The organism is Ensifer sp. GW101-20A05, from assembly GCF_059424735.1.
Genome location: NZ_JBWKZT010000021.1, coordinates 1 through 56,912 on the forward strand (window position 1 = coordinate 1; position 56,912 = coordinate 56,912).

A 56,912-nucleotide genomic window follows, 5' to 3' on the forward strand; every position below is an offset into this window, starting at 1 on the left:
CGGGGTGGAGCAGCCCGGTAGCTCGTCAGGCTCATAACCTGAAGGCCGCAGGTTCAAATCCTGCCCCCGCAACCAAATCAAAAAAAGCCCGCGCGGAGAAATCCGCCGGGCTTTTTTGGCGTTCTAGCGCTACCCGGAGAGAACGGTAAGCGGCAAGCTGACCCCATCTGGCGTAGGTAAGGCGGGGTATTGCGGACAGACGATTCACAGACTGTGAGCTTCTATGTCTGCGCCTAGCTCTGGAACTAGAAACTTCCATATGATCGAAGCCGTTCCGGAACGGCTTGAGGGTGCGCCGCGGCAGTTTCGGCGGCGGTGGTCCGATGAATTCAAGGAGCGGGCCGGGGCTGAGGCAATGGAGCCCGGCGCAAGCGTTTTGGCGATTGCGCATCGCATCGGAATACATCCGTCGCAATTATTTGGCTGGCGCCGCAATGCTCGTGCTGGACAACGATCCTTCTCGGCGGATCCGGCTGTTCAGGTAGAAGCTGGACCGGTGGGTGCGAGAGCGGTGATCGAGCTTGTCATCGGCGACATCGTTGTCCGGGCGGGCGCGGATAGCCGGCGGAAATTCTACGAGTTGCACGTCGCAAAGAGCTCGAAGGTTGCCACAGAGACGGTCGAGCGTATGGCGAAGCTCTGGGAGATTGAGGAAACCATCCGGGGTCAAAGCCCTGAGGCTCGTGCGGCAGCACGTCAGGAAGTCTCTGCAGCGATCGTCAAAGACCTCTTCACCTTCTGGCAGGCGCCCCTGCCGCGGGTCTCCGGCAAATCCAAACTCGCGGAGGCGCTCCGCTATGCCATCTCGCGTCGTGACATCTTCGAACGCTTCCTGACCGACGGCCGCATCGAGCTCGACTCCAACATCGTCGAGCGGGCGATCAGACCTCAGGCGATCACAAGGAAGAATAGCCTGTTCGCCGGAAGCGACGGTGGCGGCAAGACGTGGGCGACCATCTCGACGCTGCTGCAAACGGCAAAGATGAATGCCGTCGATCCGCAAGCCTGGCTTACCCAGACCCTTGAGCGCCTTGCGAATGGTTGGCCACGCAGCGAGATCGATGCCCTCATGCCGTGGAACTACACGGCCTGAACGGTCCCAGCTTGTCGCTTACCGAGGGTGTTTTATGGGTCGAACAGCGGCCCATTAGACTCGAAATGTCACAGTGGATGAGCAACCGAGCGTCCGCAGTGGCAAATGCGCGTCAGCAGACGTCTGTGCGGAAGTTCCGGAAAAACAGCGGTTTCGGCTTCGGGGGTAGTGGGGCCCGCTGAAAGGCTCCTCGCTCACAGCGAACCGTCAGTGCGAAACCGGGGTGAGGGTCAGCACCTCGCTGTTGGTCTTGCACGAACCCGGTACGCCGTTGATGCAGCCCTTCGTGGTTTGCTTGATCGTCAGCGTAGAGCCGTCGCCCGACGGACCAATCGTATAGGCGCCGCTGCCGGCGCCTGAAAAACCGCCCCCCGCAAGCACATATTTCACAGTCCCGCCGGAGCGCGACGTTGGCGTGTAGACGAAATCCGCAGTGCCACCGGGGAACTTGCCGACGACCTTGAACGCCTCGTTCAACTTTGCCACGGTTCCGCTCACTTTGATCCGGGCGCCGCCGCCGGTGACCGTCCACGGGCCGGGACAAAGCTTGTCCAGCACATGTTCGGCAATCCGGGCAGCCTCGTCCAGATACGCATCGTCGTCTGAAAAGCCGGTGAAGCTGTCGACAAGGTCACCGCCAGGGTTGGTTCTTGTCTCTATGGTCCAGTCGGCTTTTCCGGCGCCGAATGTGATGCGGCCGCCAATCAAAAAGTCTGGTGCGATAGTACCCAGCTTCTTGATCGCCGTGGCCGGATCGGCATATTTCGACTGCTGAAACTTCTGTTCCTTAATGACCTCGTCGATCCGCCGCCATTCGACGACCTTTCCCGCGCACCATGCAAACTCCCCGCCGTCGCCCAGCGTGGTGACGAGGTGGTGCAAGATAACCTCGCCTAGACCATTGCCAGCAGACTCCCGACCGGGATAGTTGTCATCGGTGATTGTGCCGACCGCCAGCGCCACATCGGCTTGCTGCGCTGATGCGATCGCCGATGACAGCAAGACAAGCAAAAGCGCACAAAGCACCGGCACGAAATGCGACGCTAATGACCGAACCTGCACCTTGATGCGCCCCCGCTCACGGACCGTGCCGTTACACTGCCTCTCTAACCAGGGGTCTGTCCAACGAAATCTCGGGTGAGGTCCAGGCCATCCGATCGGGCAAATGAGTCCGCTGAACAAGGGTGAGGAAGGGACTGCAATGCCTGGATTTCCGGCGAATGCGCTGATCCAGGACGATCGACGTAGGTGATTTACGACTCCAGATCCATCACTATCAGTTAGTTTTCGCTCGGGCCCATGCTGATGGCGCTGATGGCGCTGATGCGCTCAAACGCGCCTGCCGGCAGCAAAGTTGAGAAGGGTGCCTCCTAAGCTGGAGCCACAGGAAGACAACGGATCATGCCGCCGGAAGCGCGATCACGGCGCAAGGCTGTCAGTCGTCCGGGATGAACTCAGCCTTGTCCGGGGCGCAGAAGCGTCTAATGGTTCTCGCGTAGAGGCGAGCCATGTCCGCCGTTGGGGCGGCACGGCAAATGATCGAAGGAAGACGTTATTGCGACTGGTACCGTAAAATGGTTCAACGCGACGAAGGGGTTTGGTTTCATCCAGCCGGATGACGGCGGGGCTGATGTCTTCGTCCACATTTCTGCGGTTGGGCGGGCTGGGTTGCGAGAGCTGAAAGATGGTCAGAAGATCACATACGAACTGGTTTCGGACCGCAAGTCAGGCAAGATGTCGGCGGACAATTGCAGGCCTAGGCCGATTTTCGCACTGCGATCTTTTTGGGAGGCCGGGATTGCTCGGCAACAGCACTCCTCCTCCTATGCTGGCGGTCACTCACGCTAGGGCGGCCCACTCCTTCCACGCCAGATATTTTCGTTGCGCCAAACTGTGAAGTCCAATGACCCATCGCGATTCTGCCTTGTTGTTGATCATCATTGTGCTCATGCAAACAGAACCTCGGGAGAGCTCATGGAGACGGACGACCGCGAACTCATCGTTGTGATGAGACGGTATTTTGCGGTGAAGGCCGAGTTGGCCGCACTGACGGCGCAGTTGGAAGCGGAACGAAAGGCGGCCGACGCGGAAATCGGCGTGTTCTATGATCCGCGCCAGAATGCCGAGCAAGCCGCCGACCTCCAGCGCTCGCATCGCTTGAAGGCAGAGATGGTGTCGCTTATGCAGCGCGCTGAAGCCTGGGGCCGGGCGGCGGTAGCCGCTGACCTGCGCGATAGATCGGAGGCGGAAGCTGAGCCTGAAGAATGGCAGTCGTTTGAGAAGCGAGCTGATACATTATTCGGCGCGTAGTCTCGCCTAGACGATGAGCCGGGCCGCTCGTCCATTCTTTCGCTCCGCGTTGTTATAATAGCGCGCCGCCTGGGCCACCGATTTGTGCAGCGACTGCTGCATTGCCTCTGGCAAGGAAACACCGCGGTTGGCAGCCTCGGTGAGATAGCCTGACCGCAGTCCATGCGCCGAAAACAAGGTCGGGTCGAGTCCCGACTGTTTGCAACGGCCTTTCAGGATCAGGTTGACGGATTGCGGTGTCAGGGCTCGCCGGTCGATGTTTCCCCACTGGTCGATGCGCCGAAACACGGGGCCATCCTTGATATCGGCTTCCTCAAGCCAGCGTCGCAACGCCACCACTGGCCGGCCGATGAGGACTACCTGTTCGTCGTCGTCACGCGTCGTCGTTTTCGTCCGGCCCACGCGGAGTGACAAGCATGGGAGGAGGGCGGAGTTTTCATCGGTAGGGTTGGCCCGCACCGGCTCTTCGTCGGTTAGATCCTCGACCCGCAATGCCGCCACTTCCGAGCGGCGGCGACCGCCGGACGCGAAGGCGACCAACAGCAGTGCGCGATCGCGCAAGTTCACCAGGCTTTCGCCGGCGCAGGCCAGCAGCAATTGCGCCAGAACATCGGCTGTGACCGCCTTTTTGCTCTTGCGCTGTCGTGGTCGGGCGCTGGCGCGAACGGCGAGCCGCAGAGCGGATCTGAGCGAAGGACCGTCAAAGCAGCCGGTAAGGCCGCGCCACCTGGTGAGGATCGACCAGCTCGTCAGCCGACGCCGCACCGTGTCGGGCGCGTGCGGTCCCTCGGACCGAAGCTGCCGGCGCTCACGGAGGCCATCTTCCACTTCCGCCGGCATGCCATGGCTGGGCTCCTCGGCGCGCTTGATCGGGTCCCAAAGGTGATGAGCGACAAACTTGAGCAGCAGGCTCTCGGGTGCGGGCCAGGGGAGGGGGACGCCGGTGGCGAGTTGGCACCAGGCCTCAAGGTAACCGAGATCGGAGGCGAGTGCGCGAAGTGTATTGTCGCCAATGCCTTCGCCGGCGAGGTGCTTGAGAGTATCGACGTCGTCGTCGGTCAGAAGTGCGGCGAGTCGGTCGCGGCGATCGAAGGGCAGGATGGCCTCGAGGGCGTCGAGCTGCTCTGCACGCCGCAGCACAGCGTCGGAAATGGACGTCGCCTTCACGCTCTTGCCGGATTTAGCCATCGGTTTGCGGCCGCCAGCGTTTGATGATGCTTTCGAGCTCGCCGCGGTAGTCGGTCGGGTAGACCGCATCTTCCTCCCGCGCGAGAGAGGTGAAGATCGTCGCCATGTCCTCCGAGACCGCGCGGTCGACGGCGAACAGGTCGGCGAGATCGAAGCCCCCATTGGCGTCGGCGTTCCACCAGGCGAGCAGGAATTTCGCCACCCGCCGGCCCTGGCCGGCGTCCTCGTGGGCGATGGTCAGCAGTTTTTCGAGAGCAAATCTGACGCGGTCTTCCATGGGATCCCGTCGGGCTTGGTGGGCAATCGTCCTTCAGCCGGATGATGCCGGGTGAATTTTCAGGTCCGTCTGGCCAAAATCGTTGCCCTTGAACAACAGCGGCGCTTTGGTGATCCTCGCAACAGCATAGGAAAAGCAGTCGCCCATGTTGAGCGTGGCCGGATGGCGGCCTTTGCCGAAGCGGTCGAACGCTCGTTCCGCTTCTCGGTAATGCGCCTCGTCGAACGCAATCGCGGTGACGTTCGGCAGCTGGACAAGCTGATCGACAATGTCCGAAGCGTTGGGAAATCCTCTGCCTGCCAGCACCATGCGCGCCTCAAGCAGCGTCGGCCAGCCGATCGCAACGGCCTCCTGCCCCACCAACGCAGTGAACCGTTCGGCCTCCGGCTCTGCCAGAGCCATCGCCAGAATGACCGACGTATCGACAGCGATCATCGCGGCAAACCGTAGTCGTCGTAGTAATCGTCATGCGCGGATGTCGTGCCGGCCGAGACCGCACGCCGCCCTTCGGCCATCAAATCCGACAGGACATCGATCGGCGCCCGGATAGACTGCTGGCGCAGTTCCAGATCGTAGTGCTCGAGCGCCTGCTCGACGAGCCTGTTGATCGGCTGACCCGTGCGGCGCGCCAGCGCGTGCGCCAGATCCCTGGCCTTGGTGCTGCGGACGGACAGTTGCGGTTCGGACATTGCGTTTCCTCGATCGAAATCCCTTCGAATATAGCGACTATAGTTTTAGATGGCAAGAAAATCACTTCGAGATGGCTCGCTATCGATACTTAATCACTATCGATAGTCATGGTCGAGAATGCGGGACGTTTGGGTGACGGAACGATGTTGGTGCTTAGTATCCGTGCGTGCGATTTAATACGCCAATTCAAACGGTTAATCGTTGTTAAATTGGCGAAAGCGCGGGTAAGCGGGGCAGAATTGGTGGCGGCTCAGCGACCTGCTCGAACACGCCGTCGACGCCGCCGGCCGTCGGATCAGCCGGCTGGAGCCAGCCCTCGGCCCATGCGATCTACTCTTCAACGCTGCGGCCATCGATCTCGGCGGTGGTGGTGAAGTCCATTGATCGCAGCGCCACTAGGAAATCGCGCACGGCACTGAGCTCGTGCCAATCTTGCGCTAAGTCCCGGAAGCGTCGCCAGCGGCTAGCGTCGCGCTTGCGACGCCGATGTTCTTCGGCGCTGCTCGGCAAGTTGGCGCTCTCCCTGCTTAACCTCTCCGCCTTGGCGCTCAATCGCCTTGAACAGCGCATCCAGAATGCGGTGTTTGCGGTGGTCCGTTTCGGAGAAATAGCCAGGGTCATAAAGATTGCGCCTCCATGGATCGTGCTGACTGCGGGCTTGACGCTTTTTCTGTTCGTGCTCCGCGAGGCATGAGGCGATGACTGCGTGGGGTCTCAGAAGACGTTCGGGCACCGCAAGGGCGGATTCACTCGCACGGGCATTTTTCGCCTGTTGCTTGACCTCCGGCGGGAGCTCGATGGGAGGCGCCGGCAACGGTGTCGGTCGAATGGTGATGGAGCGTGTATTGCTCGATTTCGGCACTGGCGTCTGTTTTGGTGCTTTGCCCACGGAATGTTTCGCCCAATAACCACTTACCAACGAGCAGTAATGTCCGCAGGAATGCCGTTCAGTGAGGAAACGCTCGCGCGCTTGGCCAGCGACCTCCGAAAATTCGCCTTTCGGATCAATACGAACGACAGCGCGACCTGCCGCCAGCAGGTTCGGGATCGGCCTGCAAGCGGAACCGATCGGGAACTGCGGCGTTGGGACGAGCCTTTGGCTGACACAAAAAAGTCGGAGCCGCGGGGCATGGCCCCTTGGGGCGCGCGAACAGGCGTACCGTTCTGCCGGCTTTGATGCGGGCGATAAGCGCAACTGGCGCGGGGACCTCCCAATAAGAGGAACAAAGATGATGTCGATTCGATCCAAACTTTTCGCAACGGTGACCTTGCCCGTCTTCGCCGTATCTTTCGCGATTCAGCCGGCGCTAGCCGAGAGCCTGAGGGCGCCGTTCCAGGTAGCGCAGGAAGGGACCGACCAGCAGTCTCCCGAGGACTTGCTTCTGCTCAAGAAGCGCAAGAAGCAGCATGCCGCCGAGGAAGGGCAGACAGAACAGCAGCAACCGCAGGCCGAGGAGCCGCAGCGTCAGGTCGAAGAGCCGGTTCGCAAGAAGCGCAAGCAGAAGGCCGAAGAGGGCTCCGAGGAAAACGCACCGCGGCAGGCTGAAGAACTCCAAGCGCCTGTGCGCAAGAAGAGGAAGCAGCAGGCCGAAGAACAGCAGCCTGGCGTCGAGGAAAGCGCTCCGCAGCAGGCCGAAGAGCAACAAGCTCCGATGCGCAAGAAGCGCAAGCAGCGGGCGGAGGAGCAGCCTGGTGCAGAGGAAGGGACTCCGCAGCAGGCCGAAGAGCAACAAACTCCTGTGCGCAAGAAGCGCAAGCAGCAAGCTGAGGAACAGCAGCCTGGTGTCGAGGAAGCGGCTCCGCGGCAGGCTGAGGAGCAACAAAATCCTGTGCCCAAGAGGCGCAAGCAGCAGGCCCAAGACCAGCAGCCCGCCGTAGAAGAAGGGACCCCGCAGCAGGCCGAAGAACAGCAGGCACCCGCGCCCAAGAAGCGCAAGCAGCAGGCGGAAGGACGGCAGCCCGCCGTAGAGGAAGGCACCCCTCAGAAGGCCGAGGAACAGCAGGTACCGCTACCCAAGAAGCGCAAGCAGCAAGCTGAAGGAAAGCAGCCCGAGGAGCAAAAGGCCCTCGAAGAGCGTGCCGCACCGACAGGCGAAACCACAGCCGAGCAGCCGACGCCGCAGACAGGCGAGGGTGAGCAGCAGCCGGTTCCAGGGGCCGAACAACCCGCAACGGCCGAGCAGCGCCAGGGCGAGGAGCACCAGGGCAAGGCCGCTCCGATCGTTGTCGACAAGCGCACGAAGGAAGAGAAGCGCAAGATCGCCCAGGATCCGGCGGCGACCGACGAAACCGTGGTGCTTCCGGTCGACAATGGCGCGGCTGTGCTCGACAGCGACAAGGACGCCGATAATTCCGGGGGCAACCAGGGGCGCGAGGCTCGGCGCAAGCAGCGCGAGGAGCTGCGCGTCCAGGATCAGAACATAGCGCCGCCGACCGACGACGCCGCGGCCCAGGCGGAGATTCCGGCCGAGGGTCGGCAGGCCGTTTCGCAGAGGATCGAGGCCGCGATCAAGGAAGAAGGGCGACGCGTCGAAGCGGCGCCAGTCTTCGCGGTCCCGGAGACGACGAACATCGTCAACAACACCGTCATCAACAATACGGTGATCAACAACACGACGGTCAACAACACCAGGAACAATGATGTGACCGAGGTGCAACTGGTCGAGAGGGTCGGCGATCGCGTTGTCCTCGGCGTCGGCGACCAGATCTTCGTGCGTGGCGACGACCGTCCGCGTCTGCGCCACGATGCGCAGGAGGCCTACTACGACGAGCTTCCGCGCGGCCGCGTTCGTGAAACGATCGTCCGCCCGGGCGGGTATCGGATCGTTACCGTCTACGACCGTTACGGTGACATCTTGCAACGCTCGCGCGTCGACGGCGACGGCAACGAATATGTGCTGATGTACGCGCCGGAGTATCAGGAGGAACGGCGTCCGGCGATCGTCGACGTCGGTTACGAACTGCCGCCGATGCGCCTGACGATTCCGGTCGACGACTACATCGTCGATTACTCGGAAGAACCGGATCGGGACTACTACGAATTCCTGTCCGAGCCGCCGGTCGAACGCGTCGAGCGAGTCTACACGATCGATGAGGTCCGCAATTCGGCCCGCCTGCGTGACAAGGTCCGGCGCATCGATCTCGACACGATCCACTTCGCGACGGGGAGTGCCGAAGTCTCGATGTCGCAGGCAAAGACACTGCGAACGGTCGCCGACGCAATGCAGAAGATTCTCGACAAGGATCCCGGTGAAACCTTCTTCATCGAAGGGCACACGGACGCTGTCGGTTCTGATCGCTCGAACTTGGTCCTCTCCGATGAGCGTGCCGAATCCGTCGCAGTCCTCCTGACCGAAGTTTACGGCATCTCGGCGGAAAACCTAGTCACGCAAGGCTATGGTGAGCGCTTCCTGAAAATCGGCACGCAGGAACCCGAGGAGGAGAACCGCCGCGTGACCATCCGACGCGTGACGCCGCTGGTGCGCCCGGTCGCGCAGCGGTAACCGAAAATCTGCGTCGCCATGCGTCCTATCAGGCGTGTGGCGACGCAGCATCCTGATTGCTGCAGATCCTCCGATCTTGCGGGCGACAAGCACCTGTGAATATGGGAAACTGAGCGCATATTAAGCCCAACGATATCGTGGCGCCGCAGGAGCGGTCATCGCTATGGATCGAAAGCTCGCAGCCATCCTTTCAGCCGATGTTGCTGGTTTCAGTCGCCTTGCGGCGCTGGACGAGGAAGGTACGCTTGGTGCACTAAATGTGTGCCGCAACAGGATTGCCGAAGTGGTGAAGGAGCATGGCGGCCGTATCTTTGGAACCGCCGGTGACGGGTTTGTCGCCGAGTTTCCAAGCGCTGTCCAGGCCGTCCGGTGCTCGGTCGAAATCCAGCGCCGTCTTTTCAGTACCTTGGAAGACCGCCCGCCCGATCGCCGTTTGGAGTTCCGCATCGGTATCAACCTGGGTGACGTGGTCGTAGCGGGAGACGACCTGCTCGGCGACGGCGTCAATATCGCTGCGCGCGTGCAAGAGATCGCCGCTCCGTCAGGCATCTGCATTTCCGCATCGGTGCGCGAGCATCTCGATGGGAAAGTGCCGTTCCCGCTGATCAGCCTCGGCGAGCGCAACTTGAAGAACATCCCGCGCCCAATTTTCGTCTTCGGGGTCGATTGGCAGCAAGAGACGTCTGTCGAAGGCGGCATCGCGTCCGTGCCACCACTTGCCGCCCGCCGTGGCAAGGACCAGCCATCGATCGTCGTCATGCCCTTCGACAACCTCAGCGGGCGAGACGATGAATACTTCGTGGACGGCGTTGTCGAGGAGATCACCGCGGCGCTCTCGTGCGTTCGGAATTTCTTTGTAATCGCGCGACAGTCCGCGTTCACCTACAAGGGACGCTTCGTCGACGTGCGCGAGGTCGGCAGGGAACTCGGCGTCAATTATGTGGTCGAGGGCACCGTTCGCCGAGGCGGCGATCGACTGCGCATTTCGGTGCAATTGGTCGATGCGGAGACAAGGACCCAGTTCTGGTCCGACCGTTACGAGGGTGCAATCGAACACATGTTCGAGTTCCAGGATCGGATCGCGGCGCAGGTGGCAGGCGCCATTCACCCGGCGATCCGCGATGCCGAGATCGAACTGGCTAGGCGCAGGCCGCCGACCAGTCTCAGGGCCTATGACCTTGTCATGCGCGCCTACCCGAACCTCTGGGGCCGCCGCAAGGATACCAACAACCAGGCGATCGAACTGCTGCGGCAAGCTATCGCCGTCGATCCGGGCTATGGTCGCGCGCATGCACTTTTGGCGTGGTGCCACGCCTCGAACGCCTCCTACCTATGGACCGAACAACCGGAGCGTGAGCTGGAAAAGGCGCGCGCAGCGGTAGAGGCTGTGGGCTCGATCGGCGACGATCCAACCGCCCTGACTGCCGCCGGTGCGGCAATGAGCATCTGCGGCGACCAGGAGCGCGCGACCACCTTTATCGAAAAGGCGCTTGCGCTTGATCCGAACAATGCCTGGGCATGGGCGCGCCTGGGGTGGCTCGCGATCTACAAGGACGAAGCCACGCACGCACCGGAATGCTTCCAGCGGGGGATGACCCTGAGCCCAAGAGATCCGCTCGCATTCAACATGAGATTGGGGATGGCTTTTTCCTTGGCCATGGAAGGTGCTCTTTCACAGGCGATTGCGATAGCCCATGAGGTCGTCAACACCTATCCGGACGTCACATGGTCCTACCGTCATCTCGCCGCCTGGTCGGCGATGAACGGAGACTTGGAGACCTCCCGATGGGCTGCGAGGAAGCTATTGGCGGCCGAGCCAGGCTTTACAATCGACCGGTATCGAGCGCTTCCCTGGTTTCAAAACATCCCGCGGTGGCAAGATCAAATGGCCGAGGGGTTGCGGAAAGCGGGATTGCCTGAACGCTGATGGCCATTCAAGGACATGCGCGATGGCTGGAAAAGGCGCAAAGCACTCTGCCCCTGCGTGGGGGCTTGCCCAATAGAGCGGTTCCTGCGTCGGGCCGATAAGGGCACATGGATTGCTTGCCGGACCCGGATGGCGGGCCGGTCTGCTGTATGCTCTTCGCTTGCGTCAAATCCCCGACCCGTCCAGTTCTTGGTCGTCATCGCCTTCCCAGGGTAGGGGCATCGAGGTGAGATTGAGATTGGCTGAAGGCATCGGCATCCAGCATTTCAGTTCCGGCTCGGCGTATTCGATGATGCGGCCGGGCGAGGAATCGGAGGCGCGCCAGCCTTCTCTACCGAACTGATCGCCATTCGACCAATATGCAAGGTCAACTTCCGCTGTCCCCTGTTCGGACGGGCGGATCGTGACGAGGATCCGACTGCCGTTTTTCGGTGCGCTTGCCATGTGGCGCCAGCGGTCTGGCTCAGCCATCATTCGTCCTCCTCCTCGCTCCCGGTTGCAAGTTTCGCCGCGCCGTCGAAAACGGTCAACACAAACTTTGGGCAACCCACCGTCTATCGAGTGGGGGTTCGATCCACGACATGCTGTACGAGCGTGGTCGCGGCGAGTAAGCGTCGCTCATATATTAGCGGCGGCGGATCGCCGTAACCCCGTGAAATCCAATGCGTTCGGCAGCTTCCCGCACGCGTTCGGCCGGCTGGGGGCGCACCGGACCCCGCACATTCAGTATGCGGTCGACGGTGGAAACGCCGACGTCTGCGGCTTTGAAACGTGGTCAGGAGAGTCGAGTGCGGATAGGCCCTAGCCGATTGTTCGCACGCTATCGGCCATCAGCTTGATGCCGAGTGCGCCCACCACAGCGCCAGCCACGCGGTCAATCCAGGTCTTCGAGCGCAGATAGACGACCCGCGGCGCACGTGACGAAAAACCAAGGGCGACAATCGCATACCACACGAACTCGTTGATGAAGAGCAGTGGCGGAAGCGCCAGCAGCATCCAGGTGGGTGTGGGAGACGGTAGCAGCGCAGCAAACATGGATGCATAGAAGATGGCCGTCTTCGGATTGGAAATCTGCACGAAAAGGCCCCGCAGCAGAGACTTCCACAGTGTACCTGGTTGATCTGCGGGCGCATCGGCAATCGCTATCGTCTGGGGAGCGGCACGCCAGATACCGACGCCGATCCAGACGAGGTACGCGCCACCGGCGAGCCTGAGCAGCATGCTGAGCCACTCCACTTGAAGGAGGATCGCTGTCAGGCCGGCGACTGCAATGCAAGCGAATAGAAAGCCGCCAATTCCCATGCCTACCGCTGCCATTAATCCGTCAGCGCGTGACCGGGCGATCGCGATACGCGACACCACAATAAAGCTTGGGCCAGGACTCATGGCTCCAAGAAGGAAGACGCCCAAGATGGTGACAAGAATTGCGAATTCATGCATGTCGCTTCCTCCCGAAAAATCCGGCACCGCGGTGCGCCAGCACTATGGCGACTGTTGCTTCGTTGCTCAATCGTCCGAGTGCTCAGTCCAGCACGCGCAACCGACGCGTATCCTCATTTGGGGCGATTTGGCTGTTGCTCCATTCCCTCAGGCAAATTCTATTGTGGCCTGGGCTTCGTTGACCACCCAATCGATGAACACCTTGGCGAGCGGGGAATGGTCCCGGTTCTTTTGCGTGATGACGTCATAGCCCTTCGTCGCCGATTTTATGAAACCTCTGAGCGGGCGGACAAGCGCACCTTGGGCAAGCTCTTCGCCAGCAGTGATGTTGTCCTCCATCGCAATGCCAATTCCGCAGCGTGCCGCCGCGAGGTTCTGATTGAAATCTTCAAAACTCAGCCGGCGAACCGTGACGGGTATCTCCTGGTCGTGGTGACGGAACCAGTCGTTCCAGTGGGTGGATCCGACGCCGTCGAGAAGGACGTGGCGGGTCAGGTCCCTGGTGCGCTTGATGTCGCCGTCCCGGTTGAGGAGGATTGGGCTGCAACGCGAGTTGCTTCCTCTGGGTCGTGTTCAAAAGCCGTTGTGCCAGTCGGGGTGTTCGAACCCGACCGCAAGTTCAGGTCAGGGTCCAACCCCAGGCCGGCGTCGACGAGTATCGTCTGGTCGCCGCTGCGAAGGAGGACCACGTTGCGCGACCAATCGAAAGCGTCTGACGGCAGGAACATGCCGTTTAGCCACTCCGCCCGGACGGCCGGGTCGACGTTGTGGGCCAACATCGCGGTTGACAGCGACAGCACCCCATCGCTGACCACCAGCGCTCATCGCGTGTAGTAGCCGGGCTGATCGAGGTCTGCGAGAAGGCCGGGGCCGGAAGGCTGCCAGTCAAGCAATGTCCGGGTATGCGCGCTGGAAGCGGCCATGTCGGCGCCTGCCATCGTGGCGAACCAGCCGAAGTGTTCACGCGGCCGCGCCTCGACAGGAAGGTTGAGTTGGCGGCCGATTACAGCGGCGATTTCCTTGAACGGGACCGCCTCGTCGGCGACGGCGTGGTACACCGGTTCCGTCACTCCCTGCTCCAGGGCGAGCCGGTAGACGCGGGCGGCATCCAGCCTGTGAACACCCGACCAGCAGTTCTGTCCTTCGTCGACATAGGCCGAAACGCCAGTCGCGTGCGCCAGCTTCACCAGGACCGGAACAAAGCCGTAATCGCCGATCCCGTGAACGGACGGGGCGAGGCGTATGGTTGCTGCGCGCACGCTCCGGGCGGCAAGGGTTCTTGCTGCTGCCTCCGACTTGCGCGGGCTGGCCGGGTTCGGAAGGTCCATTTCGGTGACGCCGCGCGGCAGGCCGGACAGACCGGAGGTAACCAGCAGCGGCCGGTTCGATCCTTCGAGTGCACCGCCGAGGATCTCGATCACGCGCTGGTCCTGTGCGGCACTCTCGAGGAATGTCGTGAAGCCATGGTTCCCGGCGGCATGGATGAAATCATGGTTGAAAGCGGTATGGACGACGGCGTCTGCCGCCGATGCGGCTTCGCGCAGCACATCAAGGTCGTCGAGCGAGCCCTGGACTATATTGGCGCCGGCGGCGACAAGATGTTCTGCTTTCTCCATGGAGCGGGCAAGGCCGGCGACGCGGTGGCCTGCGCGTAAAAGGTCGTCCACGATGGCCGCGCCGACCCAGCCGGTCGCGCCCGTTACGAATACGTGCATGATGTTTCTCCAGTCTTTGGACAAGTCTTGAAGGTTGGATAGCTGCAGATTTATCCGGCCCGCATGGACAGTTCGACATCCTCCGCGAAGGGCACGGAGATATAGCCCGAGGCGTCTGAGCGAACATGGGCAAGGTAGTCGGGGCAATCGTCGGCGTTATCAGCGACAATCAATGCGCCGGGTTTCAGACGGTCTTCCACCAGATCCAGCACCTCGCGGTAGAGGGCCTTGGCGCCATCGAGCAGCAGCAGATCGATCGTCTCGGGAAGACGGGTGCTCAAGGTCTTGAGCGCATCGCCTTCCCGGATTTCGACAAGGTCGATAAGGCCGCCGTCAGCCAGGTTTTGGCGTGCCCGTAGGATCTTGGAAGGCTCGAACTCGCTGGTGATCAATCGCCCGCCGCCATTGTCCCGCAGCGCGGCGGCAAGATGGAGCGTGGAGATGCCGAAGGATGTGCCGAATTCCACGATCGATTTCGCGCCGCAGCTGCGAGCCAGCATGTAAAGCAGCGTGCCCGTTTCGCGCGATACCGGGAGCCAGAGATCCTTCAGTCGCCCATACAAATCGAGATATTCCGTCTTGCTGCGCACGAGACGTTCGCGCTCCTCGCGCGAAAGCGCGGCCATCGCCGGACTTGATGCCGCATCGGCTTCTTTGAACAGGCGATCGAGAAGCGGTGCGAGAGGTTCGGTGGTCAAGGTCGTCATGAAAAGCTCCGTTGTAGGAATGCGGCTTGTGTTGAAATTGAAAATACGAATAATTCGTCGCATTTGCTAATCGCATTGCCGAGCGCCCCAATGACGGATCGTCCAAGTGCCCGTATATCCTCAAGAAAACAGCCGAGGCAGGCGCGCTCGAACGAGCTTGTCCGCGCCATTTTGCAGGCTGCTGTTCAGGTTTTGGCGGAGGAGGGTGCGCAGAGATTCACCACCGCCCGGGTGGCGGAAAAAGCCGGCGTGAGCATCGGATCGCTCTACCAGTATTTTCCCAACAAGGCCGCGATCCTCTTTCGATTGCAAAGCGATGAGTGGCAGCAGACGACGGATCTTCTGCGGGGTATCCTCGAGGATCGCTCGCAATCGCCGTTTGAGCGGCTACGGACCCTCGTCCATGCCTTTATCCGGTCCGAATGCGAGGAGGCGACCGTCCGCGTCGCGCTTGATGATGCCGCCCCGCTCTATCGCGATGCGCCCGAAGCTCGGGAGGCAAAGGAAGCGGGCGATCCGATCTTCGAAAATTTCATGCTGGAAGTGCTTCCGCACAGCACCGGTGCTGCCCGGCAACTGGCCGCGGATCTGATCATCACGACGATGACCACCGTCGGTAAGGCGTTTTCAGAGACGCCACGGAGTGAGGCCGAGATAGAGGCCTATGCCGGCGCCATGGCCGACATGTTCTGCGCCTACATCAGCAGCATGGCTGACGGCGCCAAATCGTAGCGTCTGAAACGTCTCTGTGAGGTGGGCGGAGCCGGCAGGTTGAGCCGACCGATTGATTGACTGGCGGCCGGTTCGACTGCATGTCGCCGGGATACACATCCGCGCGCCGCAATCAGCCGTCCGACCAGAAGCGTTCCTTGTCAAAGGCCTTTTTCTGTTCTCCGAGTTGGGAAGCGCCCTTCGGTGCGCGGTTTGCATCCTCAGCGCTGGCCACCGAGAACCAGAGGCCTGCTGGAAGGATGAGTTGCTCAAGATCCTTGGCCGGCGCCAGCGCCCACTTGAGAAGCGTAGCGTCGCGAATGGCCCACTCCGTCTTCGCGAACGGCGAGCCCGTGAGACTGGATTCGCTTGCGCCCGGTGCCCGCATCATGCCCGTGCCAAGTGCGATCTTGAACGACGAGGACGGAACGAATGCAGAGATGTTTACTGGGAGCGCGCGCTCGCTGGCGACCGTGCGGAGCGTCGGGAGCGGGACGCCGATTGACGCAAGGTCGAAGAACGGCGGCTCTTCGACAGTCTGCTTGAGGGTCTGGCGTTCGAGGGCTTCTTCCCCACGGCTCTTGCGCGTTGGAAGCATGGCGGTGAGCAGGGTGTTGTCGGCGGGTGCCGCAGTCTTGAATTTTGCTGGACCGGCACTGTTCGCAGCCACGATCGAGGTGGCCTTGACCCGTCGTTTGTAGTCGGCCATCGCCTGGTCATAACCCGGCAAGGTCCCGCCATTGGCGGGAAGGTGAAGCGTCTGCCCCTTCGGGAAAATGCGGGCCAGTTCCTGGCGCGACATCCGCGGCCACGCCCGCACGTTTCCGACGTCGAGATGCACGAAGGGAGATCCGGAGGTGGGGTAGTAGCCGACCCCTCCGACTTGCATCTGCATGGCGATCTCCCGCAACCGAGCGAGTTTCACGCCTGGAATGTAGAAGTCCATGGCCTTTCCCAGCATGTGCTGGCTGTTCTTGGCGACCCCGGTGCTGCGCGAACGGCCGCGCAGCATGTTATTGGTGGCGGGCGAGCGGTAGGCGGAGACGATGTTGATGTAGTCCTTGGCCCCGGCACGCTGGTAGACTTCCCAGACGAGGTCGAGAAGACGCGGGTCCATGCGGGCAGGCTCGTTCCTACGCCAGTCGCGGAGAAAGCGATTGATTTGTGAAAGCCCTTTCGGGTCGTATTTACCGTCCCGCTTGAAGGTGATCGTCGCGCGCTCGCCGGTGTGGGTGAAGAACAGTTTTAATGATCGAACTTCCGCCGAAGACGCGGTGGTGGTGAAGGCCATAGCGGACGCTGCGATGGCTGCGATCGCGGTCACACGCCCAAACCATCGTCCAATGCGCTGAACGCTTCTTCTTGCGACGCCGCACGATACAGGCGCCGGATACGCGGTTACTGGATACTCAGACACGGCGGGTTCCGATTCATTCGAGGTACAATCCACCGGCGGCAACGACCGGCGGTTCGGCTCTTCGACGGAAATTATGGTCAACGAAGGATTAAGAACCCGTTGATGCTGCCCCCTGAGGCTTCATGATGAAGAATTCCTGCGACGAGCAGATCCCCACGACCTCGGCCTTCGTTGGCCAAATCGGTCGCCCAAGGCGAGGCCACTTGCTTTCTCCGGTCCATACGTTAGGTCATACTGAATGAACCGGTTGCACTGTGGTATCTGCGTAGCCTGGGTGTCCTATGAGAAGTACTTCAGACGTCATTGCAGAACTGACGCAGGCCGAGCGTGACGTTCACATGCTGACGGAGGGCGAAAAGCTTCGCCTCCTCGTCCGGGCCTATGTCGCTGTCCAGGAAGGCTGGACGATGCTCGGGCAGCCCGATCGACTGAAGAAGTCAGCCGAAACCATGGATGTCATTCGGGCCGGTGGGATGCCGGTGCATCTCTACGATGACGAGATGCGGGCAATCCTCCAGGAGGCCGTCAAGGTCATCAGGCAGATCGAGGCCGCCATGGAAGCGAAAAACAATCCGATGCCCGCACGTGGCAAGTCTACGGAGCAAGAGTAGTAAACGCCCGGCGATACGGCCGAAGACCATCGGTCGCGCTGCTCGTCGCCGTCCGTGCGTGGGACGTTCGCGAGACCAAGTTGCCATCGACTTCAGGAAAGAACGTCGTCGTCTGAGATTGGGAACGAAGATTCGATGGCCGCGCCAATGAAGGCTTTCCGCGAAAGCCCAAGCTGGTCGCCGCGCTCCAGAGCAGCGCGGCAGCGGTTTCTTGCCCGTTCGTAGAACCATCCGCCCTGCGGCATTTCGCTGAGATACTGCAGGGCATCCTGTGGCCCGTTGATGGTGCGCTCGCCTTTCACACCAACCCTGACCGGGTGATCCCAAATGATCGCTTGCATTGCCGTTGTCTCCGGTTCGGCGCAGAACGCCTGGCCCGGAAATTTGTTCCTGGATCGGGCAGAGAGTGGCACCAGTCAATTTTGACTGCTTGCGACCTCAACTCAGTCATGGGCGATGTTTGAGCATTCCGGAAGCTGGCGCTTCTGGCACAATCTTGCGGGGCGGTGACCAAAATGGCACCGTGCACTGCGAGGAAAAATGAAGATGGCCGATACACAAGGACTTTACCGCCTCTACGGCGTTCCGAGCTGGGGCTCCGTTCTCGTCGAAGCGGCGCTGGTGCAAGCGCGGCTACCCTACACGTTCGAGAATGTCGCGGGGTTCGATGCGCCCGGCCCGGCCCGGGACCGTCTTGTCGGCGTCAACCCGCTCGCACAGGTGCCCGTGCTCATACTTCCCGATGGCACGGTGATGACGGAGAGCGCTGCCATTCTGCTTCATCTTGCGGAGACATACCCAGAAGCCGGACTTGCGCCACCGGTCGGGGACCCGCTTCGTCCTGCCTTTCTTCGTCGCCTGATCTGGCTCGTGACTGCCGTATATGGGACCTTCACCTACGCTGACTACCCCGAGCGTTGGGCACCGAGCGTGCCGGACGAGTTGCGCAGCCGGGTGCTCGGGCGCCGAATGGATCTGTGGCGCCAGTGGGAGGACGAGATCGCACCCGCGCCGTGGGCGCTCGGAGAGCGGTTCTCTGCCCTTGATATCTGGATCGCGGCGATGACGCGCTGGCGACCGGGGCGCGATTGGCTGGCAGAAAACTGCCCGAAGCTGCTCAGTATTGCCCGGCGTGTCGACGCGGATCCCGATCTTCGCGAGCTATGGACGAGTAACTTCGGCGCGATCTAATTCGCAACCCTGTCCCGCCGGGTGCGTATGTCTGGCGCTCCGGCGCCAGTCCCTGCTAGGCCACGTCGGCCATCAGCAAAGACACGGGAAGCACCGCTTCTTCCTTGACGGTCTTGGTGACGATGTAGGTGAAGTAGCGCGCGATGCCGAGTTCCCTATCGAGAAGTGTGTCGATCAGGCGCTGATAGGCGTCGATATTGGCGGCGACAATTTTCAGGATGTAGTCGACGCCGCCGCCGACCGACCAGCAGCAGACGATTTCCGGAATATCGCGGACGGCTCGTTCGAACCGGTCGAAGTCCGCCTGACGGTGGTTGGCGAGCGTCAGCTCGACCATCACGCTGGCAACCGGCGCGACACGCCGCAATGCCACATGTGCATGGTAGCCGCTGATGATGCCGGCCTTTTCGAGCTTGCGCAGCCGCATCCAGCAGGGCGTGGGCGAAAGGCCCGCCTTTTCGGCGAGCGCAAGTTTGGTGATGCGTCCATCCCGCTGGATTGCATCGAGAATGCGCAGGTCGATCGCATCAAGCTTCATGGCAAACTCCCGCGCAACTCGTTTGTCTGCTCTTATCAAGCCTTGCTGAGCAATGCAGCCTTTTCCGCATCCATTTCGGCGATGTCCTGGAACCGGTCGGCAATGCGGGCATGGGCACGGCCGCTGTCGGAGGCACCTATGGCGACGATGATTTCGTCCGGCCCCGGGGCGTCGGCGATCTGGAAGTTGGACGTGAGAAAATGCGATCGTTTGCCGCTCTCGCTCTTGTGCATCATCGGCAGCGACAGCAGCGCGCCCGGCGCATTGCGGGTGTTGGCGAATTCGAGGTAGTTGGTGCCGCCGATCGCCTCGCGAAAGGGATTGCCGAAACGCAGCGTGTGGATCATTGCCGAAGCATGTTCAATTTCACCGGCAATGCCGACGGCCGCCGCCTTGCCGCAAGCCTCGATCCGGTCCGCCGCCATCTGACGAAGCAGCCGGTCCGTCATCTCGTGGCTGAGTTCGCCGGCGATACGGATGATTTCCGGCCGCAGATCTTCGACAAAGCCTCGCCCCGCCCAGGGGTTCTGGATCACCGCCGCCACCACGACGACGTTTACCGGGCGCGGCGCCACCTTGCCGCCCTCCACCAGCGTTTCTTCGAGGAAAGTGCAGATTTTTCGAATGCCGATCGTCATGGGATGCGCCGTTGCTGTTTGTTGGGATTGCTTCGCACCCTAGCGGGATCGCCGGGCGGCGCTTCCTACATTTCGTCGGAAGATGTGCGCTGCGGCTTCTCGGAAGCGGAGTAGACTTTGGCCTTCGCCGCGCGCATGGTTGGTTGATAGATGTCAATAGGCGAGACGATTTGGATCAGAAGTCCCAGATACTGGCGCTCCGCGACGTCGCCAGTCAGATCAACAGCGGTGGCGATCTTCAGACGGCGCTGCAGCAGCTCATTGCGGCCGCCTGTCGCCATGCGAACTGGTCTCTGGGGTCGATCATGGGCATCGACGCGGCGCATGGTTACGCCCATGTCATCGTGCGCTACGATCCGACACTGATCGAGCGGCAGTTGCCCGACAAATGGGAGCTGGCGACCAGCCCGTCCCTGATCGCGCTGCAGCGAAACGAGCCCGTCTACATCCGTGACGCACGCGAATCCGCCGAGTTTCCAGGTTATCGGAAGGAGGCTTTCGAGCGCGACTATCGTACGGTGCTCGTCATGCCGATGAACTGCAGGGATGCTGAGGGCCGACCGATGGTGCTGAGCGTCATTGCTCGCGAGGTCGCCGAGGTGTCGGAAGACGATCTCGCCTTTCTCGGCACGATCATCCACCTCGGTGCCATCGCCGTCGAACGGGAACATCGTCTCGAGGCGGAGAAGCGGTCGGCGCAGCGGCTGGAGCGCGCCCTGGAGGCACATACCTCGCTTCTGGAACATGTGTTGAGCGATGGGTCGGTCGCACCACTTTCGGCCATGGTCGGCACGATGCTGCCGAATCCGACGGTGGTCGTTGATTTCACCGCCAATCAGGTTGTCGCCGGCCAGCCGCCGAACGCACTCTACGACGAGGCCAGCTGGCACGAGGCGGCTTCCACCGTTCTTAGCCGGCCGCTGATGAAGGCCGCCCGAGACGCTGTCGAGCGCGGGACGACCGATGCCGTGAACCTCTACCTCGATGACGGCACTCAACGGTTCAAGATAACGGCCCGTGTCGAAGCGCTGATGGTCGACAATCAACTGGTCGGGGCGCTCATCATCTTCCCGACGACGCGCGAGTTCAGCGATCTCGATCTCCTGATGCTCGACAGCGCCAAGTTTGCGCTGAGCGTGCAGATGATGCGAAGCTTCATCCGGTTTCGCTTCGAGACCAGGACGCAGACCGAACTCTTCTTCGAGATCGTGGAGGCGCGGTGGCGCAATGCCGGCGATGTTGCCCAGCGCGCCCAGCGGCTCGGCCTGAGTTTTTCCGTGCCTCAGCAGATGATCGTCGTCGATTTTCCGGATAAGACGAAGGCATTTGGCGGCGCTTCCGTCGATGTGGAGCACACGCTGTCGCGTGTCATGCAGCAGGCATCCGTTCAGGCGAACCTGATTGCCGTCGAGGGCGGCGTCGTCTGCCTCGTTCCCCACGATACGGGTAAGCGGCAGGAGCGCACGACAAAGCTCGCCCGCCGTATCGCCGAGGAACTCGGCCGTTACTTCGACGAGGCACCGATCGTCGTCGCCAGCAACCGGTGTGCCGCCCTGTCGGATTATCCGCAGGCCTGGGAACGCTGCGCCCGAATGATCCGCATCGGCCGCTCCTTTGGTCTGACTGGCGCGGTCTCTGCGCAGGATTTCGGCCCGCTGCCGATGCTGGTCGCTGCCTGCGAGGCCGGCGACGTGCGCGGTTTCGTGCACGAGAGTGTTGGGGCGATCGCCGATCACGACCGGGACAACGGAACCCCCTACCTCGAAACGCTGTCGATCTACTTGCAGGAGGGGTGTCGCAGCCAGGCTTGTGCCGACGCGATGGGCCTGCATGTGACGACGCTGCGCTATCGGCTGGCGCGCATTCAGGAGCTGTTTGGCGTGGATGTCGAAACGCCGGAAAAGCGCTTTGCCGTCGAACTCGCGATCCGCCTGCACGGTGTCATTGACAACCGTTCCACCCTCCGCAGCTAGATTTTCCTCGTCCGTCGGGAGCCGTCTTGCGACCACGTCGCCACCCCTTTTCGTGGCCTTCAATCGCCTCCTAGGGTTCGATGCAGAAGTTCTTCGCCCACTCCTGTGAAGCGACGGAAGAACGACCGCCGTGACGGCATTAGCCTCCAATCAACCTGATGGTGAGGAGGCAAGAAGCGCATGGTTGAGACTGCAGCATCGACGGACGTGCCGATTGATCCGATTGCGCTTCGCCGCGCCTTCGGTACGTTCGTGACCGGTGTCACCGTCATCACCACCCGCGACGATGACGGCACGCCGCGTGGAATGACTGCGAACTCCTTCACCTCGGTTTCGCTCGATCCTCCGCTACTTCTGGTCTGCGTTGCGAAGTCGGCTTCGAGCTATCCTGCCTTCACCAATGCAGGGTGTTTTGCGGTCAACATCCTCCATGAAGGACAGGTCGACGTCTCCGGAACCTTTGCCTCAAAATCTCCGGACAAGTTTCAGTCGGTGACCCACGATCACATCCACACGGGCGCGCCGGTCCTGACCGACAGCCTGACCTGGTTCGACTGCACGACTTTCAGCACTGTTGATGCCGGCGATCATGCGATCCTGATCGGCCAAGTTCGGGCCTTTGGTACCAGTCCGACCGCACCGCTCGGCTTTTGCCGCGGCCGCTATGCCAGCGTTAAGGACCCGTTGCCGAATGGCTGGCTCGCGTCGCATGGCATGATCATCGGCTATCTGATCGAAGCGGGCGACGGCCTGCTTCTGCGTTCGGACGGCAAGGGCGGCTGGGTTTTGCCGTCTGCGCGGCGACGCAAGGCGGACAGCCAGCTCGTCATCGACGGTGGCGACGCGCTGCGGCTCGTCCCGGACGAGACCTTCCTCTATTCGGTCTTCGATGTCGCAGACAGCGACCCGGGCTATCTCGTCTATCGCGCCCGACTGGCGGGCGAGGGCGGCGCCGGCACCAGGCTGCCAGCGGATCTGCGCTTCTTCCCGCTCGACGATCTTCCCGACGATGCGATCGCGACGCACGAACTGCGATCCATGTTGCGGCGCTACGTACGCGAGAGGCAGGCGGGCCGCTTCGGCATCTACATGGATTCCGACGACGGCGGCCGTATCGCGATGATCGACGGCGAAGCCCGTACCTGGCTTCAGACCTCCCAAGACCAAGGACAATGATATGAAGACGACGGTCAGTTCCATTGAAGGTTCGCGCCAGCTCCTGTTCATCAACGGACAGTTCGTGGCGCCGAAGAACGGCAATTACATCGCCAGTTTCGACCCGACGACGGGCGAGTGCTGGTATCATCTTGCCGAAGCGGATGCGGACGATGTCGAGGCCGCCGTGGCCGCTGCCAATGCCGCCTTTCGCGATCCGGCCTGGCGCCGCATGACGCAGACCGATCGCGGTGCGCTGATGCGCCGGCTTGCCGAACTCGTTCGCGCCAACGCCGACACGCTCGCGGAAATCGAGACGCGCGACAATGGCAAGCTGCTGAAGGAAACCAGGGCGCAAATGCGCTCCATGCCCGACAGCTACCACTATTTCGCGGGCATGGCCGACAAATTGCAGGGCGAGACGATCCCGATCAATCGTCTCGATACGCTGAACTTCAATTTGCGCGAACCCTTGGGCGTCGTCGGCATGATCACGCCGTGGAATTCGCCGCTGATGCTTCTGACCGGCACGCTGGCGCCTTGCCTCGCAATCGGCAATACGGTCGTCATCAAGCCTTCGGAGCATGCGACCGCCACGACGCTGGCGCTTGCGGAGCTGATCCACGAGGCGGGCTTTGCCGCCGGCGTCGTCAATGTCGTGACCGGTACCGGCCAGAGTGCCGGCGAGGCGCTGACACGTCATCCCGGAATTGCGAAATACGTCTTCACCGGCAGCACGGCCACGGGCCGGCGCATCGCCGGCAACGCCGCTGAGAACCTTGTCCCTTGCTCGATGGAGCTCGGCGGCAAGTCGCCTCATGTCGTTTTTGGCGATGTCGATATCGAACATGCGGTCAACGGCGTCGTCTCCGGTGTCTTTGCTGCCGCTGGCCAGACCTGTGTCGCAGGCTCGCGCTGTTTTGTGGAAGCGCGCATCTACGATCGCTTCATTGAGGCGCTCGTCGCGAGGACAGAACGCATCCGCGTCGGCCTCCCGACGGCCGACGACACCGACATCGGTCCGCTCGCGCTCGCTGATCAGCTTTCAAAAGTCGAATCCTACGTGGCCTCCGGCATCAAGGAAGGGGCGCGCATCGCCGCCGGCGGCCGGCGGCCGCAGCGGCAAGGGCTTTCGTCGGGGGGCTGGTACTTCGAACCGACCGTGATGGTCGACGCCGAAAACGACATGACCTTCATGCGCGACGAACTCTTCGGCCCGGTGGTCGGCGTCATGCCATTTCGCGACGAGGAAGAGATGATCCGGCTCGCCAACGACACGCGCTATGGCCTGGCCTCCGGCATCTGGACCAAGGACATCGATCGGGCGCTGCGGTTCGCCAACCGGATCGACGCCGGGACCGTATGGATCAACACCTACCGCTCCGCCTCTTTCATGTCCGCCAACGGTGGCTTCAAGGAAAGCGGCTACGGCCGGCGCGGCGGCTTCGAGGTCATGCACGAGTTCTCGCGATTGAAGAACGTCATCGTCGACTACTCCGGCGCGATGCAGGACCCCTTCGTCATCCGCCTGAAATGACAGCAAAAGCACGGGCACAGGAAAGGCAGAAAACATGAAGTTCGCAGTCTCCCTCACGATGGAACGCTTCTCCCCCGATATTCCGATGGAGCAGGTGAAGAGCAACTTGCTGCAACTCGCGCGGCTTGCCGACGAAGGCGGCTTCGAAATGCTGTGGACTGCCGAGCACCACACGCTGGAATGCACGATCTCCCCCAATCCGTTCCAGACACTGGTCTGGCTTGCCCAGCACACGGATCGCATCCGGCTCGGCACCTCCACCCTGGTCGCGCCCTACTGGAACCCGATCCGGCTCGCCGGCGAGTCCGCGCTCTGCGATCACCTGACGAACGGGCGCCTGGAGTTCGGCATCGCGCGAGGCTCCTACCAGTACGAGTTCGACCGCATGGCAGGCGGCATGCAGCAGCAGGAAGGTGTGGCCTACATGAAGGAAATCGTGCCGGCCGTGAAGAAGCTCTGGTCCGGCGACTATGCCCATGAGGGGCAATACTGGAATTTTCCGATCACGGCTGCCGTGCCGAAGCCGCTGCAGCAGCCCCATCCGCCGATCTGGGTGGCGGCGCGCGATCCCGGCACCTTCGACTGGGCGATCGAGAACGGCGCCAGCATCCTGTCGACACCGCTCTCCGCTCCGGAGGCCGAGATCCACGTGCTCTCCGAGAAGTTTCATAAGGCCGTTGCCGATCATCCCGAGGTACGGCGTCCGCGCTTCATGATGCAGCGCCGCACCTGCGTCTACGACCGGCCGGATGGCTGGGAGCGCGCGGTCAAGCACAGCATCGACTACGGCCGCGCCTTCGAAAATCTCATGCAGAACATCGGAACCGTGAGCGAGGGGTTCCCCGAGGCTGTGCCCTATGAGGCGGTCAAGGGCAAAGACAACTACAACCCGGAAAACATCCGCAAGAACCTGATGTTCGGCACGCCGGACGAAGCGATCGAGAAGCTGCTGGTCTATGAGGCCGCCGGCGTGGACCAGTACTGCCTGGGCCTGACCTTCAATCTGCCGTTCGAGCTGCAGAAGCGGACGCTGGAATTGTTCGTCAGCGAAATCATGCCCTTCTTCGCCGCCCGTGAGACGGAACAGAAGCGCGTTGCGGTGGGTGGCTGACGATGGCAGGGGCTCAGCGCCATACGATTGGAGAGGTGACGCTCAACTACCGCATCGAGGGTGACGGCGAGCCGCTCGTCTGCATCCACGGCGTCGGCTCCTATCTCGAGGCATGGTCGGGCGTGGTAGAACGCCTGAAGGAACGGTTTACGATCCTGACATTCGACCTTCGCGGGCATGGCCGGTCCAGCCGGGTCAAGGGGCGGTACGAGATCGATGATTTCGTCAACGAGACGCTGGCTCTCGCCGATGCGGCGGGTTTCCCCACATTCCATCTCGCAGGCTTTTCGCTGGGTGGGTTGATCGCCCAGCGTCTCGCCCTGACCCATCTTGGCCGTCTGCGCCGGCTGGCACTTTTGTCAACCGTCGCCGGCCGCACACCGGCCGAGCGTGAGCGGGTTCTCGATCGCCTGGCCGCACTCAGGGCCGGTACGCCTGCCGATCATCACAATGCCTCACTGTCGCGCTGGCTGACGGAAGACTTCCAGGCGCGCCACCCGGACGTGGTCGAAAGGCTAAGGGCGCGGGACGCTGAAAATGATCCGGAATGCTATGCGGCCGCCTATCGCGTGTTGGCGGAAACGGACTTCGGCGGTTTTCTCGACCAGATCCGCTGCCCGACGCTGATCGCCACCGGCGAGGACGACGCCGGCTCCAACCCACGTATGGCGCGCTACATGCATGAGCGCATTCCCGGTTCACAGCTCCGCATCCTGCCGAGCCTGCGTCATTCCATCCTCATCGAGGCGCCGGACATTGTTGCATCGCTGATGGGCGAGTTTCTGAGCCAGGGGGAGCCGGTTGATGGATGAGGCGCTGCAGGCAAGGGGAGAGGCTGTTCGGCGCAGAGTGCTCGGCGACGACTATGTCGATCGCGCGGTCGGTAGCAGCGATGCCTTCTCGCGTCCGTTCCAGGATCTGTTGAACGAATATTGCTGGGGCACCGTCTGGACGGACGAGGGCCTCGATCTGAAGAGCCGCAGCCTGCTCAACCTCGGAATGCTCGCGGCGCTCAACCGAATGCATGAGTTCGGCATCCATTTTCGTGGGGCGATCCGCAACGGTCTAACCGATGACGAGCTTCGCGCGGCACTCGTCCAGATCGCGATCTACTGCGGCATTCCCGCCGGCGTCGAAGCCTTCCGCGTTGCGCGGAGCGTCCGCGACGAGATGGCCCAGAAAGGGGAGCGCTGACTTCCACGGTTTCTAGGAAAGGGCAGCTCCGCGCTACCCCGTATCGCCGGAAGACGGAAGGCCGCCTGAGAACAGAAGATCAACCCGATGGCAGGAAGAGGACCCTGTCAAAAACAGAACGACAAAAGGGAACGACAGCATGAACACATTCGCAAAACTCACCGCGGCGGCATCGCTCGCCCTGTCGCTCGCGACCGTTCCGGCTCACGCCGGTGCCGTGCTCGACCACGTGCTCGATGCAAAGACGCTGAAGGTCGCGACCGACGCCAATTGGGCGCCGCAGTCCTTCATGAACGAGAAGAACGAGATGGACGGCTTCGACGTCGATGTCGCCAAGGAAATTGCCAAGCGGCTGGGTGTCGGCGTTGAGTTCGTCACGCCCGGTTGGGACATCATCACTGCCGGCAACTGGCAGGGACGCTGGGACATGCATGTCGGCTCGATGACGCCGACCAAGGAACGCGCCAAGGTCTTCGATTTCCCGGCGGTTTACTACTACACCCCGGCTGCCGTGGCCGTTCACAAGGACAGCCCTACGGTCGCTTTGATCGATCTGGACGGCAAGGTTGTCGGCGCCACGGCGACGTCGACCTTCGAAGCTTACGCCAAACAGGATCTGACACTCGATGCTGCCGGCGCCCCTGCCTTCGAATACGCGTTCAAGCCGAAGGAAGTGAAATCCTACGCCAACTCGACGACAGCCTTCGACGACCTGCGCCTCGGTGACGGTGTTCGCCTCGACGCGGTCGTGTCGTCGCTGCCCAGCATTCGCGACGCGATCAAGGCCGGTTATCCGATCAAGCAGGTTGGCGACCCTGTCTTTTACGAGCCGCTCGCTGTCGCCATCGAATACGGTGACAAGGAACTGAGCGCCAAGATCGCCGAAGTGATCAAGGCGATGCAGGGCGACGGTACGCTGAGCAAGCTCTCGGAGAAATGGTACGGCGTCGACTACACCATCGTGAAGTAAGGCACCCCATATCTGGCGGTCCGGGAGACCGGACCGCCCTTTGTCCAAAGGGACCAAAGATGCTTTATCCGGATACTGTTGAGTCCGAAATACTCGTCCACAAGCCGTGGTTCGTGGCTAGCATTTTCGCCACCGTTCTCATTGCCTTCACGGCCTTCGGCCTGACCGGCACAACGATGGGCGAACTGATGCGCCCGGTGATCGGCGAACCGCTCGAAAGTGGGTTCTATGGCCGTTTTGCGACCGCATTCGTCGTGGCAGTGCTCTTCTGCCTCAACATCGTCCTGATCGGTTTTGCGAGCCTCAGGGTCCAGATCGCCGTCGTCTGGCTGGAGTTGCTCGCGCTGTTCCTCGCCTTCTTCCAGACCTTCAATCTCAGCCTGCCATTTATCGAGGAGAAGTTGCCGTTTCTCATCACGCAGGGGCTGGTGACGACGGTCTATGTTTCAGCGATCTCGATTGTGATTGCATCGGCGATCGCCATCCTGGGCGCTGTGGCCAAGCTCTCGAGCAACGGCTTTGCCTATGCGATTGCCAGCTTCTACACGTCCTTCTTTCGCGGCCTGCCGCTCTTGATGCAGGTTTATCTGATCTATCTCGGCCTGCCGCAACTCGGCTTCATCATCGATGCGGTGCCGGCCGGCATTCTGGCACTTTCGCTCTGCTACGGCGCATACATGACGGAGATCTTCCGCTCCGGCATCCAGAGCATCGATCGCGGCCAGTGGGAGGCATCACGCTCCATCGGTTTCGGCTTCGGGCTGACGATGCGCAAGGTCATTCTGCCACAGGCGCTGCCGGTCATCATCCCGCCGACTGGCAACCAGTTCATCTCGATGTTGAAGGATAGCTCGCTGGTCTCCGTCATCGGTGTCTGGGAACTGATGTTTCTCGCCCGCACATTGGGCCAGAAGACCTTCCAGCACATGGAAATGCTCATATCCGCCGCCATGCTCTACTGGACCCTGTCCATCGCTCTCGAGTTGATCCAGTCCCGCATCGAACGTCACTATGCCAGGAGCAAGGTCAGATGAGTGCTGAGACCATCATCGACGCCAGGAACGTTTCCAAATGGTACGGCGCCTTCCAGGTGCTGACGGATATCAACCTGACGGTCCGCAAAGGGGAGCGCATCGTCATTTGCGGCCCGTCCGGCTCCGGCAAGTCCACGTTGATCCGTTGTTTCAACCGCCTGGAGGCGCACCAGGAAGGCGAGATCGTCGTCAACGGCATCAACCTGCATGCCAAGATGCGCAATGTCTCGGACGTGCGGCGCAATGTTGGAATGGTGTTCCAGCATTTCAATCTGTTTCCGCACATGACCGTGCTGATGAACTGCATGGTCGGGCCGATGTGGATCAACGGCGTATCGGAAGCAGAGGCGCGGGCGAGAGCGCTCACATTCCTGGAGCGGGTACGAATTCCGGAACAGGCCAACAAGTTCCCCATCCAGCTTTCTGGCGGTCAACAGCAGCGCGTCGCGATCGCGCGCTCGCTCTGTATGCAGCCGGCAGTGATGCTGTTTGACGAACCGACATCCGCGCTCGATCCGGAGATGGTGTCCGAGGTTCTGGACACCATGACGAGCCTGGCGAAGGACGGCATGACGATGGTCTGCGTCACGCACGAGATGGGGTTTGCGCGGGCGGTCGCCGACCGTGTGATCTTCATGAATTCCGGACAGATAGTTGAGGAAGCAAACCCGGACGAGTTTTTCACCAATCCCAGGCACGAGCGGACGAAACTGTTCCTCAGCCAGATACTGAAGCACTAGCGCAGTCCCGTCGTCCTCAGGCTGCAAGATCGGCTTGGGGTCGCCTGGAGCACGGAAGACTCGATCGCATCGAGAGGCGACATCATCGACATTGTCCGGTCGCTGGCGCGGCCGGTTAGAGGAGGATGTACGCCACCGGCTGTTGGTTCCAGCGGCGCCGTGCCGACCTGTTGCCGGATGCTGTAGCGCTAAACCCGATCGCTCGCCGCCGTGATTGACACGATACGCCGCGTCGACGTTGAATAAGGCGAGGGCGGTTCGGTGATTTGCGAATTCGGCCATCTGGTTACTTCGAAGCGGGCGGGCGGAAAGCGGGAGGACAGCAGTGTCGTATATGGATGATTTGGACGTCGCCGATGCGGCTTTGTTGATCATGCACTATCAGGCCGACGTCTTTTCGATCCTGGCAAGCGATGTTCCAACGGATCTGCTCGATCGCACCAATTCACTGATTGCGCGGTGGCGTGACACGGAGAACCCGACGATCTTCGCGAATTTCGCGATCGACTATAGGTCGCCCTGTGAAAACAATATGTTGATCAGCAACATCATGAAGACAGGTTACTTTCGTGACCCGGCGCCCGTAACTGGGCTCGATGTAGCCGAAAGCGACTGGCGATACGCATGTCCGCGCGCCAACGTGTTTCATGGCACGACTTTGCACCAAGACCTGCAGGCAAAAGGCATCAAGACGTTGGTCATGGCTGGGATAGCGACCAGCGGCGTCCTTTTTTCCAGCGTCGGGTGGTCAAGCGATGCAGATTATAAAATCTACATCGTCCGTGACTGCTGTTTTGATCCCGACACAGTTGCGCACGACGCACTTTTCCGGACGAGCTTCGCCACACGGGCCACCATTGTTTAGATCGCTGCTGATTTCGCCTTCGCCCGATCAGCTTCTAATGCAAACGATGTCCATGCTTGGCGTGATTCCCGCCTCGTAGGCCGAGGATGCGTGGGCGTTCGGGACCGGTTCGATGGGCGAGACCTCGGAATTATCTCACGGCCGTCTCTATCTTGGCTATCCCTTCCAGCGTTCGATGGACTGGGCATTTGTCGGCGATTTCGGCGATTTTGGCGCGAACCTCATCCGAGATCTCGCTGTCGACCGATATGACCCGCTCGAACCGGTCGATTTTTCCGCCATCGGCGCGTTCGGATGCAGCGCATTCTTCGCAATCCCTCGCGTGGATCTTGGAATGCGAGACTTCCACCTTGATGCGCCCCAGCGCCAGCTTCTTGTGGTCGGCGTAAAGACGCAGCGTCATCGAGGTGCAAGCAGCGAGTCCGATCGAGAGGAAGTCATAGGGCGATGGACCGGAATCCAGCCCGCCCGCACTTTGTGGTTCGTCGGCAAAAAGGCGGTGGCTACCGGCCTGGACCGAGTTCTGAAATTTGCCTTCCCCCGTTTCCATCACGCGAACCTGTTCCATCGGTCTCGTGCCCTGTGGCGGGTCAGCCACGAGATAGCGGCCCAGCCATTCCGCAATGATCCGGGCGGCGAAGGCGGCGTCGGCAGGATCGGTTAGCAGATGGTCGGCCTTGTCCAGAGAGACAAAGCTCTTGGGGTGTTTTGCCGCGTGGAAGATGTCGCTCGCATTCTCGATACCGACCGTTTGATCCAACGGGGCATGAAGAATGAGAAGGGGTTTCTTCAGCCTCGCGACAGCATTAAGGACGCGATGCGCGCGGGCGTCTTCGACGAATTGTTTTCTGATCAGGAACTTGCGCCCAGCAAGATCGACCTCGGCGGCGCCGCGATCCTCGATGTCCTTGAGGCTCGTCCCGAAATTCTTCAGGACATGGCCGACATCGGCCGGCGCCCCGATCGTCGCCACCGAGCGGACCTCTGGAATGTCTCTGGCGACGGCGAGAACTGCGGCACCGCCGAGGGAATGGCCGATCAGCAGTGATGGTGCCTCGAAGTGTCGGCGCAGATAGTCTGCAGCCGAAAGCAGGTCGGCAATGTTGGAGGAGAAATTGGTTGAGGCGAATTCACCTTCGCTCGATCCCAAGCCGGTAAAATCAAAGCGGAGGACCGCGATCCCTCACGCGCAAGTTCGGCCGCAATGTGGCGCGCCGCTGCTAGATCCTTGGAGCAGGTGAAGCAGTGGACGAAAATAGCGTAGGCCCGCACGGGACCGTTGGGAAGATCGAGACGAGCGCCGAGGGTTGCGCCGGAATGGCCCGAAAATTCAATTCGTTGAGTGTTGAAATTCATGGCGATGCTCCTTTGAGGAGAACAAGCATGTGGCAGAGGTCTTCAGTGGCATTGCACGCGATGCCACTTTGCCGGACTTGTTCCGACGGTCTGGCTGAATGCCCTGGTAAAATGAGCCTGGTGGACCCCAGCGCCTCTGGCGCAGGCTGATGATCTTCGCGCCATCGAAGGCTGACCCGAAAGGGGCTATGGAGTTGGAATGCTGCGGTTCTTCATAGCGCCCAGCCATGCTCCTGCCTCCCACGTCTCGATAACCAGGACGAGCCTGCGTTCATATCTTATTGACGCCAAATCAGGAGCTTAGGTCAAGAAGGCGAGCTTGAGGGCGTATCAATGACGCCGTGCCCGCTATATGCATGGGAATGCGGGCAGTGGTGAGTGGGCTTGTTCAGGATGGGATCAAGATGGACGACAACAACATCATCAAGTTTGAACGACCGAAGCCAAAGAAGGAGGCCAAGCCGGTCAGTCCAACGCAGCGAAAGGCGTTGATTTGGCTGGCGCTGGTAGCTGCGTTGATCGGGGTGTGGTCATACTACCAGTTTGTCGCGCCGCCGAGCTTGCCTGGGCACTAGGTCCAAAGACCACAGAATTGCCGGCCGTTGTCCGGATGCGCCAACTTCGGACCCGCTTTTGCCGTTGGCCGGGGTCGGTGGAAATGCCGTGCAAATTTAGCCAACAGGTTGCTCAGACGCACGCACGAAATCGGGCGACTAGCAGCAGTCGAGACGGGGATCGGGCTGGTCCGGGGGGCTGTCTAATCGTGGAAGTGCTTAGGGGGCTGCCGGATGTGGCTTCCCATTGCCCCGACGGCATATGGGTGACAGTAAAGCCTCAACTTCAAGGGAGCGGTTCAATACCTTGACGATCTCCTGGACGATCGAGCGAGCGTTAGAACAGCCGGCTCGCCCTGGCGCGCGCGCCTAGCGATTTCTCGCCGTCCCCGTCGGTCGGCGCGCGACCGCTCTTTCCCTTTCGCTTTTTGATCGTTCGGATGGAAACCACTTTTGACGTTGCCTGACCGTTGACGGGCCGATTTGTCTTTGACTCCGGCGATGCCTGGATTAGCGTTATTTTCCCGATCGACCTGCGCTCTACGGCGCACTGCTTCCGGCGCTTTCGCTTAAGAGGAACGCGGACAGGGAAGACCTAAGGGCTCCTCAAGAGCATCGGCCAGTCGAACATCGACATCGATACCGCCCGCTATGTCACCAACGATTTCATCGCCGAGGCGAATGATTTCGACAAGGCGAAGGTCCATGCCGATGCTGACAGCTACCGACTGCCGGAAGATCTGGCGGCGATCGACATGGCGGAGGTAGAGGCGAGTTTCTACCGGAACGCGATCAACTGACGGATGCGCTCGCCGCAAGAAGGGTGCAGCCTGACTGCACCGCGAAGGCAGGCGAGGGACGACATCACCGGCCTTGCCCGGCCGCTGGCGCGGCCGGGCAAGGGGGGAGGCAAGGAAGTCAAAGGCTCTGGAGACGCATGTCTTCTACGGCGGGCGATCGCATATGTTGCGGCGAGCGAGCGTGCCTGCCAAGCCCGTCAATCGGCAGGTGGCAGCGGACAAAGCCGCTTCCGGTTTCCTGAATGGGTGGCCGCGTGTCCGCGCAGAGGCTGCCGGGCTGCCGCGGACAACGCCCGGCAAAAGGACAGCCGATCCCCGGAGTTGCCTTTAGCGTGGGCGTAGCCGGGGGCCGGGAGACGTGCCCATCCTTCCGAAGGCTTGGTGCGGCTTCCAGCAGCATTTCGGTGTAAGGATGCAGCGGCGCGGTGAGCAGCGAGGCCGTTTCGCTCATCTGCATGAGTTCGCCGTGATAAAGCACGGCCACCCGATCTGCCAGTTGCTGCACGACGGCCAGGTCATGCGAAATGAAAAGCATGGCGACGTCGTGCTTCTCCTTGAGCGAACGCAGAAGCTCGACAATTCGGGCCTGGACGGACACGTCGAGTGCAGACAGGATTTCGTCGCAGATCAGCAGCTTCGGGTTGACGAGCAGCGCACGGGCAATCGCGATGCGCTGGCGCTCGCCGCCCGAAAGCTGGTCGGGAATGCGATCGAGATAGCCGGCGTGAAGACCGACGCTTTCCAGCACCGTTTCAAGCGTCTTTCCGTCAGCCGGGATGCCGAAATGCTTCAAGGGACGCTCAAGGATCGACCGAATGCTGGACCGGGGATTGAGCGAGGCGTCGGGATTCTGGAAGATATACTGGATCTGTCGCAAGTGCTCGGCCGAGCGACCATCCAGCGCCGGAGAGAGAGGACCGTCCTCAAGAGTGATCGCTCCCGAGCGCGGTGGCAGCCGCCCGCTGATCGCCCGGGCGATCGTCGATTTGCCACTGCCGGACTCGCCCACGAGCGCGACGACTTCACCGGCGCGGAGTTCCAGGTCGATGTCGCGCACCACCGAGTGGGTCGTGCGGCCGAGAAATTTGTCGACGATGCTTGGCCTTTGATAGGAAAGCGAAAGGTCGGCGACCGAGAGAAGGCGCTCCGACCTGGCCGCTGTCCGGCCGTGCGGACCGGCCACGACGGCCGGCAGTTGCTGCGTCGCGGCGTCCCGCCAGCGCATGCAGGCAACCGATCGCGCATCGGCGATCAGTTCGAGGGCTTGAGGTGTCGTGCGGCAGGCGGTCGTTGCGAAATCGCAGCGGGGCTCGAACTTGCAGCCGGTCGACATCTGATCGCGCCGGAGTACGCCGCGCAGTCCGCGCGTCTGTCGATCGGTGCCGTCCATCGTGGGGATCGATGCAGTCAGCCCGCGGGAATAGGGATGAGCGGGTGCTGAAAGAAGCTTGTCGCTGGCGGCGACTTCGACGAGTTGGCCGGCATACATGACGCCGACGCGGTTGGCGATCTGGGCGAGCAGAGCGAGGTCATGGGTGACGTAGAGCATCGCCATGCCGATGCGGGCCCTGAGATCGGAAAGAAGCTGGATGATCTGGCGCTGGGTAGTGACGTCCAGGCCGGTCGTCGGCTCGTCGAGGACTAGAAGATCGGGATTGCAAGCGACGGCCATGGCGATCGTCACCCGCTGCTGCTGGCCGCCGGAGAGTTCGTGCGGATAGCGGTGACCGACATCCGGCAGCCCAACGAGCGCAAAGAGCTCGACGATGCGTCGTTCCATCGTCGTGTCATCGGGCAGGGCCTTGTGCGTTGCGATCATCTCGCGGATCTGCGGACCGACCCGCATGCCGGGACTGAGCGATGTCGTCGGGTTCTGTGGCACGAGCGCTATGCGGTTACCACGCAGGCGCGTCAGCGATGCCGGGCCAAGTTTCAGAAGATCGACGCCGTCAAACAGCACCTCGCCGGTCTGAACGAAGCTGTTTATCGTGCCGTAGCCGAGCAATCGGTAGGCAACCGTCGACTTGCCGCAGCCGGATTCCCCGACGAGCCCGAAGGCTTCGCCGCGGGCGATCTCGAAGGACACGTCTTGCACGACGTTTGTCCAGCCGGAAGGTCCGGCATAGGCGATGTTGAGGTTGCGAACTTCGATGAGCTTTTTCATGTTTCACGCTCCCGCGACGGACCGCTGGCCAAGCATGCGCGACAGGCCGTCGGTAAAGAGGTTGAAGCCGATGACGAGTGAGGCGAGGCCGAGGCCCGGCCCGAAAACCGTCACGGGAGAAGCGATCAGGAGGTTGCGGTTTTCGCTGATCATCAGCCCCCATTCAGGCGTCGGCGGGCGGATGCCGAAGCCGAGAAAGCCCAGCGCCCCGATGAGGATCGGCGCATAGCTGAGGCGAAGCGAGAACTCGACGAGCAGCACGTTCGCGGCATTGAGAAGGATTTCACGGAAGACGATCGACCAAGTGCCTTCGCCGCGCAGCTCCGCCACGGCGACATATTCACGCGTGGCGATCTCCATGGCCGCTGCGCGGGCGATGCGCGCAATGCGCGGCGCATAGACGAGGGCGACGACGAAGACGATGAGCACCGGTTCTCCGGCGAGCGCCGGGCCTGCCGCAATGATCATGACGAGCGCGAGCGCCAGGAAGGGTATGCTGATCATCGCCTCGACGATGCGCTGGGTGATCTCGTCGAACCAGCCGCCGATATAGCCAGACAAAAGGCCGAGCGTCGTTCCGGCCACCATGCCAAGTACCGTGCCGGCGAAGGACAGCAGCAGCACGATATGCGCGCCATACATGAAACGGCTGAAGACATCGCGGCCGATTTGGTCGAGCCCCATCGGATGCTGGAGGGACGCACCGGAAAGCGGGAGGCCTGCTCCCATCTCAGCAAAGCCATAGGGCGTCCAGAAGGCGCCCGCGATTGCAAAGAGCACGTGGGCGATGAGGATGATCGCGCCGACCCTGAAGGGACCGGGTGTGGTTTGCCAAAACCCCTTGTCGAGCCAGGCGAACCGGCTGGGCAGGCTGGATGTCGTCATGGTCATCGGCTTGTCCTCAGGCGGGGTTGAAGCAGGACGGCCAGGACGTCCGCTACCAGGTTGGCGGCGACATAGACGGCCGCGCTGATCATCACCGTCGCCTTAATGAGGGGAATGTCGCGCAATTGAAGCGCGTCGATCAGCAGGGTGCCGAAACCGGGATAGGAGAACACCCGCTCGACGATGACGACGCCGCCGATCAGGAAGCCGAGGTTCAGCGCCGTGACATTGAGCGCGGGCACGATGGCGTTCGGAAGCGCGTGGCGAAAGAGCACGGCGCGGGGGCGAAGTCCCTTCAGCTCCGCGAGACGCACATAGTCGGAGCGCAGCACTTCGATCAGGCTGTCGCGCAGCACGCGGATGGCATAGACGGCCATCATGATCGCGAGCGTCACGGCGGGCAGAACCATGGCACGCAACGTCTCCTGCCAGGTGCTGGTCTCGGAGATCGTCGCAAGCGCCGGCAGGATCGGCACGGCGACGGCAAACAGGAAGAGCAGCATCGTTGCCAGCAGAAAGTCGGGCAGCGACAGCAAGAGCAGGGTGATCACGGAGATGACATTGTCGACGGCCTTGCCGCGGTTGACCGCCTGGATGATTGCCGGAACGAGTGCCAACACCAGGTAGATTGCAAAGGCGAGGAGCGAGAGAAGCAGGGTGTTGAGAATGCGGGGCGCGAGTACGTCGGCGATCGGCCGGCCCGTTGCGATCGACACCCCGAGATCGCCACGCAGGAAGTCGCCGATCCATTGGAAGTAGCGCACGAGTGCGGGCTGGTTGAGGTGGAGCTGGCTGCGTAGTACTTCCAGCGCCTTGGCGGTTGCGTCTCGTCCAAGGATACGGGTGGCAACGTCGCCCGGAAGGGCCTCGAGGATCAGGAAGATCAGGATCGAGACCAGAAGCAGGGTGAGGGCCGAAAACAGGATCCGGCTGAAAAGCAGGCGAGCTACACTCATTTTGGGTTTGCTCCGACTGAGACCAAAGCCGCCTTCGCGGTCAGCGGATCGGGAATGAAGGCCGCATCCGTCTCAAGATCGCCTTCCCAAATGTAGAGAAGCACCAGGGGCTTGTCGGCCGAGAGCGTTGCATGCGGCACCCATGGTGCGTGATGGATGATTTCGTCGTTGCCGCGCATGTCCCAGTCGGCGTCCCCTGCCCGCCAGAAGGAGGGGCCAGTGACCGTGTAGTACAGTTCATCTGCGGGATGGTGGTGGAGCGGATAGTGGGTTTCCGGCCCCAGGAACATCAGCCCGAACGCGATGTCCGGATCCTGGATCAAGGCCGGCACGCCATTGTCGGGTCCGCAAATCACGCCGTATCCGTAGTTCTCACCGAAATCGCTACTTGGCGGATTGGCCAGATAGCTCTTGCTGCGGGTGATATGGATGGCAGGCAGTAGGGCGCCGAGCGCCCGGGCCAGCTCCGATGTCTCGCGATAAGCAGCAAGTTCGTTTTCGCAAGCCACCTGGATTGGCACGCGCCCCTCCGGTACGGGGGCAACCGGCGGCAGGCGACCGGCAATCCGGCGCAGCCTGGCGGCATGGGAGCGCGATACGGCTCGCGGATCGCGATCCAGCGCATCGGCAAAGCAGTTTACAAAGGTCTTCAGAGCGGAAATCGTCATGCAGCTATCCTCTTCCGCGGGACTGGTCGTCCCGTGGATGGGTTGTGTTCAGAGGTGGGAGGGCGGCTCTAGAGCGCCGTGCGTTCAGCTGAACGCACGAAGGACGCTCTAGTACTTTGATTCTAGAGCATCTTTCCGCCTCAAGTGATTCCACTTGAGAGCGGGATGCTCTAGTCGCCGCAGGTCAGTTCCGCATAGTCGATGCGGTTCACATCGACATTCGGCCGGTAGCCCGAGCAGCCTTTGCGCAAGCCCGCCACGACCGAGGTGAAGACCGGCAGGATCATGCCGCCTTCATCGGCGACGATGCGTTGGGCGTCGCGATAGAGCTTATTGCGCTCCGCTTCGTCCGCCGTCTGGCCGGCCTTGACAACGAGCGCATCGAAATCGTCTCGCTTCCAGTGCGTCTCGTTCCATTCGGACTTGCTGTTCAGTGAGAGCGTCAGGGCTTCCGCCGGCGGCCGGGCGCTGGTGTAGGAGATGACCGCCGGCTTCTTCAGCCAGACCGTATCCCAGTATCCTTCGGCCGGTGACGTGATGACATTGACGCGGATGCCGGCTTCCGCGGCCATCTGGGCATAGACCTGCGCCAGCAGCATCATGCCCGGGTAGGAATCCGACGTGTAGAGATCGAAGTCGATACCGTCAGGGTGGCCGGCTTCGGAGAGCAGGGCCTTGGCCTTCTCGACATTCGCCGCCTTTGCCGGCACACCGAGGCCGAGCGGCGACGACAGCGGGATCGGCGTATCTCCGCCAACCTCGCCATAGCCGAGCAGTACGGTATCGAGGATCTTCTGCCGGTCCATCACCAGCCGCAGAGCTTCGCGCACCTTGACGTCGTCGAAGGGCGGCGTGTCGGTCCAGACGGCGAGGTAAAGCGAGGTTGCGCCAGGTGTCGCAACGAGCTCGACCGCGGGATTGTCCTTGAGCGTAATCAGGCTCGGGGGATCCACAGTCAGGGAAAGGTCGACGGTGCCGGAAAGAAGTGCGGAAAGCCGTGAGGTGGATTCGAGGCTGGTGGTGATCTCCAGGCACTCTGCCTTCGGCAGGCCGGTACGCCAATAGTTCGGATTGCGCCGCATCACGCGGACCGCGCCATTGATGGTGAAGGTCTCTTGCAGGAAGGGGCCGGTGCCGTTGCCTTTGGTGCGTAGATCCTCGGACTTGGCGCCATCCGGAACCATCAATGCATATTTGGTTGCGATCAACATCGGCAGTTCGACGACCGGCTCCTTCACCTTGAAGAGCACGGTGTGATCGCCGACCGCCGTGATGCCGTTCGCATCGAGGAAAGCGAGGGTCGAAAAGCCGCCGGGCGAGATCGCCGGATCAAGCAGGCGGCGATAGGAATAGACAACATCCTTGGCATCGAAGTCGGAACCGTCGTGGAACTTTACGCCTTTGCGCAGGTGAAACGTCCATTCTGTGGCATCGGCATTGGACTGCCAGGATTCGGCCAGCACAGGCACGGGCTGCATCGTGTTGCTGCGATCGACAAGCGGTTCGTAGACCGAACGGATGTGGTAGACGCTGTCGGTGCCGATGAGGGCCGCCGGGTCCATCGTCTGTTTCTCGCCGTCGGATTCATAACCGAGCACGCGCACGCAAGCCTGCTGAGCGGATGCGGCGGTTGCGAAAAGCGAACAGCCGGCCATGGCCACGGCAAGCGCCGTGGTTTTCATAAGATCCCGTTTCATTTCGGTTCCCCATTTTTGGATTATTTAGGGAGTATGAAAATGGGGACGGCTGGTTGCAAACGATTAGAATTAACGTCTACATGAGCAAAATTCATGTGGGTTTGAGAGCATGGTCCGCCGCACACTGCCTCCCTTGACGACGCTGCGGGCGTTCGAAGCCGCGGCGCGGCTGGTGAGTTTCAAGGCGGCGGCAGAAGAGTTGCGCGTCACGCAATCGGCAATCAGCCACCAGGTGGCTTCGCTCGAGCGCAATCTCGGCACTCCGTTGTTTCTCAGGCTTCCCGGTCGTGTGGAACTGAGCCGGGACGGAGCGGTCTACTTTCCCGTCGTGCAGGATGCGCTCGACAAGATTGCGCTCGCCACCGACCTCATCCGCCAAACGAACACGCCGGCCTCGCTAACCGTACAGGTCTATGTCACCGTCGCCGTCCGATGGCTGATACCGCGCCTGCAGACCTTCAAGGAGGCCTCGCCCGAGATTGCCGTCAATCTCGACGCAAGCCTACTCGATTGGGAGTTCAACCCCGACCGCGCCGATATCGGCTTCATCTACACGCGGGCGCCGAACCGCGCGAACCTTGCATACACTCTGCTTCGCCGCGAACGCCTCGTCGGCGTCTGCTCACCGGCCATCGCCAAGGTCATCAAGTCGCCCGAAGACCTCAGGCATTTCTCGTTTCTGTCGGTCAGTGGGACAGCGGAGGATGCCGCAACCTGGGCGGCCAGCGTGGGAGCGACCGGCCTCTCCCAAAAATCCTCGCCGCTTTTCGATAGCAATCTGCTCGCGATAGAGGCGGCCGCCAATGGACAAGGTGTGGTGGTCGTGCCGCAGTTTTTGGTCGAGGGAGACATTGCCAACGGCACGCTCGTTGCCCCGCTGATCTCGGATGTCATGCAACCGGGCGGATGGTATCTCGTGCACCTGGAGCGGCGCGCGAGCGAGAAGGCGATCCGCAAGTTCCTGCAGTGGATCCAAAGCCAAGTCTGACGGTGACGCGGGGGCAAGAGGCTCGCAACCGTCACGCTACAGGCTGGGCGTTTCCCGGTGGCTTGCGATCCAACAGCTATGAAGCGGAAAGCGTTTTTTCCGATATGGTCCATGCTCGCTCTCACGCGCACCTCGACACTCTCGTCAGCGCGCCACTAATCTTGGCCGGTCGGTAGGCCTTTGAAATGCCTGACCTTCTCGTCAAGCTGCACCCACTTGTGCTTCGACTGTTCGAACACTGACAGGGCCGGTGGCGCGAAGATCGGGTCGGCAAATGAGCCGACGGCCACCCCGATCCAGGACGGTGCGGCCTCGGCCTTCCAAAAGACGGTAGAACCGCATGTTGGGCAAAAATGCATTCGTACCTTGCGCCCGCTGTCAGCAGTGCGAACGAATTCCGTAGACGCTCCGGAAATCTCGATGCAGTCGACAGAGTAAAACGCGTTGGCGCTGAATGGCGCGCCAGTTCTTCGTTGGCAAGCCAAGCAGTGACACAGCGCGGTCAATTGCGGCGGTTCGCCAAACGTCAGTCTAAGAGCGCCACAGGTGCATTGGGCAGTGGCCATGGAAAGTCCTTCCGCTTGCGTGGTGAAAATACGTTGGATTGAGGGGGGCGCAGTTCCAAGCCGCAGATCCTTGCGGCCGAGAATGCGGAGGGGCGAGGCCCGATACTATATCAGGCGTGCCAAAGTGACGAAGTAGTGCGCGACATTCCAAGGTCCAGGGGGCAACCATACGAGGGACGTATGGACGATACCCTTCGGTTATCTGCGCATGGATGGCGAACCGTTCACCACCACTCAAGTGACCGTAGGTTCCCAGAGCTCAGCCGGATCGTGAAGGCGCGCGCAAGCAGGCGCGCGCTTGCAACTCGAACGTCGATCCCTAATGCGATGGTTGTGCTGACGCAACGCGCACCGGCGCGCCCGCTATCGGTTCCAGCCACCCAACCTGTCGTGAAGCACTGCTATGTCTTCGCGCAGGAAAGGAGGGCGATCCCTGTCGATCTGCTCCTGGTAGGTTCGGGCATATTCGTGACCCGAATAGACGGCGGCGGCGATCAGGCCGGGCGCCAAACAGTCGCCTAGCCGGACAACAGTCTTGATCCCCGCATCTGCCCATTCCGCTTCCCGTGCTTTCAGGTCATGCCACAAGGTTTCATCGGGCAGCCGCGCCGTGACCGGGACGAGTGTGGCGCAGTCGATTTGCCGCGTCTTTCCGCTATAGACGCAGGAAACCTCAAGCCGGTCCTTCGTGCGCCCGGCAAGCGCCATGGCAGGAATGATATCCACGCCGAGTTCGATGAGACGTCTTTGCACCCGTCCCTGTTCCAGCGTGTTCTTGCTCCACGGCGCAACCTGGGCTTCGGGCGTCACGAAGGTCACGGCCCGGCCAGCCCTGGCCAGCATTTCAGCAAGCACGCTGCCCATATAGAAGCAATCGTCATCGAAGATTACGACCGGACCGTCGACGGACACGGCCGCGGTGCCGTCGACAAGAAGGGCGTCGGGCGAAACGAGGGCGCCTTCCGAAAGGAATTCCAGGGGCAAGCGGTGGGTGCGGCCGACGCCGTCGCATCGCCAGTTCGCGCCGGTGGCAATCGCCACATGAGGCATGCCGTATTGCAGAACGTCTTCGGCGCTCAGCGGGCTGTGCAGGTAGAGTTGGGCATTCACCTGCGTGCTCAGCTGGCCGACGCGCCAGTCGCGCACGCGCCCCCAGGTCGAAAGCCCTGGCAAACGGCATTCGCGCGCGACCCGTCCGCCCCATTCTCCGCCCGCCTCGGCGAGTACGACGTCGACGCCGCGTTGGGCAAGAGCACGCGACGCCTCAAGACCCGCCGGGCCGCCACCGATGATGAGCGCCGGCTCAGGCGCCGGTGAGGATGCGATAATCTCCGGGTGCCAGCCCTTGCGCCATTCTTCGCCGATTGTCGGATTCTGCGTACAGCGCATCGGCACGTTGGTATTGTCGCCGGAAGTGCAGATGTTGCAGCCGATACATTCGCGGATGTCGTCGATGCGTCCCTCCTCGATTTTTTTCGGCAGGTAGGGATCGGCGATCGACGGGCGTGCCGCGCCGATGAAGTCGAGAATACCCTGGCGGATCACCCGCACCATGCTGTCCGGTGAGGTATAGCGCCCAACGCCGACCACCGGCTTGGTCGTGACGGATTTGACGAAGCGGATATAGGGCTCCTGGTAGCCTTCCTCGGAAAAGCGGGCCGTCTGGCTGTCGTTGGACCAGTCGGATAGGTTGACGTCCCATAGGTCGGGAAGATCGGCGAGCGCCGAGATGATGTCCTTGCCTTCTCCTTCGCTGGTAATACCGGATGGGCCCATCAGTTCGTCGACTGCGAGGCGCACGGCGAGTGCGCAGGTATCGCCGATCGCCTCGCGGCTATCCTCCAGAATCTCCCGGAAAAGCCGCAGCCGGTTTTCGAAGGAGCCGCCATATTCGTCGCTGCGATCATTGTGGCGGCGCGAAAGGAAGTGCTGCAGCACGCTCATGTCGTGGCCGGCATAGACATAGATGATGTCGAAACCGGCCCTCTTGGCACGCAACGCGGCATTGCGATACCAGCGGCGCATGTCGGCGATGTCGGCCTTGTCCATCGCACGCGCCTGGACGGGGTCGAGGCTGTCGCTGATGGCATGCGACGGGGCAAGCGGGATCATCCGGCTGAAGCGGTTGGCGACATGCAGGCCATTATGCACGAGCTGGATGGCCGCCAGGCTGCCATGGTGATGGATGCGCTCGGTGACGGCCGAGAGCGCGGGCAGGTCGCCTTCGTCCCAAAGACGCGCTTCGTTGGCCGGCGTCAGGTCCGAGGTTGGATGGATTTCCGCTTCCTGGGTGGAGACGACCGCCCAGCCACCTTCGGCTTTCATGCCGCGCAGGTGGGCCTCTGCGTTGGGATAACGGTACCCCATGCCGGAACAGTGCGGCACTTGATAGAAGCGGTTACGCGCCGTGACCGGGCCGATCTTGACGGGTTCGAAGAGAATATCGAAGCGGGGGTCTCGGGACATCGCTACTACCACGATTAGGATTTCGATTGAGGCGGCCGGGGCCGCCGAAGCCCAGAATAGCCGGGCGCGGCCGCGTCGCAAGACCATTGCTATACGATTGTATAGTTTCTTCCATGGGAAATTGTTTTGATGTCATTGCGCTGCGTCATCATCTTTTCCGCCGCTTTGAAAAAGGGTGCGCTCGACGAGGCCGGCTACGCCCGCGTGATCGAGAGCACGACCCGCCTCAACACGCCCGGACCGGATCTCGCGCGTCTTGCCGATGTCCACGCCATGGCCGATGTGACGGGCTTTGGCCCTGCCGGTCACGCTCTCGAAATGGCGCGCGGCTCGGGCTGTCAGCTGCGGATCGACTGGTCCGCTGTGCCCTTGCTGGAGGGAGCCCGCGACCTCGCCGGTGCGGGCTTCATCACGGGTGCCGCGGGCCGCAATTGGGCGTGTTACGGGCAGGAGGTCGTCTTTTCTCGCGAGATGGGAACGATCGACAAGGCGCTGCTATGCGATCCGCAGACAAGCGGCGGTCTGCTCGTCGCCTGCTCGCGATCGTCCGCGCCGGAAGTGCTCGCCGTCTTCCGCAAGCATGGCTTTGAGGCGGCCGTAATCGGGGAGGTCGTGACGGGGACTGCGGAGTTGGTGGTCGCGCAGCGCGCGTTGTTGACCGCGCATGCGGGCGGGACGCCTTCAGGCCACTTCGAGCTGAGAGTCTTTCGCCCCTTCAGCGATCGACGGCGATTCCCATTGCATGTGGGAAGCGTTGAGCCGGCGCGCCACGATATCGTGGTTGAGCCACTGGATGGGACCGGACGGTTCTGACGACGCGCCGAAGATGAGTTGCCCCGTCGCCTCCACCACCAGAGCACTCAGGTGGTCGCTGATCATGACCTTGCCGTCGCGGTGCATCTGCGTGATTTCGTTGGACGTGCCGATTGTCAGATCGGACTGCGCTTGGCTGTTCGCCATGGGCCACGCCGAGAAGTCGTAAAACGGACGCATGACTTCATTGGCCTGCATGTCGGTAATTTTCTGGAACACATCCTTCATCGTGAGGCCGTCGGCCAGAAGCTGCTGGCAGGCCTGCCACTGGTACTCTGCCCATTGGCCGCCGTTCTCTTTCTTCAACGCAAGCAGAAGCGGTATCAGTGGGAGCTCGATGCCGGTGAAGACGTCGGACGAATTGGTCCGGATTTCGGGGCAGTTATAGACGGTCGCCTTGATACCCGCGGTCCAGGCATCCTGCGCGATGCCTTCGAGCCGCATCTTGGCGTAGCCTTGCGTGTAGTTGGTGTAGGTCTGCCAACGGTAGCTGCCGTCAATCAGGACGGCCGTTCCATGGTAACCATAGGCCGTATAGCGAACCTGACCGCCCGATGCCTCGATGCGCTCCCGGATCGCCGTGCTGTAGTCGATGAGATGTCGGAACGTGATTGCGGAGACTTCGTCGAAATTCTGCAGGATGAGCTTGCCCATATCGCTGTCGAGCAGGGCTTGCGACGACATGTGGCGGGCACCACGACCCTTGTAGATTCGATTGGCAATAACCAGGAAGACCTTCGCCTTCGGGATGCCCCCGGCCATTGTATGGGCGAAAAAGACGTTGCGGCCGTCGGCGATCATTCCGTCGAGAGCGGCCATGACCTCCTTGAGCGCATTCGTGAACCGCGCGGTGGCGATGTCCCGGCACTGTTTGATGTAGTCCCAGTCGAGCTTGTCGTCCTGCCAGCTCTCCAGCGTCATGTCCGCGAGAAGATCGGTCGCAGTTGGGCCGCCGGCCGGAGCGTCGAGATCGAAGCCCGCCATCAGAGGGATGTTGATGATCTTGCCGCCCAGCCGCTCTTCGGCGGCGGCGAGTTCCTCGGCGTCCAGAGGCCGCAGCGCGTTGTTCTCATCGCGCCGTCCGACCGTGATCCCCACGATTTCCATACCAGCCCGCCGGGCTTCGTCGAGCAGGCCAGTCGCGTATCCGCGACCGAACAGTTCGCCGAAGAGGACGAAAACATCTCCTTTGCGAAAGACGCTGTTTTCGGCAAGACGGTTCAATGCGATCGGGTTTTCCATACTGTCAGCTCTTTGGTCCGTTAGTCGTCGAGGGGTGACTCGGACGAACTTTGAGCGTCACATGACCACATTGGTCTAGAATAGGAAGTCATATTGCGTGACCGTTCATTTCAAAACGTGAACTCGCTTAATGGAGGCGGGCACCAGAAAAGCGGGTCAAGACCCCTCGGATTGACCACACGAGAGAGGGAACTCACGGTCGCGCCGGCGCGATTCGGGATGCGATCTGTTGCGGCTCAGCGCGTGTGGCGCGACGATATTAGCGTATCGATTAGGTGCCTTGTTGGGTCTCATGACCGCAGCGCGGAATGTACCGAGCCCGAGGGCAGTAGGACTCATCAGCCATCCGATGGACGAAGCGATTTCATCAGAAGCACCCAATTTTCCGTATCGCCCTTCCAGCCTTCCCGGACACAGGCGAGCGTTGCCACTCGCTCGTAGCCGCTGCGCTCGTACAGTCGTCTGGCACCCACATTGTTGTCGGCGACGATGACGCTCATCCGACGGAGCGCCTGATCCCGCGCTATGTCTTCTGCCAGACCGAGCAGGCGTGAGCCAAGCCCTTGCCCTCGGTACTCGGGATAGCAGGCCAGTACATTGACATACCAGCTGTCGAGTGCCTTGTTTTCCAGTTCTTGCAGCGGCCGGAACAGGGCGGGGAAATCATCGGCAATTGGGTCGGGCTCCGATCCAATCGGGTAACCAGTCAGGCTTGCTACGGCGCCATCCCCGAAATCCACAACCACAATCTGGCCTTCGCGCACCCTTTGCATTTGTCGGGCGCGACCAACGTCCCATGGATCTTGCCCGTCCTTTGCAAGCCCCTCCCAGATGTACAGGGGCAAACCCTCGCCCGCGAAGTTGACGAGATCGGCCAACGCCTTCGCATCTGCCTCGCTTGCAACTCGTAGCGGTGGTTCGAGCCGGATCATCTGGATCCTCCGGAAAGCTTGTGGGCGGACGGCTATCATATGAGGTTTTTCTGATGACGTGGAGGTCATTCTGACGGCGGCGTGATTGACCTCGCCGTCGATTGAGCGGTCATTCGGTCGTAAGAACTGCCGCGCATGATCCACCCGGTTGCCAAAAAACCATAATTGCTTCACCTAGATTGGCATCGACACTCGGCATTAAGAATTGGATCAACGCTGAATGCGCATATCATACGTCTTCCTTGGTGCATTTCTTGCAATCGTACAGTCCGCCTATGCTGAAGTCGCCCCACCGCCTGTTTTGGAGCCACTGAAGCAACAGGCACAAGCGGCGCAGTTGAGTGCAAAATTTCTCTCGCGTTTCAGCTACAAGCCGGTTCAACTCGACGACGCCTTGTCCGCCAAGATCATGGATCGGTTCATCAAATCCCTCGATCCGGATCGCGTACTTTTCCTGCAGGCGGATATCGACGGGTTCATGTCCGACCGCAGCGAGATCGACGATGCCATCCGGCGGAAGAATTTGAAGATCCCGTTTGAAATCTTCAACGTGTACGGTAAGCGCGTTGTCGACCGCATGAGCTACGCGCGCGACTTGCTCAAGCAGGACTTCGATTTCAGCGAGCAGGAAAGCTATCCCGTACTGCGCGAAAACGCGCCTTGGCCGCAGTCGGAAGCCGAGAGCAATGACCTTTGGCGCAAGCGCGTAAAAAGCGACTGGTTGCGGCTGAGACTGGGCGGCAAGACCGACGCGGCCATTCGCGAAACGCTCGCCAAGCGGTACACAAACGCTCTCGATCGCGCTTACAAGTACAAGAGCGATGACGTTTTCCAGTCGTTCATGAACGCCTACACGACGTCGGTCGACCCGCACACGGACTACTTCGGCGCGACCGCTTCGGCCGATTTCAACATCGCCATGAAGCTTTCCCTGGTTGGTATCGGTGCCGTGCTGCAGGAACGCGACGACTACACGACGATCCGTGAGCTCGTGCCCGGCGGGCCGGCGCAGCTTTCCGGCAAGCTTGCGGTCGGAGACCGCATTACCGGTGTTGGCCAGGGCAAGGACGGGGCGATAAAGGAAGTGGTTGGCACCCGGCTGGATGAAGTCGTGCAACTGATACGCGGGAAAAAAGGCTCCGTCGTGCGCTTGGACATCCTGCCGGCAGATGCCGGAGCAGATGCCACGCATCGCGTCGTCACCCTGGTGCGCGATAAAATCAGCCTTGAAAAGCAGGCTGCGCAGAAGACCGTGCTCACTGTGAAAGCGGGCGACGCCACGCGCAAGATCGGGGTGATTACGCTGCCGGCGTTCTACGAGGATTTTGAAGCCCGGCGCAAAGGCGACAAGGACTATAGAAGCGCGAGCCGCGATGTCCGAAAGCTCCTCGACGAACTCAAGCGGGAAAAAGTCGACAGCGTTCTCATTGACGTCCGCAACAACGGCGGCGGTTCACTGGACGAGGCGATTGATTTGACCGGCCTGTTCATCGGCAATGGTCCGGTCGTCCAGCAACGCGGTAGCGATGGTAAGGTCGACGTAAGAAGCGCTGATTTTCCAGCGCCTGCGTGGACAGGCCCCGTGGGTGTCCTGATCAATCGCGGCTCGGCGTCGGCCTCGGAGATTTTTGCCGCGGCAATCCAGGACTACGGTCGAGGCGTGATCATTGGCGAACCCAGTTTCGGCAAGGGCACCGTTCAAGCCGTCGTCAATCTTGACGAGATGGTCCGCAACAGCAAACCCGAATTCGGGGAGCTGAAAGTGACGATTGCCCAGTTTTTCCGGATCGACGGCGGCACGACGCAACTGCGCGGCGTGACCCCTGATATCAGCCTGCCGGCACTTTCCGACCCGACAACCTTCGGCGAGACCAGCTATGACAACGCCCTGCCGTGGGCGCAGATCAAGCCCGCGAAGTATGCGCCCGCCGACACTGTGACGACGTTGTTGCCGAAACTGCAAAGCCGCCATGATGCGCGGGTTGAGAGCGATCCGGACTTCCAACGCCTGTTGAAAGACATTGCGGAGGTGAAAGCGCAGCGCGAGAAAGGGGTAGTCTCCCTCAATGAAGCCGAACGCCGCAAAGAACTGACTGCCCGAGAAAATCGACGGAAGTCTCGCGCGCAAGCAGGCGATGGCGACGATACTGGCGGAGATGATGGTCTCAATGCAAACGAGCGGAGCCTGAGTGCTGACATTGCCATCGAGAATGCCCGCAAGAACGCAAAGGACGTCTTGCTGAACGAGGCGGCCGCCATTCTTGCCGATGAAGCCGTTTGCAGGAAGGCGTGCTAGCGGCGGCCACAAAACGATCGGGAAGCACGGGTGGGACTAATCAGACCCGTGTCACCCCAAGCATTACCGCATCAAAGGATATGCTTCCGAACAAGGGCCCATCGTACCTGGTTGGGCCCAAGCTTTGTCCGGCATCCCCACGACCACAGAGCCTATGCATGACACGGGGAGCTCAGGCACAGCTGCCAGAACGATTACTCCGCCGCCGACCGCTGGGGCAGAACCCAGTTCGGGCGCGGGAAATGGCAGGTGTAGCCGTTGGGATAGCGCTCCAAGTAGTCCTGGTGCTCCGGCTCGGCCTCCCAGAAATCTCCCACCGGCTCCACTTCGGTCACGACCTTGCCTGGCCACAGGCCTGATGCTTCCACGTCCGCGATGGTATCTTCGGCAATTCGCTTCTGCTCGTCATCGACGTAATAGATTGCCGACCGATAGGACATGCCGATGTCATTGCCCTGGCGGTTCTTCGTGGTCGGGTCATGGATCTGGAAGAAGACCTCCAGAATTCGCCTATAGCTGATCCTCTCCGGATCGAAGAGGATTTCGATGCCCTCGGCATGGGTTCCGTGATTGCGGTAGGTCGCATTGGGCACGTCGCCGCCAGTGTAGCCCACGCGCGTATCGGTGACGCCGGGAAGCCTGCGGATCAGGTCTTGCATCCCCCAGAAACAGCCACCGGCCAGAACAGCTCTCTTGGTCATCCAGAATTCCTCCGGTTGATAAATACGCCCTGGTCTCATCTCCGCTCACGGGGAATGAACCGTCGGCGACGGAACTGTAATATAGGAACTCGTTTTGCTCAGATCAGGAGGTCTTCGGGGCGAATTCCGAGCTGAGGCTCTGGAAGTTGGGACAGACTATTTCCGGGTCGCTTAAAAGCGTTAAGCGTCGGGCACGATGCCTCCGGGGCTGTCGCGGCGGAATGCTACAACGCTCCGGGCTTGAGCGGCTCTGCAAGCCGCGTCAGCAGCGTTACCACTTCGGCCTGCAGGTCCAGGCAGATTTGCTGATGTTCGGATACCTGCTTCTCGCGGCGCGGAAATTCCCGCAACAGATTGTCGAGGGTCATCGACTCGCGCGCATAGGCCTCGTAAAGGTCATAGAGCTGTTGGTTCTTTGTCATGCGCAGGAGTTCGCGATGCCGTGGAAGCACCAGCGCAAGGCGAGCCCGGCCGAGTTGCACTAAACCCATATCGTCTTTTACCCTCTGCTCTAACCTGTGATCTGTACGATCCAGGTTCTCTCGTGCGGTCCGGCGTCTGAACGCACCGGTGGAACGAGAAACGCTGCAAGACGAGGACGGTTCCCGGCGATGTGCAGGCGGAGCCGGAGTGCGAGGGAGAGAGAGTTGAGATTGGTAAAGCCGGTGACGCTCGTCAAGTCTGGCCGCTGCGGGCATCCACGGGCAGGCTGAGCGCGGTACCATCGACGCGACTTAGGACGAAATTGTCAAAGTTGGCGATTGAGGCGCAGGAGTGGTTGGGGAACACACGCACGCGGCTGCCGAGCGGCAAGGGACGTCCCGAGAAGGGAACGAAACCATGCTCTTCGGACAGTCGTTCGAGTGTCCACATACCGGTTTCGCCGTCGCCTTCGGCGCTGACGACAGTGCCGAAGCCTGCACCACCCATGCCATGCGCGCCGCGATCGGAGCTCATGGACTTCGAGCCGGCGTCAATGACGAAGTGCGTGTCGTTGGAGGCAACGACGCGGGCGACCACGCAAAGCGCGAGGTCGTCGGCAGAGCAGATACCAAGCCGGAGCGCGGTGCCGTCCAGAAAGACGTAATTGCCAGGCCGGATACAGTCGACCTCCTGGGGCAGCGGCGCGCCCTGGCAAGTCGGCGTCGCGCCGACGGAAATGCAGTCGACCGCGATTCCGCGTTGCCGAATCCGGTCGGCGAGACTGGCGAGGTCTGTCGCCTCATCGCGGGCGATTTTGTTGAGGGCGTGCGGTTGGGAAGCCGCGTAGGCATGTCCGGCGTGCGAAAGCAGGCCGGCAAAACGCAGGCCGTCGGTGGCGGCGATCCTTGCGCACAAATCGAGCGCTGCAGGACCATTGGGTTTGAGGCCGACGCGACCCAGGCCAACGTCGACCTTGAGGAACACGCCGATCTCGACGCCGTGTCGGTTGGCGGCTTCCGACAGCGCATCGACACCCGTTTCGCTCGCCGCAATCGTACGCAGCTCGGCGCCCCGTGCCTTTACCACAGGCAGCAGGCGATCGAGTGACGCGGCGCGGACGATGGGATAGGCGAGGATGATCGACGGAATCCCGGCTTCGGCGAAGATCAGTGCCTCGCTGGGCTTGGATGCGGTTATGCCGCGGGCGCCTGCCTCGAGCTGCTGTCGTGCGATGTAGAGGCTCTTGTGCGTCTTCACATGCGGAAACATCGTGACGCCGGCCGCGTCGGCGCGCTGCTGCATGCCCTTGATGTTGCGCGTAAGCCGTCTCTCGTCGACTTCGATATAGGGCGTCGGTTGCTCGGCAGCCGTTGGACGCAGGAAGCCCTCGGCCTTCACCTCGTTTGCGCCGTTGTCGATGTCTGCCGACGCCATGCCGGCCGCGCTCGCAGCCGATTGCGTCACTTCGGAAGTGCTCATGTTGGGTTACTCTGATCTGGAACGGGAAATTGCGGCCGTTGTCAGCCGGTTGCGACCTGCCGCACGTAATGGGTCGATGAGATCTGCCGCATCGGCAGTTCGCGCGGCACGAAGTCCGGCGCACGCACCGCACTCGGGATTTCGTCGGACATCGGCTGGCGTCCTTCCGGGCGGCGTGTCGGGTCAGCGATCGGAACGGTCGATAGCAGCTTGCGGGTATAGGGGTGCTGCGGGTTGCCAAATACCGAGCGGCGATCGCCGATCTCGACGATCTCGCCGAGATACATGACGGCGACGCGGTGGGCGATGCGTTCGACCACGGCCATATCGTGGCTGATAAACAGCAGGGCGATCTGCATTTCGCGCTGCAGGTCCATGAGAAGGTTGATGACCTGCGCCTGGATCGTCACGTCGAGCGAGGCGACGGCCTCGTCGGCGACAATGAGACGCGGGTTGAGCGCGAGCGCGCGGGCGATACAGATGCGCTGGCGCTGGCCGCCGGAAAACGCATGCGGATAGCGCTCTAGGTGCTCGGGCGAAAGCTCGACCTTAGCCAGAAGCTCGGCGGCGCGGGCGCGCATGACCTCCGTCGAGCCCAGCTTGTGAACCCGCATCGGATCCATCAGCGACTGCTCGATCGTCATGCGCGGGTTGAGCGAGGAGAAAGGATCCTGGAAGACCATCTGGGCTTCGCGGCGAAATCTCGCGAGGACGGGGCGCGGCGCGCCGATCAGCTCGGTTCCATCGAAGCGGATAGAGCCCGACCGTGGTCGATCGAGCTGCATGATCGAGCGGGCAACCGTCGACTTGCCGCAACCGGATTCGCCGACCAGCGCCAGGGTTTCGCCCGGAAAGATATCGAAGGTGACGTTCTCCACCGCATGCACCCGGCCGGAGACGTGGCCGAACAGCCCCGCCTTCAAGTCGAAGCGCGTGACCAGGTTGCGCACCGAGACGAGAGGGCGCCGGGCGTCCGTCATTTGCGCAGACGCGTTCATTCTGTCGCCTCCGCGAGTTGCTGCTCCGGTTCAAACACCAGCAGCGGGAATTTTTCCGGCGCATCCTTGTCGGCCATGCTGCCGAGGCGTGGCACGGCGGAAATCAGGGCGCGTGTATAGGCATGCTTCGGTTTGGCGAAAATATCGTAGACCGAGCCGGTTTCGACGATTTCGCCCTTGAGCATGACGCAGACGCGGTCGGCGACTTCGGCGACGACGCCCATGTCGTGGGTGATGAACAGCACTGACATACCGATTTCGCGCTGCAGGGCACGAACGAGATCGAGGATCTGCGCCTGAATGGTCACGTCGAGCGCGGTCGTCGGCTCGTCGAGGATCATCAGCGATGGGCGGCAGGCAAGGGCAATCGCGATCATGACGCGCTGGCGCATGCCGCCGGAAAGCTGGTGCGGATATTGGTCGAGCCGGCGCTCCGCATCGGGCACGCGGACCAGTTTGAGGGTGTTGAGCGCGACCTGGCGCGCTTCCTCCGGCGTCTTGCCCTGGTGATGGATCACCGCCTCGGCGATCTGGTCGCCGACGGTGAAGACCGGGTTTAGGCTCGACATCGGATCCTGGAACACGATCGAGATGTCCGCGCCGCGAAGAGCTTCGACGCGCTTTTCCGAGAGTTTGGCGAGGTCGGCGACCGTGCCGTCCTTCAATCGCATCAGCACTCGCCCGCCGGTGATGGTCGCACCGTCATACTCGGTCAGCCGCATGATCGTCATGGCCGTGACCGATTTTCCGGACCCGGATTCGCCGACCAGCGCGACGGTCTCGCCGCGCGCTATGCGAAAGGAGACGCCGCGTACCGCGCGCAGCTCGGCGCGGGTGTGGGCGGCGAAACAGACTTCAAGGTCTTCCACAGAAAGGATGACATCCTCGGGCAGCTCAGGTGTTGCGGATTTGGACAGGGGCATCAGCACATGGACCCGATTGCGAGGGGACGTTGCGCCCTCAGGTCTCGCAACGAGGTTGCATCCTGTCAATATGGTTGAATGGCAGGGTCGTCCCGGTGAGGCCGGACCGCGCTGCACCACGACCTTCCGCCTATGCCACAAAACCGAGTGAAATCAATGTGTCACGAATGTGGCAGGCAAAACTATGCGTTTCGTGCATTGCATCGCCTGTCTTCGCATAGCCGGCGATCCGCTGCCTTTGGGCGCCACGACGCTCTAGGCGGCGTCGATATCGACATCGAAGCCACTTTTGTACTGCGGCAGCGCCGCGCACTGTTTCAGATGCTGCCACAACCCATCGCTGTCAGGACTGCCGGGACCGGCGCGCCTGAAGATCCGGATTTCCATTTCGAGTGACATCTGTGGCCCGCCGATCTGGGCAAGGCGGCCCTGCCGCATCGCTTCCGCCACGCAGATCTGCGGCAGCCAGGCGACACCGCGCCCGGCGACGGCCATGTGCTTCAGGCCGTCGGCGAGACCCGACTGGTAGACGGTGCTGAGATTGAGCGGGCGACGCCAGCGCGACTGGATCAAGGTCGCCAGCTTGCCGATGTAACCGTCGCTCCAGGAATATGCGAGGTAGGGGATTTCCGTGCTTTCGGGCACGTCGATGTCGAACAGCGGGCGGCCATTTTCGTCGGTTCCCGACACCAGGATGAGCCGGTCCTTGCCGATCTGCAGGGATTCGAACGGGCCGCCTTCCAGTACCGGCGGGCCATCGGGATGCACATAGGTGATGGCAAAATCGCACTGGCCCGAGCAAAGGTGATCGATGCTTTCAAGGAAGTCGGCGGCATGCATGCTGGTGCGAAGGGGCAAGCGCGAGATCAGCGGCGAGCCGATCCATTTCGGGAAGAAATACATCGCCAGCGTATGCAGCGAAGTAAACGTCAGCATGGCCGAGCTCTCGCCGGCGACATTGCGACAATCGGTGCGCAGCCGGTAGGCCTCGCGCACGAGGCGTTGGCAGCCCGGCAGGAACATCGTGCCGGCCCGCGTCAATTGCACGGGATAGGTGCTGCGGTCGATGAGATCGGCGCCGATCCAGTTCTCAAGCGATTTGATGCGCCGACTAAAGGCGGGCTGGGAAATGTTGCGTGCAGTCGCCGCCGTCGAGAAATTCCTTGTCGCGGCAATTTCCAGAAAATCTTCAAGCCATTGCAGTTCCATGCTGGCCCTCATGCGTGTTTTGCATAGTCTATCCTAATTACACATTGGACAGACGTGCAAGGGCTCTTCTAGCCTCTCCCATAACGAGAAGAAAAACTTCCGCCTCCACCAAATGGGAACAACGATGAAACGCACCTTAGCCCTAGCCCTCTGCCTGGGGCTCGGCATCGCGGCTGCGCCCGCTATGGCCGAGCCCAAGAACCCCGGCACTTTCGTCTTCATGTGGACCGACGACATCCAGTCGTTCGACCCGGCCTATATCGCCAACACGCCGAGCTCCTACGGCTCGCTCAATATCTACAGCCGTCTATTGAACTTCAACGGCTCGAAGATTTCAGAGTTCGTGCCGTCGCTCTCGACAGAGGTGCCGTCGCTGGAGAACGGTCTCATCAAGCAAGGCGCGGATGGCTCCATCAGCTACACCTTCCCGATCCGCAAGGGCGTGTTCGCCCACAAAGTCGGGATCAAGGGTGCCGACGGCAAAGTCACCTGGGAATATTACGACAAGTTGACGGACGAGCAGAAGGCGACGATCGAGCCGGGCTACGGCCAGATCACGCCCGAGGACGTGCGCTATTCGCTGTTACGCGCCATCCTTCAGGGGCAGTCGTGGATGTCGAACGCGATCACCGAAGTGATCACCGCCGGCAAGTACACCGACATCGCCAAGTGGGTTGAGACAGAAGGCGAGGTCAAATCCATCAACGACGCCAGCCCCGAGGTCCTGCGCAAGGTTTACGATCAGCTCGCGTCGCAGATCGTCGTCGAGGGCGACAATCTCACGCTGAAACTGCCCAAGTCGTTTCCGGCAACGCTTGGTGTGATCGCGCTGCCTTTCGGCACCTCGGTCCTTGACAAGGAATGGGTTGCCTCGGTCGGCGGCTGGGATGGCTCGGGCGACACCTGGAAGGCCCATTACCGTCCGGAACTCGGCGCCAATCCGCTGTTCGCCGAAGAAAACGGCACCGGCCCCTTCATGCTCGAGGAATGGGATCGCACCGACCGGCGCATAACGCTGAAGCGCTTCGACAGTTACTTCATGGGGCCTGCCAAGCTCGAGCGCGTGGTGATGCGCACCGTTCCGGAATGGACGACGCGGCGCCTGCAGCTTCTGTCCGGTGACGCCGATTTCGTCACGGCCCCCGTCGAGTTCATCGACGAGCTCAGCAAGACCGAGGGCGTCAAGGTCATCGACGGCCTGCAGAAGGTGTTTTCGCGCGGTGTCTTCTTTGCCTGGCCGCTCGACGACAACGACAATCCGGCGATCGGCAGCGGCAAGCTCGATGGTGCGGGCATCCCGCCGGACTTCTTCGCCGACATCGACGTGCGCAAGGGCTTCAACTATGCCCAGAACTACGACGCGCTGCTGAACCAGGTGCTGCTCGGCAAGACCGTGCAGTCGCGCGGGCCGACAGTGCGCGGCATCATGGGCTATCGCCCGGACTCGCCTGTTTACAGCTACGATCCCGCCAAGGCCGAGGAACACTTTAAGAAGGCGTTCGGCGGCAAGCTCTGGGATACCGGCTTTACCTTCACGGCCTATGTGACCGAAGGCTACCCGCAGCTGACCGCAGCGCTCTCGGCCTTGCAGCAGGGCCTTTCGCGCATCAATCCGAAGTTCAAGATGCAGATCCAGGCGCTGCCATGGGCATCCGTTTCGGACAAGCTCAACAACCGCGAAAAGCCGGCAGCGCCCTTGACGGTGATGGGCTGGGGTCCTGACTATTCCGACCCGGGTGGCCCGCTCGGTGCGGCCAGCTACTACCTGTCGCCCACGGGTCTCGTCGGCGGCATGGTCGGCCAAGGCTACCGCGATCTGATGGCCGAGAAGTTCAAGCCGCTGCTCGACGAAGCCTGGGCCTCGGTCGACCCCGCAGTGCGCGAGCCGATCTACGCCAAGCTGCAGGAAATGTCCTACGAATACGCCACCACCCAGTTCCTCTGGGAGGACTTCGGCTACGTCGTCACCCGCAGCAACATCGATGGTTATGTCGACAACATGATCCTCTACGGCGCCTGGGACTTCTACCCGGTCACCAAGGCCAATGACTGATTGGCTAGTGCGCGTCGGGCGGAAAACCGCCCGACGCGCACCTGTTTCATCTTCCCTGAAATCGGAACGTGTGAACCGTGCTGAACTATGCACTCAGACGACTGATGATGCTGCCGATCGTCCTCTTCGCACTGTCGTTGATGATCTTCGCGCTGCAGATGTCGCTTTCGCCGACCCAGAGACTGGCGGCCTATGCGCCGTCGCCTGA

The 56,912-nt window shown here is 61.5% G+C and carries 48 protein-coding genes and 9 pseudogenes (1 of these 57 running past the window's edge); 25 read left to right on the top strand and 32 right to left on the bottom strand.

Annotated features, from left to right (window positions below; all coding sequences use genetic code 11):
* Nucleotides 1-259: 259 nt before the first annotated feature.
* Nucleotides 260-475: pseudogene (locus AC070A_RS30875) on the top strand (transposase); the annotation flags it as partial.
* 81 nt (nt 476-556) lie between these two features.
* Nucleotides 557-1,093 (top strand): annotated as a pseudogene (locus AC070A_RS30880) (IS66 family transposase); the annotation flags it as partial.
* Between the two features lie 207 nt (nt 1,094-1,300).
* Here the strand turns inward: AC070A_RS30880 and AC070A_RS30885 are convergent.
* Nucleotides 1,301-2,155 carry a hypothetical protein gene (locus AC070A_RS30885; protein WP_494773621.1) on the bottom strand — a complete coding sequence of 285 codons (855 nt, stop codon included), beginning with the start codon at nt 2,153-2,155 and terminating at the stop codon, nt 1,301-1,303.
* 492 nt (nt 2,156-2,647) lie between these two features.
* On the opposite strand from AC070A_RS30885, the pseudogene AC070A_RS30890 reads away from it, so the two are divergent.
* Nucleotides 2,648-2,842: pseudogene (locus AC070A_RS30890) on the top strand (cold-shock protein); the annotation flags it as partial.
* Between the two features lie 225 nt (nt 2,843-3,067).
* A complete protein-coding gene (locus tag AC070A_RS30895) occupies nt 3,068-3,403 on the top strand; it encodes a hypothetical protein (RefSeq protein WP_057252929.1) in 336 nt (111 codons plus the stop codon).
* Nucleotides 3,404-3,409: 6 nt separating this feature from the next.
* On the opposite strand, the gene AC070A_RS30900 is transcribed toward AC070A_RS30895, so the two are convergent.
* The 5 genes from AC070A_RS30900 to AC070A_RS30920 form a co-directional block, all read right to left on the bottom strand.
* Nucleotides 3,410-4,591, bottom strand: a complete 1,182-nt coding sequence (locus AC070A_RS30900) for a site-specific integrase (protein WP_057252927.1) — start codon at nt 4,589-4,591, stop codon at nt 3,410-3,412.
* Complete coding sequence (locus AC070A_RS30905) at nt 4,584-4,868, bottom strand: DUF7673 family protein (RefSeq protein WP_440638504.1); 285 nt, start codon at nt 4,866-4,868, stop codon at nt 4,584-4,586. The genes AC070A_RS30900 and AC070A_RS30905 overlap by 8 nt, the downstream gene beginning before the upstream one ends.
* 33 nt (nt 4,869-4,901) lie before the next feature.
* On the bottom strand, nt 4,902-5,303 hold the full coding sequence (locus tag AC070A_RS30910; RefSeq protein ID WP_057252923.1) for a type II toxin-antitoxin system VapC family toxin: 402 nt from the start codon (nt 5,301-5,303) through the stop codon (nt 4,902-4,904).
* Nucleotides 5,300-5,557, bottom strand: a complete 258-nt coding sequence (locus tag AC070A_RS30915; RefSeq protein ID WP_057252921.1) for a type II toxin-antitoxin system VapB family antitoxin — start codon at nt 5,555-5,557, stop codon at nt 5,300-5,302. Before AC070A_RS30915 ends, AC070A_RS30910 begins: the two co-directional genes overlap by 4 nt.
* A 464-nt stretch (nt 5,558-6,021) precedes the next feature.
* A complete protein-coding gene (locus AC070A_RS30920; RefSeq protein WP_492384379.1) occupies nt 6,022-6,447 on the bottom strand; it encodes a hypothetical protein in 426 nt (141 codons plus the stop codon).
* A 343-nt stretch (nt 6,448-6,790) separates the two neighbouring features.
* Between AC070A_RS30920 and AC070A_RS30925 the strand changes: the two genes are divergently transcribed.
* Entirely contained in the window at nt 6,791-9,061 is a 2,271-nt protein-coding gene (locus AC070A_RS30925) for an OmpA family protein (protein WP_492384378.1), read from the top strand.
* A 163-nt stretch (nt 9,062-9,224) separates the two neighbouring features.
* Nucleotides 9,225-10,988, top strand: coding sequence for an adenylate/guanylate cyclase domain-containing protein (locus tag AC070A_RS30930; protein WP_425987372.1), 1,764 nt, complete (start codon nt 9,225-9,227; stop codon nt 10,986-10,988).
* A 165-nt stretch (nt 10,989-11,153) separates the two neighbouring features.
* Here the strand turns inward: AC070A_RS30930 and AC070A_RS30935 are convergent, their stop codons facing one another.
* The 7 genes and pseudogenes from AC070A_RS30935 to AC070A_RS30965 form a co-directional block, all read right to left on the bottom strand.
* The gene (locus tag AC070A_RS30935; RefSeq protein WP_057249940.1) at nt 11,154-11,459 is read right to left on the bottom strand and encodes a hypothetical protein; all 306 of its coding nucleotides are present in this window, start codon (nt 11,457-11,459) and stop codon (nt 11,154-11,156) included.
* A 157-nt stretch (nt 11,460-11,616) separates the two neighbouring features.
* Nucleotides 11,617-11,718 (bottom strand): annotated as a pseudogene (locus tag AC070A_RS30940) (LacI family transcriptional regulator); the annotation flags it as partial.
* A gap of 71 nt (nt 11,719-11,789) precedes the next feature.
* Complete coding sequence (locus AC070A_RS30945; protein ID WP_058321952.1) at nt 11,790-12,428, bottom strand: LysE family translocator; 639 nt, start codon at nt 12,426-12,428, stop codon at nt 11,790-11,792.
* A gap of 147 nt (nt 12,429-12,575) precedes the next feature.
* Nucleotides 12,576-12,965, bottom strand: a complete 390-nt coding sequence (locus AC070A_RS30950; protein WP_494773623.1) for a LysR substrate-binding domain-containing protein — start codon at nt 12,963-12,965, stop codon at nt 12,576-12,578.
* 77 nt (nt 12,966-13,042) lie between these two features.
* Nucleotides 13,043-13,246 (bottom strand): annotated as a pseudogene (locus AC070A_RS30955) (MBL fold metallo-hydrolase); the annotation flags it as partial.
* A 3-nt stretch (nt 13,247-13,249) separates the two neighbouring features.
* Nucleotides 13,250-14,143, bottom strand: coding sequence for an SDR family oxidoreductase (locus AC070A_RS30960; protein WP_057249898.1), 894 nt, complete (start codon nt 14,141-14,143; stop codon nt 13,250-13,252).
* A gap of 50 nt (nt 14,144-14,193) precedes the next feature.
* Complete coding sequence (locus tag AC070A_RS30965; protein ID WP_057249896.1) at nt 14,194-14,850, bottom strand: O-methyltransferase; 657 nt, start codon at nt 14,848-14,850, stop codon at nt 14,194-14,196.
* Nucleotides 14,851-14,940: 90 nt separating this feature from the next.
* Here AC070A_RS30965 and AC070A_RS30970 point away from each other — a divergent pair, with 90 nt between their 5' ends.
* Nucleotides 14,941-15,582 carry a TetR/AcrR family transcriptional regulator gene (locus tag AC070A_RS30970; protein WP_112994891.1) on the top strand — a complete coding sequence of 214 codons (642 nt, stop codon included), beginning with the start codon at nt 14,941-14,943 and terminating at the stop codon, nt 15,580-15,582.
* Nucleotides 15,583-15,694: 112 nt separating this feature from the next.
* On the opposite strand, the gene AC070A_RS30975 is transcribed toward AC070A_RS30970, so the two are convergent.
* Nucleotides 15,695-16,852: a peptidoglycan L,D-endopeptidase MepK gene (locus AC070A_RS30975; RefSeq protein WP_492384432.1), complete on the bottom strand. Its 1,158-nt coding sequence runs from the start codon at nt 16,850-16,852 to the stop codon at nt 15,695-15,697.
* A 407-nt stretch (nt 16,853-17,259) separates the two neighbouring features.
* On the opposite strand from AC070A_RS30975, the gene AC070A_RS30980 reads away from it, so the two are divergent.
* Nucleotides 17,260-17,589: a hypothetical protein gene (locus AC070A_RS30980; protein ID WP_156414621.1), complete on the top strand. Its 330-nt coding sequence runs from the start codon at nt 17,260-17,262 to the stop codon at nt 17,587-17,589.
* A 92-nt stretch (nt 17,590-17,681) separates the two neighbouring features.
* On the opposite strand, the gene AC070A_RS30985 is transcribed toward AC070A_RS30980, so the two are convergent.
* Nucleotides 17,682-17,930 carry a DUF982 domain-containing protein gene (locus AC070A_RS30985; RefSeq protein ID WP_057249890.1) on the bottom strand — a complete coding sequence of 83 codons (249 nt, stop codon included), beginning with the start codon at nt 17,928-17,930 and terminating at the stop codon, nt 17,682-17,684.
* 205 nt (nt 17,931-18,135) lie between these two features.
* On the opposite strand from AC070A_RS30985, the gene AC070A_RS30990 reads away from it, so the two are divergent.
* Nucleotides 18,136-18,780: a glutathione S-transferase family protein gene (locus tag AC070A_RS30990; RefSeq protein ID WP_112994905.1), complete on the top strand. Its 645-nt coding sequence runs from the start codon at nt 18,136-18,138 to the stop codon at nt 18,778-18,780.
* Nucleotides 18,781-18,835: 55 nt separating this feature from the next.
* On the opposite strand, the gene AC070A_RS30995 is transcribed toward AC070A_RS30990, so the two are convergent.
* The gene (locus AC070A_RS30995; protein WP_057249886.1) at nt 18,836-19,318 is read right to left on the bottom strand and encodes an Lrp/AsnC family transcriptional regulator; all 483 of its coding nucleotides are present in this window, start codon (nt 19,316-19,318) and stop codon (nt 18,836-18,838) included.
* Nucleotides 19,319-19,353: 35 nt separating this feature from the next.
* The gene (locus AC070A_RS31000) at nt 19,354-19,956 is read right to left on the bottom strand and encodes an amino acid synthesis family protein (protein ID WP_112994890.1); all 603 of its coding nucleotides are present in this window, start codon (nt 19,954-19,956) and stop codon (nt 19,354-19,356) included.
* Nucleotides 19,957-20,126: 170 nt separating this feature from the next.
* Here AC070A_RS31000 and AC070A_RS31005 point away from each other — a divergent pair, with 170 nt between their 5' ends.
* The 10 genes from AC070A_RS31005 (at nt 20,127) to AC070A_RS31050 (ending at nt 30,535) form a co-directional block, all read left to right on the top strand.
* On the top strand, nt 20,127-21,929 hold the full coding sequence (locus AC070A_RS31005; protein WP_057249882.1) for a helix-turn-helix domain-containing protein: 1,803 nt from the start codon (nt 20,127-20,129) through the stop codon (nt 21,927-21,929).
* 180 nt (nt 21,930-22,109) lie between these two features.
* Nucleotides 22,110-23,105 (top strand): flavin reductase, encoded by a 996-nt coding sequence (locus tag AC070A_RS31010; protein WP_058327217.1) that lies wholly within the window; start codon nt 22,110-22,112, stop codon nt 23,103-23,105.
* 1 nt (nt 23,106) lies between these two features.
* Nucleotides 23,107-24,621, top strand: coding sequence for an aldehyde dehydrogenase (locus AC070A_RS31015; RefSeq protein ID WP_492384377.1), 1,515 nt, complete (start codon nt 23,107-23,109; stop codon nt 24,619-24,621).
* A gap of 34 nt (nt 24,622-24,655) precedes the next feature.
* On the top strand, nt 24,656-25,732 hold the full coding sequence (locus tag AC070A_RS31020) for an LLM class flavin-dependent oxidoreductase (RefSeq protein WP_492384376.1): 1,077 nt from the start codon (nt 24,656-24,658) through the stop codon (nt 25,730-25,732).
* Between the two features lie 2 nt (nt 25,733-25,734).
* A complete protein-coding gene (locus AC070A_RS31025; protein WP_492384375.1) occupies nt 25,735-26,544 on the top strand; it encodes an alpha/beta fold hydrolase in 810 nt (269 codons plus the stop codon).
* Nucleotides 26,537-26,926, top strand: coding sequence for a carboxymuconolactone decarboxylase family protein (locus AC070A_RS31030; protein ID WP_057249874.1), 390 nt, complete (start codon nt 26,537-26,539; stop codon nt 26,924-26,926). The genes AC070A_RS31025 and AC070A_RS31030 overlap by 8 nt, the downstream gene beginning before the upstream one ends.
* 139 nt (nt 26,927-27,065) lie before the next feature.
* Nucleotides 27,066-27,896 carry a transporter substrate-binding domain-containing protein gene (locus AC070A_RS31035; protein WP_492384374.1) on the top strand — a complete coding sequence of 277 codons (831 nt, stop codon included), beginning with the start codon at nt 27,066-27,068 and terminating at the stop codon, nt 27,894-27,896.
* 59 nt (nt 27,897-27,955) lie between these two features.
* Entirely contained in the window at nt 27,956-28,930 is a 975-nt protein-coding gene (locus AC070A_RS31040; RefSeq protein ID WP_057249870.1) for an amino acid ABC transporter permease, read from the top strand.
* Nucleotides 28,927-29,670, top strand: a complete 744-nt coding sequence (locus AC070A_RS31045) for an amino acid ABC transporter ATP-binding protein (RefSeq protein ID WP_057249868.1) — start codon at nt 28,927-28,929, stop codon at nt 29,668-29,670. The genes AC070A_RS31040 and AC070A_RS31045 overlap by 4 nt, the downstream gene beginning before the upstream one ends.
* 334 nt (nt 29,671-30,004) lie before the next feature.
* The gene (locus tag AC070A_RS31050; protein ID WP_057249866.1) at nt 30,005-30,535 is read left to right on the top strand and encodes an isochorismatase family protein; all 531 of its coding nucleotides are present in this window, start codon (nt 30,005-30,007) and stop codon (nt 30,533-30,535) included.
* A 130-nt stretch (nt 30,536-30,665) separates the two neighbouring features.
* Here the strand turns inward: AC070A_RS31050 and AC070A_RS31055 are convergent.
* Nucleotides 30,666-31,891 (bottom strand): annotated as a pseudogene (locus tag AC070A_RS31055) (bifunctional alpha/beta hydrolase/OsmC family protein).
* 404 nt (nt 31,892-32,295) lie between these two features.
* On the opposite strand from AC070A_RS31055, the gene AC070A_RS31060 reads away from it, so the two are divergent.
* The gene (locus AC070A_RS31060; protein WP_197417297.1) at nt 32,296-32,466 is read left to right on the top strand and encodes a hypothetical protein; all 171 of its coding nucleotides are present in this window, start codon (nt 32,296-32,298) and stop codon (nt 32,464-32,466) included.
* A gap of 897 nt (nt 32,467-33,363) precedes the next feature.
* On the opposite strand, the gene AC070A_RS31065 is transcribed toward AC070A_RS31060, so the two are convergent.
* The 5 genes from AC070A_RS31065 to AC070A_RS31085 all read right to left on the bottom strand — a co-directional run bounded on the left by AC070A_RS31065 (nt 33,364) and on the right by AC070A_RS31085 (nt 39,615).
* On the bottom strand, nt 33,364-35,409 hold the full coding sequence (locus AC070A_RS31065; protein ID WP_492384373.1) for an ABC transporter ATP-binding protein: 2,046 nt from the start codon (nt 35,407-35,409) through the stop codon (nt 33,364-33,366).
* Nucleotides 35,410-35,412: 3 nt separating this feature from the next.
* Nucleotides 35,413-36,300: an ABC transporter permease gene (locus AC070A_RS31070; RefSeq protein WP_057249859.1), complete on the bottom strand. Its 888-nt coding sequence runs from the start codon at nt 36,298-36,300 to the stop codon at nt 35,413-35,415.
* Nucleotides 36,297-37,250 carry an ABC transporter permease gene (locus AC070A_RS31075; protein ID WP_057249857.1) on the bottom strand — a complete coding sequence of 318 codons (954 nt, stop codon included), beginning with the start codon at nt 37,248-37,250 and terminating at the stop codon, nt 36,297-36,299. The genes AC070A_RS31070 and AC070A_RS31075 overlap by 4 nt, the downstream gene beginning before the upstream one ends.
* Complete coding sequence (locus AC070A_RS31080; RefSeq protein ID WP_057249855.1) at nt 37,247-37,918, bottom strand: dimethylsulfonioproprionate lyase family protein; 672 nt, start codon at nt 37,916-37,918, stop codon at nt 37,247-37,249. Before AC070A_RS31080 ends, AC070A_RS31075 begins: the two co-directional genes overlap by 4 nt.
* Before the next feature lie 170 nt (nt 37,919-38,088).
* Nucleotides 38,089-39,615, bottom strand: a complete 1,527-nt coding sequence (locus AC070A_RS31085; protein WP_057249854.1) for an ABC transporter substrate-binding protein — start codon at nt 39,613-39,615, stop codon at nt 38,089-38,091.
* Nucleotides 39,616-39,724: 109 nt separating this feature from the next.
* Between AC070A_RS31085 and AC070A_RS31090 the strand changes: the two genes are divergently transcribed.
* On the top strand, nt 39,725-40,603 hold the full coding sequence (locus AC070A_RS31090) for a LysR substrate-binding domain-containing protein (RefSeq protein WP_057249853.1): 879 nt from the start codon (nt 39,725-39,727) through the stop codon (nt 40,601-40,603).
* 155 nt (nt 40,604-40,758) lie between these two features.
* Here the strand turns inward: AC070A_RS31090 and AC070A_RS31095 are convergent, their stop codons facing one another.
* Nucleotides 40,759-41,169 (bottom strand): GFA family protein, encoded by a 411-nt coding sequence (locus tag AC070A_RS31095; RefSeq protein WP_057249852.1) that lies wholly within the window; start codon nt 41,167-41,169, stop codon nt 40,759-40,761.
* A 363-nt stretch (nt 41,170-41,532) separates the two neighbouring features.
* Complete coding sequence (locus tag AC070A_RS31100) at nt 41,533-43,635, bottom strand: oxidoreductase (RefSeq protein WP_492384372.1); 2,103 nt, start codon at nt 43,633-43,635, stop codon at nt 41,533-41,535.
* A gap of 129 nt (nt 43,636-43,764) precedes the next feature.
* Here AC070A_RS31100 and selD point away from each other — a divergent pair.
* Nucleotides 43,765-44,247 (top strand): annotated as a pseudogene (gene selD / locus AC070A_RS31105) (selenide, water dikinase SelD); the annotation flags it as partial.
* Nucleotides 44,248-44,316: 69 nt separating this feature from the next.
* Here the strand turns inward: selD and AC070A_RS31110 are convergent.
* Both AC070A_RS31110 and AC070A_RS31115 read right to left on the bottom strand, forming a co-directional pair.
* Entirely contained in the window at nt 44,317-45,690 is a 1,374-nt protein-coding gene (locus AC070A_RS31110) for an enoyl ACP reductase FabMG family protein (RefSeq protein WP_112994882.1), read from the bottom strand.
* Nucleotides 45,691-46,028: 338 nt separating this feature from the next.
* Nucleotides 46,029-46,622, bottom strand: a complete 594-nt coding sequence (locus AC070A_RS31115; protein ID WP_492384371.1) for a GNAT family N-acetyltransferase — start codon at nt 46,620-46,622, stop codon at nt 46,029-46,031.
* Nucleotides 46,623-46,842: 220 nt separating this feature from the next.
* On the opposite strand from AC070A_RS31115, the pseudogene AC070A_RS31120 reads away from it, so the two are divergent.
* Nucleotides 46,843-48,953: pseudogene (locus tag AC070A_RS31120) on the top strand (carboxy terminal-processing peptidase); the annotation flags it as partial.
* Nucleotides 48,954-49,112: 159 nt separating this feature from the next.
* Here the strand turns inward: AC070A_RS31120 and msrA are convergent.
* The 5 genes and pseudogenes from msrA to AC070A_RS31145 form a co-directional block, all read right to left on the bottom strand.
* Nucleotides 49,113-49,619 carry a peptide-methionine (S)-S-oxide reductase MsrA gene (msrA, locus tag AC070A_RS31125; RefSeq protein ID WP_113399291.1) on the bottom strand — a complete coding sequence of 169 codons (507 nt, stop codon included), beginning with the start codon at nt 49,617-49,619 and terminating at the stop codon, nt 49,113-49,115.
* A gap of 224 nt (nt 49,620-49,843) precedes the next feature.
* Nucleotides 49,844-50,041, bottom strand: a complete 198-nt coding sequence (locus tag AC070A_RS31130) for a hypothetical protein (RefSeq protein ID WP_492384370.1) — start codon at nt 50,039-50,041, stop codon at nt 49,844-49,846.
* Nucleotides 50,042-50,294: 253 nt separating this feature from the next.
* The gene (locus AC070A_RS31135) at nt 50,295-51,521 is read right to left on the bottom strand and encodes an alanine racemase (RefSeq protein ID WP_492384369.1); all 1,227 of its coding nucleotides are present in this window, start codon (nt 51,519-51,521) and stop codon (nt 50,295-50,297) included.
* 41 nt (nt 51,522-51,562) lie between these two features.
* Nucleotides 51,563-53,442, bottom strand: a pseudogene (locus tag AC070A_RS31140) (ABC transporter ATP-binding protein).
* A gap of 255 nt (nt 53,443-53,697) precedes the next feature.
* Entirely contained in the window at nt 53,698-54,651 is a 954-nt protein-coding gene (locus AC070A_RS31145) for a LysR family transcriptional regulator (RefSeq protein ID WP_057249844.1), read from the bottom strand.
* Nucleotides 54,652-54,775: 124 nt separating this feature from the next.
* On the opposite strand from AC070A_RS31145, the gene AC070A_RS31150 reads away from it, so the two are divergent.
* Nucleotides 54,776-56,704 (top strand): ABC transporter substrate-binding protein, encoded by a 1,929-nt coding sequence (locus AC070A_RS31150; protein ID WP_492384368.1) that lies wholly within the window; start codon nt 54,776-54,778, stop codon nt 56,702-56,704.
* 77 nt (nt 56,705-56,781) lie between these two features.
* A protein-coding gene (locus tag AC070A_RS31155; RefSeq protein WP_244495589.1) for an ABC transporter permease crosses the window boundary here: on the top strand, nt 56,782-56,912 show its beginning. It continues 907 nt past the right edge of the window; the window shows 131 of its 1,038 coding nt (coding positions 1-131); its start codon is at nt 56,782-56,784; its stop codon lies off the right edge, out of view.

Excerpts from the sequence above, each read along its gene's own strand:
- AC070A_RS30895 (WP_057252929.1), top strand. The coding sequence starts at position 3,068 with ATGGAGACGGACGACCGCGAACTCATCGTTGTGATGAGACGGTATTTT.
- AC070A_RS30900 (WP_057252927.1), bottom strand. The coding sequence starts at position 4,591 with ATGGCTAAATCCGGCAAGAGCGTGAAGGCGACGTCCATTTCCGACGCT.
- AC070A_RS30905 (WP_440638504.1), bottom strand. The coding sequence starts at position 4,868 with ATGGAAGACCGCGTCAGATTTGCTCTCGAAAAACTGCTGACCATCGCC.
- AC070A_RS30910 (WP_057252923.1), bottom strand. The coding sequence starts at position 5,303 with ATGATCGCTGTCGATACGTCGGTCATTCTGGCGATGGCTCTGGCAGAG.
- AC070A_RS30915 (WP_057252921.1), bottom strand. The coding sequence starts at position 5,557 with ATGTCCGAACCGCAACTGTCCGTCCGCAGCACCAAGGCCAGGGATCTG.
- AC070A_RS30925 (WP_492384378.1), top strand. The coding sequence starts at position 6,791 with ATGTCGATTCGATCCAAACTTTTCGCAACGGTGACCTTGCCCGTCTTC.
- AC070A_RS30930 (WP_425987372.1), top strand. The coding sequence starts at position 9,225 with ATGGATCGAAAGCTCGCAGCCATCCTTTCAGCCGATGTTGCTGGTTTC.
- AC070A_RS30935 (WP_057249940.1), bottom strand. The coding sequence starts at position 11,459 with ATGGCTGAGCCAGACCGCTGGCGCCACATGGCAAGCGCACCGAAAAAC.
- AC070A_RS30945 (WP_058321952.1), bottom strand. The coding sequence starts at position 12,428 with ATGCATGAATTCGCAATTCTTGTCACCATCTTGGGCGTCTTCCTTCTT.
- AC070A_RS30960 (WP_057249898.1), bottom strand. The coding sequence starts at position 14,143 with ATGCACGTATTCGTAACGGGCGCGACCGGCTGGGTCGGCGCGGCCATC.
- AC070A_RS30965 (WP_057249896.1), bottom strand. The coding sequence starts at position 14,850 with ATGACGACCTTGACCACCGAACCTCTCGCACCGCTTCTCGATCGCCTG.
- AC070A_RS30970 (WP_112994891.1), top strand. The coding sequence starts at position 14,941 with ATGACGGATCGTCCAAGTGCCCGTATATCCTCAAGAAAACAGCCGAGG.
- AC070A_RS30975 (WP_492384432.1), bottom strand. The coding sequence starts at position 16,852 with ATGGCCTTCACCACCACCGCGTCTTCGGCGGAAGTTCGATCATTAAAA.
- AC070A_RS30980 (WP_156414621.1), top strand. The coding sequence starts at position 17,260 with ATGAGAAGTACTTCAGACGTCATTGCAGAACTGACGCAGGCCGAGCGT.
- AC070A_RS30985 (WP_057249890.1), bottom strand. The coding sequence starts at position 17,930 with ATGCAAGCGATCATTTGGGATCACCCGGTCAGGGTTGGTGTGAAAGGC.
- AC070A_RS30990 (WP_112994905.1), top strand. The coding sequence starts at position 18,136 with ATGGCCGATACACAAGGACTTTACCGCCTCTACGGCGTTCCGAGCTGG.
- AC070A_RS30995 (WP_057249886.1), bottom strand. The coding sequence starts at position 19,318 with ATGAAGCTTGATGCGATCGACCTGCGCATTCTCGATGCAATCCAGCGG.
- AC070A_RS31000 (WP_112994890.1), bottom strand. The coding sequence starts at position 19,956 with ATGACGATCGGCATTCGAAAAATCTGCACTTTCCTCGAAGAAACGCTG.
- AC070A_RS31010 (WP_058327217.1), top strand. The coding sequence starts at position 22,110 with ATGGTTGAGACTGCAGCATCGACGGACGTGCCGATTGATCCGATTGCG.
- AC070A_RS31015 (WP_492384377.1), top strand. The coding sequence starts at position 23,107 with ATGAAGACGACGGTCAGTTCCATTGAAGGTTCGCGCCAGCTCCTGTTC.
- AC070A_RS31020 (WP_492384376.1), top strand. The coding sequence starts at position 24,656 with ATGAAGTTCGCAGTCTCCCTCACGATGGAACGCTTCTCCCCCGATATT.
- AC070A_RS31025 (WP_492384375.1), top strand. The coding sequence starts at position 25,735 with ATGGCAGGGGCTCAGCGCCATACGATTGGAGAGGTGACGCTCAACTAC.
- AC070A_RS31030 (WP_057249874.1), top strand. The coding sequence starts at position 26,537 with ATGGATGAGGCGCTGCAGGCAAGGGGAGAGGCTGTTCGGCGCAGAGTG.
- AC070A_RS31035 (WP_492384374.1), top strand. The coding sequence starts at position 27,066 with ATGAACACATTCGCAAAACTCACCGCGGCGGCATCGCTCGCCCTGTCG.
- AC070A_RS31040 (WP_057249870.1), top strand. The coding sequence starts at position 27,956 with ATGCTTTATCCGGATACTGTTGAGTCCGAAATACTCGTCCACAAGCCG.
- AC070A_RS31045 (WP_057249868.1), top strand. The coding sequence starts at position 28,927 with ATGAGTGCTGAGACCATCATCGACGCCAGGAACGTTTCCAAATGGTAC.
- AC070A_RS31050 (WP_057249866.1), top strand. The coding sequence starts at position 30,005 with ATGGATGATTTGGACGTCGCCGATGCGGCTTTGTTGATCATGCACTAT.
- AC070A_RS31060 (WP_197417297.1), top strand. The coding sequence starts at position 32,296 with ATGGACGACAACAACATCATCAAGTTTGAACGACCGAAGCCAAAGAAG.
- AC070A_RS31065 (WP_492384373.1), bottom strand. The coding sequence starts at position 35,409 with ATGAAAAAGCTCATCGAAGTTCGCAACCTCAACATCGCCTATGCCGGA.
- AC070A_RS31070 (WP_057249859.1), bottom strand. The coding sequence starts at position 36,300 with ATGACCATGACGACATCCAGCCTGCCCAGCCGGTTCGCCTGGCTCGAC.
- AC070A_RS31075 (WP_057249857.1), bottom strand. The coding sequence starts at position 37,250 with ATGAGTGTAGCTCGCCTGCTTTTCAGCCGGATCCTGTTTTCGGCCCTC.
- AC070A_RS31080 (WP_057249855.1), bottom strand. The coding sequence starts at position 37,918 with ATGACGATTTCCGCTCTGAAGACCTTTGTAAACTGCTTTGCCGATGCG.
- AC070A_RS31085 (WP_057249854.1), bottom strand. The coding sequence starts at position 39,615 with ATGAAACGGGATCTTATGAAAACCACGGCGCTTGCCGTGGCCATGGCC.
- AC070A_RS31090 (WP_057249853.1), top strand. The coding sequence starts at position 39,725 with ATGGTCCGCCGCACACTGCCTCCCTTGACGACGCTGCGGGCGTTCGAA.
- AC070A_RS31095 (WP_057249852.1), bottom strand. The coding sequence starts at position 41,169 with ATGGCCACTGCCCAATGCACCTGTGGCGCTCTTAGACTGACGTTTGGC.
- AC070A_RS31100 (WP_492384372.1), bottom strand. The coding sequence starts at position 43,635 with ATGTCCCGAGACCCCCGCTTCGATATTCTCTTCGAACCCGTCAAGATC.
- AC070A_RS31110 (WP_112994882.1), bottom strand. The coding sequence starts at position 45,690 with ATGGAAAACCCGATCGCATTGAACCGTCTTGCCGAAAACAGCGTCTTT.
- AC070A_RS31115 (WP_492384371.1), bottom strand. The coding sequence starts at position 46,622 with ATGATCCGGCTCGAACCACCGCTACGAGTTGCAAGCGAGGCAGATGCG.
- msrA (WP_113399291.1), bottom strand. The coding sequence starts at position 49,619 with ATGACCAAGAGAGCTGTTCTGGCCGGTGGCTGTTTCTGGGGGATGCAA.
- AC070A_RS31130 (WP_492384370.1), bottom strand. The coding sequence starts at position 50,041 with ATGACAAAGAACCAACAGCTCTATGACCTTTACGAGGCCTATGCGCGC.
- AC070A_RS31135 (WP_492384369.1), bottom strand. The coding sequence starts at position 51,521 with ATGAGCACTTCCGAAGTGACGCAATCGGCTGCGAGCGCGGCCGGCATG.
- AC070A_RS31145 (WP_057249844.1), bottom strand. The coding sequence starts at position 54,651 with ATGGAACTGCAATGGCTTGAAGATTTTCTGGAAATTGCCGCGACAAGG.
- AC070A_RS31150 (WP_492384368.1), top strand. The coding sequence starts at position 54,776 with ATGAAACGCACCTTAGCCCTAGCCCTCTGCCTGGGGCTCGGCATCGCG.